Origin of the sequence: Streptomyces sp. SID13666 (assembly GCF_010548325.1) — a bacterium.
Classification (GTDB): Bacteria; Actinomycetota; Actinomycetes; order Streptomycetales; family Streptomycetaceae; genus Actinacidiphila; species Actinacidiphila fildesensis.
Genome location: NZ_JAAGLX010000004.1, coordinates 287283 through 344038 on the forward strand (window position 1 = coordinate 287283; position 56756 = coordinate 344038).

The 56756-nt window shown below is 71.2% G+C and carries 49 protein-coding genes (2 of these 49 cut by a window edge); 22 read left to right on the plus strand and 27 right to left on the minus strand.

Annotation, left to right across the window (positions count from 1 at the left end; genetic code table 11):
• Both G3I60_RS10275 and G3I60_RS10280 read left to right on the plus strand, forming a co-directional pair.
• Positions 1-1053: the 3' portion of a lipopolysaccharide biosynthesis protein gene (locus tag G3I60_RS10275; protein WP_164296001.1), read on the plus strand. 273 nt of this gene lie to the left of the window's left edge; only the last 1053 of its 1326 coding nucleotides appear in the window; its start codon lies beyond the left edge, outside the window; its stop codon occupies positions 1051-1053.
• Between the two features lie 155 nt (positions 1054-1208).
• Positions 1209-2792 (plus strand): N,N-dimethylformamidase beta subunit family domain-containing protein, encoded by a 1584-nt coding sequence (locus tag G3I60_RS10280; protein WP_164607024.1) that lies wholly within the window; start codon positions 1209-1211, stop codon positions 2790-2792.
• Between the two features lie 101 nt (positions 2793-2893).
• On the opposite strand, the gene rfbD is transcribed toward G3I60_RS10280, so the two are convergent.
• Positions 2894-3811 (minus strand): dTDP-4-dehydrorhamnose reductase, encoded by a 918-nt coding sequence (gene rfbD / locus G3I60_RS10285; protein ID WP_164607025.1) that lies wholly within the window; start codon positions 3809-3811, stop codon positions 2894-2896.
• Positions 3808-4794: a dTDP-glucose 4,6-dehydratase gene (gene rfbB / locus G3I60_RS10290; protein WP_164607027.1), complete on the minus strand. Its 987-nt coding sequence runs from the start codon at positions 4792-4794 to the stop codon at positions 3808-3810. Before rfbB ends, rfbD begins: the two co-directional genes overlap by 4 nt.
• Positions 4795-4933: 139 nt before the next feature.
• Between rfbB and rfbA the strand changes: the two genes are divergently transcribed.
• On the plus strand, positions 4934-5815 hold the full coding sequence (rfbA, locus tag G3I60_RS10295; protein WP_138353538.1) for a glucose-1-phosphate thymidylyltransferase RfbA: 882 nt from the start codon (positions 4934-4936) through the stop codon (positions 5813-5815).
• On the plus strand, positions 5812-6414 hold the full coding sequence (gene rfbC / locus G3I60_RS10300; protein WP_164295996.1) for a dTDP-4-dehydrorhamnose 3,5-epimerase: 603 nt from the start codon (positions 5812-5814) through the stop codon (positions 6412-6414). The genes rfbA and rfbC overlap by 4 nt, the downstream gene beginning before the upstream one ends.
• A gap of 30 nt (positions 6415-6444) precedes the next feature.
• On the opposite strand, the gene purU is transcribed toward rfbC, so the two are convergent.
• Both purU and G3I60_RS10310 read right to left on the minus strand, forming a co-directional pair.
• Positions 6445-7299: a formyltetrahydrofolate deformylase gene (gene purU / locus G3I60_RS10305; RefSeq protein WP_343241464.1), complete on the minus strand. Its 855-nt coding sequence runs from the start codon at positions 7297-7299 to the stop codon at positions 6445-6447.
• A gap of 46 nt (positions 7300-7345) precedes the next feature.
• On the minus strand, positions 7346-7792 hold the full coding sequence (locus G3I60_RS10310; protein ID WP_187145299.1) for a hypothetical protein: 447 nt from the start codon (positions 7790-7792) through the stop codon (positions 7346-7348).
• Positions 7793-7946: 154 nt separating this feature from the next.
• Between G3I60_RS10310 and G3I60_RS10315 the strand changes: the two genes are divergently transcribed.
• Positions 7947-9209, plus strand: a complete 1263-nt coding sequence (locus tag G3I60_RS10315) for an ABC transporter substrate-binding protein (RefSeq protein WP_164295993.1) — start codon at positions 7947-7949, stop codon at positions 9207-9209.
• 34 nt (positions 9210-9243) lie between these two features.
• On the opposite strand, the gene G3I60_RS10320 is transcribed toward G3I60_RS10315, so the two are convergent.
• Together G3I60_RS10320 and G3I60_RS10325 are read right to left on the minus strand one after the other, a co-directional pair.
• Positions 9244-10677: a hypothetical protein gene (locus tag G3I60_RS10320; RefSeq protein ID WP_164295991.1), complete on the minus strand. Its 1434-nt coding sequence runs from the start codon at positions 10675-10677 to the stop codon at positions 9244-9246.
• Between the two features lie 273 nt (positions 10678-10950).
• Positions 10951-12333, minus strand: a complete 1383-nt coding sequence (locus G3I60_RS10325) for a transcriptional regulator (RefSeq protein WP_164295990.1) — start codon at positions 12331-12333, stop codon at positions 10951-10953.
• A 282-nt stretch (positions 12334-12615) separates the two neighbouring features.
• On the opposite strand from G3I60_RS10325, the gene G3I60_RS10330 reads away from it, so the two are divergent.
• From G3I60_RS10330 to G3I60_RS10340, 3 genes are all read left to right on the plus strand, one after another.
• Positions 12616-13272 carry a bifunctional DNA primase/polymerase gene (locus G3I60_RS10330; protein WP_164607029.1) on the plus strand — a complete coding sequence of 219 codons (657 nt, stop codon included), beginning with the start codon at positions 12616-12618 and terminating at the stop codon, positions 13270-13272.
• A 344-nt stretch (positions 13273-13616) separates the two neighbouring features.
• Positions 13617-14354, plus strand: a complete 738-nt coding sequence (locus G3I60_RS10335) for an ABC transporter ATP-binding protein (protein ID WP_203672695.1) — start codon at positions 13617-13619, stop codon at positions 14352-14354.
• A complete protein-coding gene (locus tag G3I60_RS10340; RefSeq protein ID WP_164607031.1) occupies positions 14351-15952 on the plus strand; it encodes a transporter in 1602 nt (533 codons plus the stop codon). Before G3I60_RS10335 ends, G3I60_RS10340 begins: the two co-directional genes overlap by 4 nt.
• Before the next feature lie 72 nt (positions 15953-16024).
• Here the strand turns inward: G3I60_RS10340 and G3I60_RS10345 are convergent, their stop codons facing one another.
• The 10 genes from G3I60_RS10345 to G3I60_RS10390 all read right to left on the minus strand — a co-directional run bounded on the left by G3I60_RS10345 (position 16025) and on the right by G3I60_RS10390 (position 25406).
• A complete protein-coding gene (locus G3I60_RS10345; RefSeq protein ID WP_164607033.1) occupies positions 16025-19006 on the minus strand; it encodes a bacterial transcriptional activator domain-containing protein in 2982 nt (993 codons plus the stop codon).
• Between the two features lie 55 nt (positions 19007-19061).
• Positions 19062-19520 (minus strand): TadE/TadG family type IV pilus assembly protein, encoded by a 459-nt coding sequence (locus tag G3I60_RS10350; protein WP_244809219.1) that lies wholly within the window; start codon positions 19518-19520, stop codon positions 19062-19064.
• Positions 19517-19954: a TadE/TadG family type IV pilus assembly protein gene (locus tag G3I60_RS10355; RefSeq protein WP_138353527.1), complete on the minus strand. Its 438-nt coding sequence runs from the start codon at positions 19952-19954 to the stop codon at positions 19517-19519. The genes G3I60_RS10350 and G3I60_RS10355 overlap by 4 nt, the downstream gene beginning before the upstream one ends.
• Positions 19955-19962: 8 nt before the next feature.
• Positions 19963-20442: a TadE family protein gene (locus tag G3I60_RS10360; protein WP_138353526.1), complete on the minus strand. Its 480-nt coding sequence runs from the start codon at positions 20440-20442 to the stop codon at positions 19963-19965.
• Positions 20443-20450: 8 nt separating this feature from the next.
• Positions 20451-20699, minus strand: a complete 249-nt coding sequence (locus G3I60_RS10365) for a hypothetical protein (protein ID WP_138353525.1) — start codon at positions 20697-20699, stop codon at positions 20451-20453.
• 92 nt (positions 20700-20791) lie between these two features.
• Complete coding sequence (locus tag G3I60_RS10370; protein WP_164295982.1) at positions 20792-21697, minus strand: type II secretion system F family protein; 906 nt, start codon at positions 21695-21697, stop codon at positions 20792-20794.
• Positions 21694-22584 carry a type II secretion system F family protein gene (locus G3I60_RS10375; RefSeq protein WP_138353597.1) on the minus strand — a complete coding sequence of 297 codons (891 nt, stop codon included), beginning with the start codon at positions 22582-22584 and terminating at the stop codon, positions 21694-21696. Before G3I60_RS10375 ends, G3I60_RS10370 begins: the two co-directional genes overlap by 4 nt.
• On the minus strand, positions 22584-23891 hold the full coding sequence (locus G3I60_RS10380) for a CpaF family protein (RefSeq protein ID WP_138353524.1): 1308 nt from the start codon (positions 23889-23891) through the stop codon (positions 22584-22586). The genes G3I60_RS10375 and G3I60_RS10380 overlap by 1 nt, the downstream gene beginning before the upstream one ends.
• A 13-nt stretch (positions 23892-23904) precedes the next feature.
• Positions 23905-24705 carry a hypothetical protein gene (locus tag G3I60_RS10385; RefSeq protein WP_138353523.1) on the minus strand — a complete coding sequence of 267 codons (801 nt, stop codon included), beginning with the start codon at positions 24703-24705 and terminating at the stop codon, positions 23905-23907.
• An 8-nt stretch (positions 24706-24713) separates the two neighbouring features.
• Positions 24714-25406, minus strand: coding sequence for a hypothetical protein (locus G3I60_RS10390; protein WP_239069677.1), 693 nt, complete (start codon positions 25404-25406; stop codon positions 24714-24716).
• 398 nt (positions 25407-25804) lie between these two features.
• On the opposite strand from G3I60_RS10390, the gene G3I60_RS10395 reads away from it, so the two are divergent.
• From G3I60_RS10395 to G3I60_RS10405, 3 genes are all read left to right on the plus strand, one after another.
• Positions 25805-26464, plus strand: coding sequence for a hypothetical protein (locus G3I60_RS10395; RefSeq protein WP_164295980.1), 660 nt, complete (start codon positions 25805-25807; stop codon positions 26462-26464).
• Positions 26449-27474: a hypothetical protein gene (locus G3I60_RS10400; RefSeq protein ID WP_164295979.1), complete on the plus strand. Its 1026-nt coding sequence runs from the start codon at positions 26449-26451 to the stop codon at positions 27472-27474. The genes G3I60_RS10395 and G3I60_RS10400 overlap by 16 nt, the downstream gene beginning before the upstream one ends.
• 307 nt (positions 27475-27781) lie before the next feature.
• Positions 27782-28255, plus strand: a complete 474-nt coding sequence (locus G3I60_RS10405; protein ID WP_239069679.1) for a hypothetical protein — start codon at positions 27782-27784, stop codon at positions 28253-28255.
• 35 nt (positions 28256-28290) lie between these two features.
• Here G3I60_RS10405 and G3I60_RS10410 read toward each other — a convergent pair whose 3' ends face one another.
• Complete coding sequence (locus G3I60_RS10410) at positions 28291-29277, minus strand: hypothetical protein (RefSeq protein ID WP_164295977.1); 987 nt, start codon at positions 29275-29277, stop codon at positions 28291-28293.
• A 181-nt stretch (positions 29278-29458) separates the two neighbouring features.
• Here G3I60_RS10410 and G3I60_RS10415 point away from each other — a divergent pair, with 181 nt between their 5' ends.
• Positions 29459-34021, plus strand: a complete 4563-nt coding sequence (locus tag G3I60_RS10415; protein ID WP_164295975.1) for an FtsK/SpoIIIE domain-containing protein — start codon at positions 29459-29461, stop codon at positions 34019-34021.
• A gap of 80 nt (positions 34022-34101) precedes the next feature.
• On the opposite strand, the gene G3I60_RS10420 is transcribed toward G3I60_RS10415, so the two are convergent.
• Entirely contained in the window at positions 34102-36354 is a 2253-nt protein-coding gene (locus G3I60_RS10420; protein WP_164295973.1) for a serine/threonine-protein kinase, read from the minus strand.
• A gap of 373 nt (positions 36355-36727) precedes the next feature.
• Between G3I60_RS10420 and G3I60_RS10425 the strand changes: the two genes are divergently transcribed.
• The 4 genes from G3I60_RS10425 (at position 36728) to G3I60_RS10440 (ending at position 40056) form a co-directional block, all read left to right on the plus strand.
• On the plus strand, positions 36728-37027 hold the full coding sequence (locus tag G3I60_RS10425) for a hypothetical protein (RefSeq protein WP_187144916.1): 300 nt from the start codon (positions 36728-36730) through the stop codon (positions 37025-37027).
• Positions 37024-38367 carry a putative T7SS-secreted protein gene (locus G3I60_RS10430; RefSeq protein WP_164295971.1) on the plus strand — a complete coding sequence of 448 codons (1344 nt, stop codon included), beginning with the start codon at positions 37024-37026 and terminating at the stop codon, positions 38365-38367. Before G3I60_RS10425 ends, G3I60_RS10430 begins: the two co-directional genes overlap by 4 nt.
• Before the next feature lie 110 nt (positions 38368-38477).
• Positions 38478-39371 (plus strand): hypothetical protein, encoded by an 894-nt coding sequence (locus tag G3I60_RS10435; protein WP_164295970.1) that lies wholly within the window; start codon positions 38478-38480, stop codon positions 39369-39371.
• A gap of 13 nt (positions 39372-39384) precedes the next feature.
• Entirely contained in the window at positions 39385-40056 is a 672-nt protein-coding gene (locus G3I60_RS10440; RefSeq protein WP_164295969.1) for a hypothetical protein, read from the plus strand.
• 16 nt (positions 40057-40072) lie between these two features.
• Here G3I60_RS10440 and G3I60_RS10445 read toward each other — a convergent pair whose 3' ends face one another.
• Together G3I60_RS10445 and G3I60_RS10450 are read right to left on the minus strand one after the other, a co-directional pair.
• Complete coding sequence (locus G3I60_RS10445) at positions 40073-40951, minus strand: alpha/beta fold hydrolase (protein WP_138353513.1); 879 nt, start codon at positions 40949-40951, stop codon at positions 40073-40075.
• A 312-nt stretch (positions 40952-41263) separates the two neighbouring features.
• Positions 41264-41956 (minus strand): metal-dependent transcriptional regulator, encoded by a 693-nt coding sequence (locus G3I60_RS10450; protein ID WP_138353512.1) that lies wholly within the window; start codon positions 41954-41956, stop codon positions 41264-41266.
• 117 nt (positions 41957-42073) lie between these two features.
• Between G3I60_RS10450 and G3I60_RS10455 the strand changes: the two genes are divergently transcribed.
• Complete coding sequence (locus G3I60_RS10455) at positions 42074-42835, plus strand: SIS domain-containing protein (protein WP_138353511.1); 762 nt, start codon at positions 42074-42076, stop codon at positions 42833-42835.
• 116 nt (positions 42836-42951) lie between these two features.
• On the opposite strand, the gene G3I60_RS10460 is transcribed toward G3I60_RS10455, so the two are convergent.
• Positions 42952-44295, minus strand: a complete 1344-nt coding sequence (locus tag G3I60_RS10460; RefSeq protein ID WP_269288361.1) for a PAS domain-containing protein — start codon at positions 44293-44295, stop codon at positions 42952-42954.
• 355 nt (positions 44296-44650) lie between these two features.
• On the minus strand, positions 44651-45292 hold the full coding sequence (pdxH, locus tag G3I60_RS10465) for a pyridoxamine 5'-phosphate oxidase (protein ID WP_198357814.1): 642 nt from the start codon (positions 45290-45292) through the stop codon (positions 44651-44653).
• 393 nt (positions 45293-45685) lie between these two features.
• Here pdxH and G3I60_RS10470 point away from each other — a divergent pair, with 393 nt between their 5' ends.
• Positions 45686-46786 carry a citrate synthase 2 gene (locus G3I60_RS10470; RefSeq protein WP_164295966.1) on the plus strand — a complete coding sequence of 367 codons (1101 nt, stop codon included), beginning with the start codon at positions 45686-45688 and terminating at the stop codon, positions 46784-46786.
• A 139-nt stretch (positions 46787-46925) separates the two neighbouring features.
• On the opposite strand, the gene G3I60_RS10475 is transcribed toward G3I60_RS10470, so the two are convergent.
• Positions 46926-49853: an FAD-binding and (Fe-S)-binding domain-containing protein gene (locus tag G3I60_RS10475; protein WP_164607035.1), complete on the minus strand. Its 2928-nt coding sequence runs from the start codon at positions 49851-49853 to the stop codon at positions 46926-46928.
• A 67-nt stretch (positions 49854-49920) separates the two neighbouring features.
• Between G3I60_RS10475 and serC the strand changes: the two genes are divergently transcribed.
• Positions 49921-51039 (plus strand): phosphoserine transaminase, encoded by a 1119-nt coding sequence (gene serC / locus G3I60_RS10480; protein WP_138353507.1) that lies wholly within the window; start codon positions 49921-49923, stop codon positions 51037-51039.
• 57 nt (positions 51040-51096) lie between these two features.
• Here the strand turns inward: serC and G3I60_RS10485 are convergent, their stop codons facing one another.
• Positions 51097-52125, minus strand: a complete 1029-nt coding sequence (locus G3I60_RS10485) for a hypothetical protein (protein WP_164295961.1) — start codon at positions 52123-52125, stop codon at positions 51097-51099.
• A gap of 94 nt (positions 52126-52219) precedes the next feature.
• On the opposite strand from G3I60_RS10485, the gene G3I60_RS10490 reads away from it, so the two are divergent.
• Together G3I60_RS10490 and G3I60_RS10495 are read left to right on the plus strand one after the other, a co-directional pair.
• A complete protein-coding gene (locus G3I60_RS10490) occupies positions 52220-52891 on the plus strand; it encodes a GDSL-type esterase/lipase family protein (protein WP_232485338.1) in 672 nt (223 codons plus the stop codon).
• An 83-nt stretch (positions 52892-52974) separates the two neighbouring features.
• A complete protein-coding gene (locus tag G3I60_RS10495) occupies positions 52975-53970 on the plus strand; it encodes an aldo/keto reductase (RefSeq protein ID WP_164295959.1) in 996 nt (331 codons plus the stop codon).
• A 189-nt stretch (positions 53971-54159) separates the two neighbouring features.
• Here G3I60_RS10495 and thpR read toward each other — a convergent pair whose 3' ends face one another.
• From thpR to G3I60_RS10510, 3 genes are all read right to left on the minus strand, one after another.
• Positions 54160-54705, minus strand: a complete 546-nt coding sequence (thpR, locus tag G3I60_RS10500; RefSeq protein WP_164295957.1) for an RNA 2',3'-cyclic phosphodiesterase — start codon at positions 54703-54705, stop codon at positions 54160-54162.
• Positions 54706-54715: 10 nt separating this feature from the next.
• Positions 54716-56065, minus strand: coding sequence for an MFS transporter (locus tag G3I60_RS10505; protein ID WP_164295955.1), 1350 nt, complete (start codon positions 56063-56065; stop codon positions 54716-54718).
• A 132-nt stretch (positions 56066-56197) separates the two neighbouring features.
• Positions 56198-56638, minus strand: a complete 441-nt coding sequence (locus G3I60_RS10510) for a MarR family winged helix-turn-helix transcriptional regulator (protein ID WP_138353501.1) — start codon at positions 56636-56638, stop codon at positions 56198-56200.
• Positions 56639-56739: 101 nt separating this feature from the next.
• Here G3I60_RS10510 and G3I60_RS10515 point away from each other — a divergent pair, with 101 nt between their 5' ends.
• A protein-coding gene (locus G3I60_RS10515) for a ribbon-helix-helix protein, CopG family (protein WP_138353500.1) crosses the window boundary here: on the plus strand, positions 56740-56756 show its 5' end (the start). Its footprint extends 172 nt past the window's final position; 17 of the gene's 189 nt are visible here — the first part of the coding sequence; the start codon lies at positions 56740-56742; its stop codon lies off the right edge, out of view.

The following is a 56756-nucleotide window of genomic DNA, read 5'->3' on the forward strand; positions in this document are numbered from 1 at the left end:
ATACTCACCGCGACGGCGATGCTGGCCGTGGTCCTGGCGGCGCTCGCCGCGGCCTCCGGCCCGCTGGCGAACCTGCTCTTCAACGGCGACCGGGCGATGGTCGCTGTCCTGGGCGCGGCCTTCGTGGGCTGGGCCGCCCAGCACACCGCGCGCGGCATCCTCGCCGGGTACGGGAACTTCCGCTGGTACGCCGTCCAGCTCACCGCCGACGCGGTGCTGCGGGTGGGCGCCGCGATCACGCTGCTGGCCGTAAACGGCTCCTTCCTCGCGTTCGGCCTGGCGATGGCGCTGGCCCCGCTGCCCGCCGTGCTCCTGTGCCTGCCCGCGATGCGCCGGGCGTCCCGGCCGGGACCGGCCGCCGGCGTGGGCGAGATCCACAACGGCTTCGGCGTGCTGGTCGTCTCCACCACGCTGATGCAGGCCGTGGCCAATGCTCCGGTCGTCACCGCCAAGCTCCTCGACCCGGACAACACCCCACTGGTCACCGCCCTGGTCTCGGCGCTGATCCTGGTGCGCGTGCCGCAGTTCCTGGTCAGCTCCATGCAGGCGTCCCTGCTGGTGGAGCTCACCGGCCGGCACACCGCCGGCGACAAGGCCGGCTTCCTGCGCACGCTGCGCGGCAACCTGCTGATGGTGTCGGCGCTCGGCGCCGGCTGGGCGGTCGTCTGCGCGGTGATCGGCCCGGCCCTGAACGAGACGGCCTTCCACGCACCGCCGGCCCTCAGCTCCCTGGACTTCGGTCTGTTGGGTCTCGGCGCGGTCGCCCACCTCGCGGCGATCGTGCTCAGCAGCGGCACCCTGGCCACCGGCGGCCACCGCATACTGTGCGTCGCCTGGACGATCGGGGCCCTCGCCCTGGGGACCGCACCCCTGCTGCCCGGCGGCACGGCGCTGCAGGTCGAACTCTCCTACGCGATCGCCGCCGGCGCCGCCGCCGTCGCTCTGCTGTTCGGGCTGCGCTCCGGACTGCGCCATTTCGACCAGCCGTTCGACGCGAAGACCCGGGCACTGGTCGGGGACGCCGAGGCCCTCGGAACCGTCAAACCCGGGTGACACAGACCACATTCAGGTGGTGAACAGCCGGCAAAGGCCCGGCGAAGTTCACAGTCTTGTCACAGCAACCCGACGATCAGACAGCATCGACAAGGTCGGTTGCCGGACGCATGTACGGTCGCTGGACCATGAATGTGCGCCGTATCATCCTTCTTATGTGCGCCCTCGGCGCCCTCATCGCGATAGCCGTCCCGGCCGTTCCCTACGTCCTGGACCACACCCGCGATGCCGTCGCCGCGTCCGTGCCCGAGTCGGGTACCGGTACCGCCCCGCACAAGGTCGCCGAAGTCGCCCCGCCGCCACGGCAGTCGACCGGCGACTTCTCCGTGTCCAAGGAGAACGCCCTGCCCGGCACCCGTGCCTGGGAGGTGCGGAACCCCGGTCCGCAGAACGCGATCGAGGGATACACCAATCACGTCAGCGTGACGTCCGGTCAGCCGTTCGACCTGTATGTGTCGACCACGGCCAGCAGCTTCGAAGTCCAGGCCTTCCGGATGGGCTACTACGGCGGCAAGCAGGGCCGGCTGGTCTGGTCCTCGAAGTCGGTACGCGGTCAGATACAGCCGCCGGCCAAGGTCGTGCCGGGCATATTCATGGCGACCGCCCCGTGGAAGCCGTCCATGAGCATCGGCACCAAGGGCTGGCCCGAGGGCGACTACCTGCTGAAGCTCACGTCCAGGAAGGGCAACGAGCGGAACGTCCCGATCACCGTCCGCTCGACCTCCACCGCGGGCAAGACGGTGTTCGTCAACGCGACCGCCACCTGGCAGGCCTACAACTCGTGGGGCGGGCACAACATCTACGCGGGCCCTCCCGGCCCGCGTTCCTACGCGGAGCGCTCCCGCAAGGTGAGCTTCGACCGGCCCTACGACCGCGGTGGCAGCGGCCAGTTCCTGTGGCACGAGCTGCCCATGCTGGTCACCGCCGAGAAGCTGGGCCTGCGGATGGCCTACGTCACCTCGTCGGAGCTCGACAACATGCCCGAACTGTTCAAGGGCGCGCGCTCGCTGATATTCCCCAGCCATGACGAGTACTGGTCCTCGGGGATGCGGGACACCGCGACCAAGGCCCGCGACACCGGCATCAACATGGCCTTCTTCGGTGCCAACAACGTCTACCGCCATGTCCGCTTCGAGGCCTCGGCCCTCGGCGACCAGCGCGTCGTGACGTGCTACAAGGACCCGTCCGAGGACCCGATGGTGCTCACCGACCCGAACGAGGCGACGCAGCAGTGGCGGCTGCCGCCGAACCCGCGTCCCGAGAGTGAACTGCTCGGCGTCCAGTACGAATGGCTCGGCGTGACCGCGCCGTACGTCGTCACGGACGCGGACAGCTGGGTCTACGCCGGCACCGGCGCGAAGAACGGGTCGAAGTACCCCGGTCTGGTCGCCGTCGAGTACGACAAGCTGTTCACCGGGCCCGAGGTGCCGCGCCCGATACAGGCCCTCTCCGACTCACCCGTCACGCTGGGCAAGAAGCACAGCTTCTCCAACTCCACCTACTACACGACGCCTTCCGGGGCGGGCGTGTTCTCCAGCGGCACCCTCGGCTGGACCTGCACGGTCAACAACGACCGGTGCTCCTACCGTGTGCCGCAGAGCTCGGTGAAGTTCGCCCGCAAGGTCAGCGAGAACATCCTGACGGCGTTCCAGGCGGGCCCCGCCGGCGCGAAGCACCCGGCGGTCGACAACTACAACACGTACGCCAGGCCGCCCGCCGGCTTCTCCTACGCGCACTGACCCGCCGCGGGCCCTCCGAAGGGTCCGCGCGGGTGCACCGAACACGAAAAGCCCGACCGCAATGGCGGCCGGGCTTTCGTGCGTCGTGACCGGTGGTGCGGCTACGGCCGCGGTGCGAACGTTCCTGCCGCGACCGCCGCCTTGAGCTCGTCCCGCCAGTCGGCCATCGCCGGGAGCCCGGCGGCGGACCAGCGGTCGTGGCCCAGCACGCTGTAGGCCGGGCGCTTGGCCGGCCGGACGAACTTGTCGGCCGTGGTGGGGCGGATCCGGTCGGGGTCCAGTCCCGACAGCTCGAACGCGGCGCGGGCCAGCTCGTACCAGGTGGCCTGGCCGGCAGCCGTGCCGTGGTACGCGCCGGCCGGGGCGTCGCCCGCGAGCGCGGCGCGGCCCAGCTCGGTGAGCCGGACGGCCAGCGCGCGGGCCCAGGTGGGCTGGCCGAGCTGGTCGTCGACGACGTCGAGCGTCTCGTGGGTGGCCGCCAGCTTCAGCATGGTCGCGACGAAGTTGCGGCCGTGCGCGCCGTACAGCCAGGCGGTGCGGACGGTGTAGCCGCTGTCGGGCAGCAGCTCGGCGACCGCGAGCTCACCGGCGAGCTTGCCGCGGCCGTACGCGTTGACCGGCCCGGTCGGGTCGTCCTCGCGGTACGGCTCCTTGGCGTCGCCGGGGAAGACGTAGTCGGTGGAGACATGGATGAGCAGCGCGCCCGCGGCGGCGCAGGCCGCGGCCAGATGGCGCACCCCGTCGCCGTTGACGACGGTGGCGGCGGCCTCGTCGGCCTCCGCGCCGTCGACGTCCGTCCAGGCTGCCGCGTTGACCACGATCCGGTGACCGCGGACCGCCGCGAGCAGCGCCGCGGGGTCGGTCAGATCCAGGTCGGCCCGGGTGGCGGCGGTGACGGCGGCGGCCGCGGCGGCCGCAAGCGCCGCCACGACCTCCTGGCCGAGCATGCCGCCGGCGCCGGTCACCAGCCAGCGGGTGCTGCCGGCGGCCGGGTCCTCGTTCGTCACGGCATCGCTCATGAAAGCGCCGCCTTGGCCTTCAGCGGCTCCCACCAGGCCCGGTTGTCGCGGTACCAGGCGACGGTGTCGGCGAGGCCCTGGTCGAAGCCGATCTGCGGCTCGTAGCCCAGCTCGGCACGGGACTTGCTGATGTCCAGGGAGTAGCGCAGGTCGTGGCCCTTGCGGTCCTCGACGTACTCGACCATGTCCCAGCCGGCGCCGCAGGCTTCCAGCAGCTGGCCGGCGAGCTCCTTGTTCGTCAACTCGGTGCCGCCACCGATGTGATAGACCTCACCGGCCTTGCCGCCCTGCAGCGCGAGCGCGATGCCCCGGCAGTGGTCGGAGACATGCAGCCAGTCACGGATGTTGCCGCCGTCGCCGTAGAGCGGGACCTTCTTGCCGTCCAGCAGGTTCGTCACGAACAGCGGGATCATCTTCTCGGGGAAGTGATGGTGCCCGTAGTTGTTGGAGCAGCGGGTGACCACCACGTCCATCCCGTGCGTGCGGTGGTAGGCGAGCGCGATCAGGTCGGAGCCCGCCTTCGCCGCGGCGTACGGGGAGTTGGGCGCGAGCGGCCAGTCCTCGGTCCACGAACCTTCGCTGATCGAGCCGTACACCTCGTCCGTGGACACGTGCACGAAGCGGCCGATGCCCAGCTTGTGGGCGGCGTCCAGCAGGGTCTGGGTGCCGAGCACGTTCGTGGTGACGAACGCGGCCGCGCCGGTGATCGACCGGTCGACGTGCGACTCCGCGGCGAAGTGCACCACCGCGTCATGGCCGGGCAGGACGGAGGCGACGAAGTCCGCGTCGCAGATGTCGCCGTGCGCGAACCGGTAGCCGGGCAGGTGGGCGACCGGAGCGAGGTTCTCCGGGTTGCCGGCGTAGGTGAGTTTGTCCAGTACGGTGACGGAGGCGGTCTCGAGCCCCGGCATCTCCCCTGACAGGACTGCGCGGACGAACTGCGAGCCGATGAATCCGGCGCCACCGGTAACAAGAATGTTCATGAGTGCCAGAGTCCAGTCAGGCCCCTACTGGGGGGCGGCGTAAGATGGTTTGCTTCGCCGTAACTCTAGCCGTTCCCCGAGTGCAGGGGCGAAGCCGAGCAGTCTTCGGCCGCCTGCCGCCGGAGAAAGTAGAAACAACATGCGTGGTATCCTCCTCGCCGGCGGGACCGGGTCCCGGCTGTGGCCGATCACCAAAGCGGTCTCCAAACAGCTGATGCCGGTCTACGACAAGCCGATGGTCTATTACCCGCTGTCGACGCTCATGATGGCGGGAATTCGCGACATACTGCTCATCACCACCGAGCAGGACCAGGAGCAGTTCCGCCGGCTCCTCGGCGACGGCTCGCAATTCGGTATCAATATCGAATACCGCTCGCAGCCGAATCCCGGTGGAATCGCCCAGGCTTTCCAGATCGGTGCGGACTTCATCGGCGGTGAGCCGGTGGCGCTCATTCTCGGTGACAACATCTTCCACGGCGCGGGCCTCGGGCGGCAATTGCAGGACCACAGCTCCCCCGACGGCGGCGTGATCTTCGCCTACCAGGTGAAGGACCCCACCGCGTACGGCGTCGTCGAGTTCGACGAGCACGGCAACGCGCTGTCGATCGAGGAGAAGCCGGAGCGGCCGAAGTCGCGCTTCGCCGTCCCGGGCCTCTACTTCTACGACAGCCAGGTCGTGGACATCACCAACAGCCTGAAGCCCAGCGCGCGCGGCGAACTGGAGATCACCGAGGTCAACGCGACCTACCTGCAGCAGGGCAAGCTCCGGGTCTCCGTACTGGACCGCGGCACCGCCTGGCTGGACACCGGCACCTTCGACTCCCTCGTCCAGGCCTCGGAGTACGTCCGGGTCATCGAGGAGCGGCAGGGGCTGAAGCTCGGCTGCGTCGAGGAGACCGCCTGGCGGATGGGGTTCATCGACTCCGAGCAGCTGCGCAAACTGGCCGAACCGCTGCTGAAGAGCGGCTACGGCGAATACCTCGTCAACACGCTCGCCCTCGAAGAGGACCTCCCGCGATGAACATCCGACCGCTGTCCTTCCACGGCGCCTGGGAGATCACCCCCCAGCAGCACGGCGACCCGCGCGGCCTGTTCCTGGAGTGGTACCGCTTCGACCGGCTGGAGGCCGAGGTCGGGCATCCGATGCGGCTCGCGCAGGCCAACATGTCGGTGTCGTCGAAGGACGTCGTGCGCGGCATCCACTTCGCCGACGTCCCGATGGGCCAGTCCAAGTACGTGACGTGCGTACGCGGCGCGGTGCTCGACGTGGTGGTCGACCTGCGGGTCGGCTCGCCGACCTTCGGCCAGTGGGAGGGCGTCCGGCTGGACGACGTGGACCGCAAGGCCCTCTACATCGCGGAGGGCATGGGCCACGGCTTCTGCGCCCTCAGCGACGACGCCACGCTCTCGTACCTCGTCTCGGACGTCTTCCGTCCCGACAAGGAGCACGGTGTGCACCCGCTCGACCCCGAGCTCGGCATCGAGTGGCAGACCGGCGCGCCCCAGCTGTCCGCCCGGGACGCGGCCGCCCCCAGCTTCGCGGAGATGCGGGACGGCGGCCGGCTGCCGGACTTCGACGTCTGCCAGGCCCGCTACAAGGAGCTGGGCGCCGGCGCCTGACCGGACCGGTACGGCCCGCGGCACCGCACGTCAGGCGAAGACGACCGTGCGGTGCCCGTTGATCAGGACGCGGTGCTCGCTGTGCCACTTCACGGCGCGCGCCAGCGCCTGGCACTCGACGTCACGGCCGATCGCCACGAGCTGCTCGGGGGTGACCTCGTGCCCCACCCGCTCGACCTCCTGCTCGATGATCGGGCCCTCGTCGAGGGCCGCCGTCACGTAGTGCGCGGTCGCGCCGATCAGCTTCACCCCGCGCGCGTGCGCCTGGTGGTAGGGCTTGGCGCCCTTGAAGCTCGGCAGGAACGAGTGGTGGATGTTGATGATCCGGCCGGGCAGCCGCTTGCACAGGTCGTCGGAGATGACCTGCATGTAGCGGGCCAGCACCACCAGGTCCACGCGCTCCGCCTCGACCAGTTCCAGCAGCCGCGCCTCCGCCTGGTCCTTGGTGTCGGCGGTCACCGGGATGTGGTGGAACGGGATGCCGTAGGAGCCGGCGAGCTCCTCGAAGTCCGTGTGGTTGGAGACCACGGCCGCGATCTCGACGGGCAGCGCGCCGATCCGGGTGCGGAACAGCAGATCGTTCAGGCAGTGCCCGAACTTGCTGACCATGAGGACGACCCGCATCTTCTCGTCCGCCGCGTGCAGCTGCCAGTCCATCTGGAAGGCGCTGCCGATCGCCGCGAAGCTCGCGCGCAGTTTGTCCTGGTCCACCGGCGGCTCGGCCGTGAAGTGCACCCGCATGAAGAACAGCCCGGTGTCCTGGTCCCCGAACTGCTGGCTGTCCACGATGTTGCAGCCGGTCATGAAGAGGTAGCTCGACACGGCATGCACGATGCCCTGCTTGTCGGGACAGGACAGCGTCAGCACATATTGCGGTTCGTTCACCCCGTCAGCCTCGCACACGCGGCCGCTCGCACGGCGCCGCCGTCCGTCAGGCGGTACGCGTGTAGATCGCCAGGACGTCGAGCGAGCGCGGCGGCGCGTCCACGTCGTCCCCGTCGGCCGTCGCGAGCTTGACGTGCGCCTCGCGGGCGGCGCGGACCGCCTCCGGCCAGGCGTGGTGCTCCAGGTAGGTGCTGACCGGCGCGTCCGCGCCCACCTGGTGCAGGATCTTCAGCACCCGGAGCACCGCGACGTCGACGAGCGCGGCCTCCTGCGAGTCGCGGAAGATCGTCCCGACGTATTTCTCGGCGGACCAGTTGTCGAGCCAGGTGTCCTCGACGAGGCGGTAGACGGCGTCGGTGACGTCGCCGAAACCGGGCACCCCGGCGAGCCAGCACTCCTGCTGGAACACCGGGTCGCTGATCATGTGCAGCGCCGAGCGCACATTGCTGCGCCAGCGCCACCAAGGCATGTCATTGAGCGGCATGCCCCCCATCGTGGAGGAGCGGGTACCGCGGCGGGAAGTCTTCTCCGAAGTCTGCACGGTGACCGATCGTACGTTCCCTCGAATCCACACCTGCAATTCACCTGAACGTGACGCTGCGTTCGCCCAGGGTCACCCGCACGTTGAGGGCGGGACGGAAGCGTCCATGTTCATGACTGAGCGGCGTTCGCGCAAGGCTGTCCTGTTGGCTGTATCGACGACCTGCGCGGCGCTGATCAGCGGCTGCGGTGCGATCCCGGGGAGCGCGGGGGGCTCCCCGGGACCCGTGGTCGTCATGACCTGGGCGCCGGACGGTACGAAATCGACCAACATGCCAGGAATGCCCGCCATGGCGCAGGCGTTCGCGGCGCACGTCAACGCCTCGGGCGGGCTGAACGGCCGCGACCTCAAGGTCCTCACCTGCAACGACCACAACGACACGGTCGAGGCCGCGAAGTGCGCGCAGCGGGCCCAGGAAGAGGGCGCGGTCGCCGTCATCGGCTCGTACAGCGAGCACGCCAACAGCTTCACCTCCATCCTGGAGTCGGCCGGGATCCCGTACATCGGGGGCTACGGGATAACCCAGGAGGAGTTCCAGAGCCCCATGTCCTATCCCGTCAACGGCGGCCTGCCGGCCCTGCTGACGGGCAGCGGGAAGCAACTGGCGGCCTCCTGCTCCAAGGTCAGCCTGGTGCGGCCGGACACCATCGTCGGCGACCAGTTCCCGCTGTTCCTCGACGCCGGTCTCAAGGCCGGCGGCCGGCCCGCCGCCAACGACCTGCCGACGGCCGACGACTCCACCGAGTACACCGGCGTCGCCCAGCGGGCGGTCGGCAGCGCCCACTCCGGCACGTGTGTCTCGGCCGTGCTCGGCGACCGCACGGACACCTTCATCGACTCGCTCCGGCGGCTCGGCAACGAGCTGCCCGACGTGCGGCTCTCCTCGGTGATCGGCAGCATCCAGCAGTCGCTGATCGACAGCACCGGCGGGAGGAACAGCCCGCTGGAGAACGCGTTCGCCACCGGCTGGTACCCGCCGACCTCGGATCCCAAGTGGGACGCGATGAAGGAGGTCGTGAAGAAGTACGCCTTCGGTGACAACCGGATCGACGTCGCCGACCCCGGCGTCCAGACCACCTGGATCGCGTACTCGGTCTTCACCGAGGTCGTCCGGGCGATGGGCGAGGAGGAGGTCAACCCCATGACCCTCAAGCGCGCGCTGGACAAGGCGAACGCCATCTCGACCGGCGGCCTCACCCCGGACCTCGGCTGGCGCAACGAGAACATGCTCCCGGTGCCGGGCCACCCGCGGATGGTGAACGCGAAGGTCGTCTACCAGGTCGTCAAGGACGGCCGGCTGGTCGCCGCCCGCACCGGATTCGTCGACATGGCGGCGACGCTCGGCCGCCAGGTGAGCCAGAACGACTAGCAGCGGGCGCCCGGACCCCGGGCGCCCGCTCGGCTCAGAGCTGGGAGTACTCCCGCTCGGTCAGGTTGTGCTGCTTCGCGATCGCGTTCCAGAGCCGGACGGCCCGCTTCTTCTGCGCCGTAGCGCTGCCGCTCTCGCGGTCGCCCACCGACTTGACGGGGGTGCCCTTCGCGTGGCCGCCCTTGCAGGTCTTGCCGTCGCTGGCCGCCTGGTCCGCCCAGGACGCGTACGCGTTGTCGGCCGCGGCCGACGCCGCCCACGCCTTGTTCAGCGCCTCGGTCAGCTCCGCGTGCTGCGGCAGCTGGTCCACCTGCAGGGCCGCGAGGCGGGTGACGAGCGTGCCGCGCTGGCCGGCCGCCGCGCGCAGGTCGGTCGCCGCCTGGGGCAGGTTCTTGCAGGACTTGATCGACTCCACCGCGCTGACCACGGAGGACCGGCTGCTGCCGCTGTCCTTGAGGAGTGTGTCCAGGGACTTCGCCTGCTTCGTGACGGCGTCGTCGGCGGCTCCGCCCGGCTGCGCGGACGCTCCGGTCGACGAGGATGGTGGCTTGCTCGCCTTGGCCGCGTCCTTGCTGTCGTCGTCGCCGCCCGCGCTGAGCGCGGCGCCCGCGGCCAGCCCGGCCAGGGCGCAGCCGACGACCACGATGCCGATCACCGCGGCCGGGGAGAGCCGGCGGCGCGATCCGCCACCGCCGCCACCGTTCGCACCATTTGCGTGGTTCGTACCGTTCGCTCCGTCGTACGGATCCGCATAGGCCTGAGCGGGCGCCGGAGCCGGCGGCGCTGCCTGGACCCGGTAGGGCTGCTGACGGGCCGGCTCCGGCCTCGGCTGCTGCCGGGGGCCGTCCTGCCGGTACAGGTGGTCGTAGTCGCCCGAGGGGGCGGACTGCGGCTCGTCGTACGACTGGTCGTACGAGGGCCCCTGCGGCTGGTCGTACGACGGCTCGTCGAAGATCGAGAGCGACAGGTGCCGGGTGGCCTCCGCCTCGCTCTCGGCGGGGTACCCGGCGGGACCGGTCCCCGCCCCGAAGTGCTCGGGCGTGAACGGCTCGGGAGCGAACGGCTCGGCCTTGAACGGGTCCGGGGTGAACGGCTCCGGGGGCGGCGACGAACGCGGATACGGGGGCAGGAACTGGGTGGCGTCCGCCTCCGGCACCGGTGCGGCGGCCGTCTGCGGCGCCGGGGGCATCGCGGGCGGCATCGGCGGCATCGCGGGAGCAGGCGGGGTGGCCTGCGGATACGGCGGGAACATCATCGTCGCGTCCGCCCCCGCGCCGGCCTCGGGCGGCAGCGGCTGCGCGGCGCCCGGCGCCTGGTCCCACGGCTGCCCGCCGGCGGGCCGCACATGGTCGTCGTAATGCTGCGGCGGCTGCTCCGGTGGCAGCACCACACCCCTTCGGGGCTCGGGCGTTCCCGGGTTCTGCCGGTACTGATCGTCCGGCGTCTCGTCGCCGTGTCCGCTGTGCATCGCCGGAACTCCCGCCTTTACCCGTCGTCGGACCCGTCATCGGACTCGACGGCTCACGCTACCGGGTCAGCCTGAGAACCCACCACGCACCCGATCGGGCGAGGGCCGGACAGGGCCGCGTTGACGACGGGGAAGGACCGAATGGCGAGGTATCGGCCGTCTCTTGGGCGGTCGTGCACGGCGATGTCGTTCCGGTAACGATTCCGGCGGGTGGCGATTCCGCCGGTACCGCGTGCGCCGGGGCGGCGCGCACCCCGGGAGGACCGCCGGGCGCTACGCGGCGGCCTCCTGCTCCTGCAGATGGGCGCCGAACTCCCGTACCGCGGGCTCCGCTCCGTACGGTTCCAGGCGGCGGCGGAAGTCGTCCAGATATTCGGCACCGCGATGGGAGCGCAGCCCGGTCAGCAGGGCGACCGCCTCGGTGCCCGTGTGGCAGGCCTGCTCGATCTCGCGCTGCTGCACCTGGGCGTCGGCGAGGAGCAGCAGCCCGATCGCGCGGCGGCGCACCCGCGTCGGGGGGTGGCCCGCGAGGGACTCCTCGGCGCGCCGGGCGGCCGGGGCCGCCTGGCCGAGGTCGCGGTGGCCGTGCGCCAACTCATCGGCCAGATAGGCCTGGTCGAAGTGGGAGATCCAGTCGGGGTCGTCGTCCGGGTTGGAATGTTCCAGCGCGTCGACGGCCTGTCCGGCGACCGACGCGAACGTCCGGGCGTCGCCGAGCAGCGCGTGCCCGCGGGCCTCCGCCGCGTAGAACATCGCCTGCGCGGTGGGGGTGACCTGCCCGCGCGCGCCCTCCTGCGCAGCCCGCGCGAGCTGCGCGATCTCGCGCGGATTGCCGAGCGTCTCGGCGAGGTGGCTCATCCCGGCGGCCAGCACGTAGCCGCCGTAGCCGCGGTCGCCCGCCGCCTGCGCGAGCCGCAGCGCCTGGATGTAGTAGCGCTGCGCGAGCCCCGGCTGCCCGGTGTCGACGGCCATGTAGCCGGCGAGTTCGGTCAACCGCGCCGCCGCGCCGAAGAGCTGACGGCCGGTCGCCTCGCGGTAGGAGCCCGCCAGCAGCCCCGACACGACGCTGTTGAGGTAGTGCACGACGACCGGCCGCACATGGCCGCTGCCGAAGCGGTGGTCCAGGTCGACGAGCGCCTTCGTCGTGGCCCGCACCGCCTCCACGTCCGCCTTGCCGACCCGCGACCCGCCGGCCCGGGCGACGGCGCCGTCGGTACGGGTGATCAGCCAGTCACGGCTGGGCTCGACGAGGGCCGAGGCGGCCACCGTCGACCCGGTGAGGAAGTCCCGGCGCCCGACGTCGCTGCGCCACAGCTCGCAGACCTGCTCGATCGCACCGAGGACGGTGGGCGCGAAGTGCAGCCCGATGCCGGTGGCGAGGTTCTTGCCGTTGGCCATGCCGATCTCGTCGATGGAGACGGCACGGCCCAGCTTGCGGCCCAGCGCCTCGGAGATGATGGCCGGCGCCCGGCCGCGCGGCTGCTGGCCTCTCAGCCAGCGGGCGACGGACGTCTTGTCGTACCGCAGGTCGAGGCCGTGCTCGGCCCCGCACATGTTGACCCGGCGGGCCAGGCCGGCGTTGGAGCAGCCGGCTTCCTGGATGAGCGCCTGCAGCCGTTCGTTCGGCTGCCGCGCCACCAGTGGTCGTGCGGCCATGTCGTGCCCCTCCTTCATCGCGGGATCACGGGCCTGTGCCCGTCGTCCCGCTCCCCCTGGTGACCCTGGCGATCTTCGATAAGAGATCAATGCCCAGCACACATGACGTGAATTCACCGTTTTCACGGCATTTCTTCCAGGGCGTACGTCACCGCACCCACCAGGGACTACCCGCATCCTGGGCCGCGTTCCCGCACGCGCCCCCGGCCGTGCACCCGTGCGCCCGCGATGAGCCGCGGCTCCACCCCGTAACCCTTGGTGACCGAGGTAGTTGTGCAGCGCGTGGAAGACACCATCGGAGCCCCCCCGCAGCAGCTCACCGACCAACTGCTCGACACAGCGGTCCGATACGCGGAGGAGCGGCACTGGGACGTGCTGCCCGGCTCCTGGCTGGAGGACGACGGCGCCGGGTCGCGCTGCTCGTGCGACTCCCCCGCCTGCCCGGCGCCGGGCGCGCACCCGACCCGCCCCGACTGGGCGACCCAGGCCAGCGGCAGCGCCGTCGCGGTGCGCCGGATGTGGTCCAAGCAGCCGCGGGCGTCGATCCTGCTGCCGACCGGACGCACCTTCGACGCGATCGACGTCCCCGAGGTGGCCGGCTGCCTCGCCCTCGCCCGCATGGAACGGATGGACCTGCCGCTGGGCCCGGTGCTCTGCACCCCCAACCGGCGGCTGATCTTCCTGGTGCTGCCCGGCGCGTCGGTCAAGGTCCCCGACCTGCTGCGCAAGCTGGGCTGGCCGCCCGCCTCCCTGGACCTCCTGGTCCGCGGCGAGGGCGACTTCATCGCGTCGCCGCCCACCCGCACCGGCACCGGCGGCTCCGTGCAGTGGGCGCGCCAGCCCACCGCCCTCAACCGCTGGCTCCCCGACGTCGAGGAACTGCTGAGCCCGCTGGCGTACGCGTGCGGCCGCGAGGCGGCGGCGAGCCGGGCCCGCTAGGCCGTGTCTGACAAATCCCGCCTGGTCCGGGACGCCTGGCACGCACGCTCGCTGCGTTGTCGGGCTCATCCACGTACCCCGGTACGAGGACGACCCTCCGCCTTGCGATCGCACGCACCAGACGCCCCGGACGCCGCCCTCCGGGCGGACGCCGCCATTTGTCAGGCCCCGACCTGGCACCCGCCGGGGCCTGACAGGGCCTGCTCTAGGCTTCCCCGTGGATCAGCGGTCTCCACGGGGAAGGACGGCGCAACGTGCCGAAGACATTCGAGGCGGGTGCACCCGACGAGGGCGCACCGGATCAAGGCGCGGCGGACCAGGGCTACGCGGTCAGCGTCCACAACCTGTGGAAGTCCTTCGGCGAGCAGGTGGCCGTGGCCGGGATCGACCTCGAACTCCCGGCCGGACGGTTCATCGGCCTGGTCGGCCCGAACGGCGCCGGCAAGACCACCACGCTCTCCATGGTCACCGGCCTGCTCCGCCCCGACGACGGCACCGTCCTGATCAACGGCCACGACGTCTGGACCGACCCCGTCGCCGTGAAGTCCCGGATCGGCGTGCTCCCCGAGGGGCTGCGGCTCTTCGAACGTCTGTCGGGCCGCGAACTGCTTGCCTACACCGGCCGGTTGCGCGGTCTGCCCGGCGCCGAGGTCGACAAGCGCGCCGCGCAGCTGCTCGACGTCCTCGACCTCTCCGCCGCGCAGAACAAGCTGGTCGTCGACTACTCGACCGGTATGCGGAAGAAGATCGGACTGGCCGCGGCGCTGCTCCACAACCCCGAAGTGCTCTTCCTGGACGAGCCCTTCGAGGGCGTCGACCCGGTGTCCGCGCAGGTCATCCGCGGTGTCCTGGAGCGCTACACCCGCTCGGGCGCCACCGTCGTGTTCTCCTCGCACGTCATGGAGCTCGTGGAGAGCCTCTGCGACTGGGTCGCGGTGATGGCCGCCGGCCGGATCGTCGCCCAGGGCCCGCTCGCCGACGTACGGGGGGAGGCGTCCTCCCTCCAGGACGCGTTCCTGTCGCTCGTCGGCGCCACCGAACGCGGCGGCCAGGACCTCGACTGGCTGGGCGGCGCACGATGAGCACCCCGGCCACGCACCCGTCGGTGACGCCGGTCTTCATCCGTCTCAAACTCGCCATCATCCGCAACGGACTGCGGCAGTCCACCGGCCGCACCATCGGCTGGATCGTCGGCGTCGTCTTCGCGATGCTGTACGGGCTCGCCATGGGCGTCGGGATGATCGCGCTGCGCCACAGTGAATACGGGTCGGCGGCCGCCGTCGGGCTGGCCGTCGTCCTCATCATCGGCTGGGCCGTCATGCCGCTGTTCCTCTTCGGCGGCGACGACACCCTCGACCCCACCCGCCTCGCCATGCTGCCGCTGCGCCCGCGGCCGCTGATCTCCGCCCTGCTGATCTCGTCGCTGCTGGGCGTGGGACCGGTCTTCACGGTCATCGTGACGGCGGGCGCGGTGTCCGCGCTGGCGGGCAACGCGGTCTCCATCGTCGTCGCGATCGTCGCCGTCGCGCTGGTACTGCTGCTGTGCGTGGCGCTGTCGCGCGCCGTCGCCGCCGCCAACACCCGTCTGCTCACCAGCCGCAAGGGGCGCGACCTCGCGCTGCTCAGCGGCCTGTTCGTGGCGGTCGGCGCGCAGCTCGTCAACCTCGGCGCCAGCTCGCTCGCCTCGTCCGACGGCCTGGACCGCGTCAAGTCCCTCGCCTCCGTGCTCCGCTGGCTGCCACCCGCCCCCGCGATCGACGCGGTCCGCGCGGCGGCCGGGGGCTCCTACGGTCTCGCCGTCCTCGAACTCCTCTACGTCGCGGCCGTCCTGGCCCTGGTGATCCGCTGGTGGCACCACAGCCTGTACCGGCTGATGGTCACCCCGGACGCCTCCACCCTCCAGGCCGCGGAGAAGGAGGCGGGCGCCGGCGGCGGCCGGCTCGCCGCGCTGCTGCCCGGCGGCCGCACCGGCACCGTGATGGAACGCCAGTTCCGCTACGCCTGGCGCGATCCGCGCTCCAAGGCGGCCTGGGCGACGGCGCTGGCCGTCGGACTGCTGCTGCCGATCGTGGCCGCCGTCCAGCACGGCAGCGTCTACTCGGCGTGCTGGGCCGCCGGGCTCCTCGGCATGCAGATGTACAACCAGTTCGGTGTCGACGGCTCCGCCTTCTGGACGGTCGCCTCCACCATCTCCACCCGCGCCGACGCCCACGCGGAACTGCGCGCCCGCGCACTGGCCCTGTCGACCGTCGCCGTCCCGTACGTCACGATCGTCACCATCGGAGCGGCCCTGCTCCTCGGCCGGCCGGACGCCGTCCCGGAGACCCTGGGGCTGTCCTTCGCCCTCCTGGGCGCCCTCATCGCCGCCGGCGCCTTCGCCAGCGTCCGCTTCCCGTACGCCCTCCCCCAGGACAACCCGTTCGGCAGCTCGGCCCCCGGCCAGGGCGGCCTCGCCGCGATCAGCCTCTTCGGCGGCGGTCTCACCGGCGCGGCCTGCTGTCTCCCGCTCGTCGGCCTGGCGATCTACCTCCACGTCGCCGACCACCACGCCTACCTCTGGATCCTGCTGCCGATCGGCGCCCTCTACGCCGTGACCCTGGCCGCGGCATCCCTCCGCTTCACGGCCCCCCGCCTCCTCAACCGCCTCCCGGAGATTTTGACGGCGGTGGCGAAGGGCTGAGCACAGCGAACGCCCGGGCGCGAACGCCCGGGCGCCGGTTGGCCGATCCGCGATTGCTCAGTTGGCGATCGTTCAGTTGGCGATACTGCCGATGCTGCCGCGCCAGGACGGAAGGAGTTCGTCCAGCAGGGCTTCGACGCGGGGCGGCAGGCCGCGGGCCGCGCCGTTGAGGGTGTGGTTGCGGGCCAGGAGGGATTCGGCGGCTGCTTCGAGGCGGGCCGGGTCGCCGGTGGCGTGGGTCGCGTGCAGGAGGGCGAGCCAGAGGCGCTCGTCGGAGCCGGTGACCGCCAGGGCGGTCTGTACGGCGGCCACGGCGGCCTTCGGCTTGCCCGCGTCGAGGTGCAGTCCCGCCAGGGCGAGGGCGACCTCCGCGACGAGCACCGGGTGCTGGGCGTCGACGATCTCGTGGGCGAGCCAGCCGTAGCGGCCCGGGGCGCGGTCCTCCAGGAGGGAGCCGCGGGCCAGCGCGAGGGCGTCGGCCAGCAGCCGGCGGCGGGTCTGCGGATCGTCGGCGCCCGGGCCCTCGGAGGCCGCGTGGTGCAGGGTCTGCAGGACGTCCCAGTCGGAGACGACCGTGCTGGACAGCACGAGGCGGCCGGTGGCGTCGTACGACATCCGCGACGAGCCGTCGGCGTCGGTGCCGAGCCAGTCGCGCAGCCGGTCGATGAGCGCGTCGCGCACGTCGTCGGTGACGCCGCGCGGCCAGAGCGCGGAGGCCAGCACCCGGGGGTGGACGCCCTCACGGTGCAGCAGGAGCAGCGCCAGCGCCTCGTGGAGGAGCAGGCTGCGCCCGGCCTCCGGGGTTTCGAGGCCGATGAGTTCGAACGGGCCGAGAAGGCGGGCGTACACCCCGGGCCGGCCCTGGTCGGTGAGGTCGACCATGAACGGCGGCACGGAGGCGGACGGTTCGCGGTCCGGGTCGGCCGCCGCGAACAGCCCGAGGATCGCCTCGTACTGGGCGGCCGGGAGCAGCTGTGCCTCCAGGTCCAGACCGAGGAGCGGGGCGAGCAGCCGGCCCGCCGAGGTGACCTCGAGCGCCCAGGCGGCGCCCGGCAGGTCGTCCCGGGCCGACGCGACGAGGTAGCCGATGCCCAGCCGGCCGGAGTCGGCGGCGAGTTCGGCGAGCCGGTCGGCCTCCTCCTCGGTGGGCTCGGTGGCGATCAGGACGAGGTGCGGGGAGCGCTGGGTGTGCTGGGCGCTGCCGGTCCGGCCGGTCAGTACGTTGTCCTGTCCTGCGGTCCGCAGCGCGGCGGAGCGCTGCGCGGTCTCGGCGGCCATCGTCTCGATGACCTCGGGGACGTCCGCGAGGTGCCGGATCCTGGCCGGCGCGAGGGCCGTGAGGTCCTCGGCGAAGCCCACGAGCGTCACCGTCATCCGGTCCGACCAGCCGTTGGTGGCGAGTTCGGCGGCGACGGAGGCGAGGACCGCCTCACGGTCGGCGCGGGCTCCGGTCAGCGACACGATGCCGGGCACCGCTTCGAGGTTGAGCATCAGCCGGGCGCCGTCGAGGGTGCCGAGGGCGGCCAGGCCCGGGTACGGGGCGCTGGCGGAGACGTCCGCGTCGGCGGGCAGGTCCGCCCGGTCCAGCCGCCAGAACGTCTGGTCCTGGCCGAGCTGCCACGGCGCGGGCGGCTGGCCCTCGGGCCAGGCCAGCTGGAGGTGCAGCGCCTCGTCGGTGAGCCATGCCGCGTAGACCGTGGGCAGCTTGCCACCGTCTGAGGCGAGCCGTGCCGACAGGGCGCGCAGCGCGCGGTCGAGGAACGCGACGGTGTCGGCGTCCGCGCCGATCCGCAGCGCGTCGGCGGCGTCGGCCTCGGGCCCGTTGGGGGTGCGGGGCGTGTGGACCGCGCCGGCGGTGACGGACTGCCACAGCGCGGTACGGCGGCGCCGCCCCAGCGCGGCGAGCAGCCCGGCCGCCAGCAGCGGGGCGCCGATGAGCGCCTCGGGCAGCCCGAATCCGTGCCCGGAGCCCTGGGATACGGACGGTGCGGCGACGGCCGGCCCGACCGGGGCCTCTTCGGCGTGGGCGGGCTGCTGGGCGGGCTTCTGCGTGGGCGTCTGGGCCGGGGTCTGAACCGGCGTTTGGGCGGGTGTCCGGACAGGTGCGGCGTGCGCCGCGTGAGCCCCTTCGGCCGCCGTGTCCTTGACCCCGCCGCGCTCCGCGTAGTGCTGCACGTCGGGAGCGGGCTTCGGCGCCGCGACGGGCATCTCCACGAGGTCGCCGCCGCGCGCGTCGGCCGGCATCTCCATGATCCAGCCGGGCCGGATCAGGCTCGCCTTGGACAGCTTCGAACCGTCGGGCTGCGCCCGGTCCTTGTTGAGCTGGTAGATCTCGTTGTAGCGGCGGCCGTCGCCGAGGTGGCGTTCGGCTATCTCCCACAGCGAATCGTGGTGCCGGCCCTCGGGCGGCTGGATCCGGTAGAACTTCGTCGCTTCCTTGGCGGCCTCCGCGGCGGCGGCCGCACCCGGCGTCACCGTCGTGGAGGCGGGCCCGCCGCCCTGCTGCTGCGTACCACCGGCCGCGTGCTGCTGGTGCTGCTGCACCTGCCCCGGCGTCTGCTGGGCGGTCACGGCCGGGCCGCCGCGGTGCGGCTGGTCGTGCAGGTTGCCGAGCTGCGCGAGCCCCGGCGTGAGGCTGGCGGCGCTCGCGCCGATCAGCAGCAGCGCCGCGATCAACTGGCGCGCCAGCAACTGGCTCGGCCCCGACGCGGGCACCCGCGACGGCATCCCGATCCCGGAGATCGCGGCCTTCGTCTCCACGATCACGCACGCCGCGAACTGCGCCCACGCCAGCCAGACCACGACGGCCAGCACGTTGATGAACGTCTCCGTCGTGATCGGCTCCCGCAGCACCTCCATCGAGTAGGAGTGCGGCAGCGGCGAGCCGACGATCTTCAGCAGCGCGACCGGCACGCCCACCACCAGGACGGCGAGCGCGAGAAACGCCAGGAGCGCCCGGACGACGTCACCGAACGTACGGCGGCGGCGTGGCGGCTGCGGCCGGCCCGGTTGCGCGGGTTGGGCCGGTCGCCGACTGGCGGTCGTGCGTGCCATGGGCTCGTTCCTCTGCCTTCTGCCTTCGGTGGTGCGGTGGATGGACGGCGACGAATCAGCCGGTGGCGATCTCGGCCGCCGCCGTCCCGTGGACCGTGAAGTCCTTGCTGTAGAAGAAACCCGTCAGAGTGGGACTGTAGGTGAGCTGAATCCTCACCTCTACATGCTGGTCGGTGGTCCTGGCCAGGTCGCAGCCGGAGGCGGCGGCGTCCTCGATGCTGAGCCCCGACCGTGCGGCGAAGTCCTTGACCCGGGCGTCGCAGTTCGCGGTGTTGATCCGCGGCGGAGTGCCCGCGGGCGCGTTCCGCAGCGCCTCCACGTCGATGTCCTGGGCCGCGTAACGGGCCGCCTGCTCGGCGATGTCCGCGGCCCGCTCGCGTTTGTGGATGGACAGTCCGCCGTCGACGACGAAGGCGGCGAGCGTCATGAACACCAGGGCGAACATGAGCACCGCCGCGGTGCCGGAGCCGCGATCGTCGCGGGCCGCGGGCCGTCGCGCCGTCAGCCACGTCACGGTGCTGCCCTCCGGTACGGGTCGAGCGGCGAGGCGCTCGTGGCGGTGATGGTGTTCTTGATGTTGAGTCCCAGAACCCCGAAGCCGCGCACGGTGCACGTCACATCGACGGAGAAGAGCCCGCCGGCCTCGAAGCCCTTACTGGTCTTCGTCACGGTGGGGTGGTCGAGGCAGGTGTCCGCCAGATCCGCCTCGGCCGCCGCCTGGGCCTGGCTCATCGCCGTCGTGCCGTCGCGCTGCAGCGAGCCGGCGCGGGCGGCGTCGCGCGCGGCGCTGTCCACCGCGCCCCGGCCGTCGACCAGCTGTCCGAAGGCGACCAGGACGAGAATGAACAGGATCATGACCGGCGCGAGGATCACCACCTCGATGGTGGAGATCCCCTGATCGCCGGAGCGGCCGGCCCGACGGGCCCTGTTCCGCAGCCAACTGCGCATGACCGGCCTCAGCCCCCGATGTCCGGTACGAAGCGCTCGATCGGCCCCTGCGACTGCTCGTTCACCGTGAACGTCATCCCCGGGAAGACCGTCGGCACGGTGGCCGTCACCCGGATCCCCACGGTGTTGTTGGCGGGTCCGGAGGACGTCACCGTCGGGCCTTCCAGCAGATTCGGTCCGAGCTGCGCGATATAGCTCAACGCCGTCGATCTGGCCTTCGCCTCCCAGCCGCCGGGGTTCCCGTCCGCCTCGGCCCGCGCCTTGCGGGCGCCCGCCTGGGCGGCGGCCTGCGCGACATGGTCGGCGAAGTAGAAGAGCCCGAACTGCACGGTCGCGAAGATCATGAAGAAGAGCACCGGGGTCAGGAAGACGAACTCGATCGCGGTCATGCCGCGGTCGCCACCGGAGCCGGTGCGACTGCCCACACCGCTGTCGCCGCGGGCGGCATCGAGCCTGCGGCGTACGAAAGACCCTGATCGGCTGCTCATCACTCCGCTTACTTGCAGGTACCCGTGTCGGTGGTGCCCGAGATGCAGTTGCCGACGTCGGTGGCCTTGCCCTTGAGCGCGTTGTTGATCAGTGCGGCGACCACACCGACGATGGTCACGACCACGGCCGAGATGATGACCCACTCGACGGCGGACGCGCCGCGTGAGGTCTCCTCCGAGCGGGCGTGACGCACCCGCCCCTGAATGAACGTGACGAGGAAATCGATCGCGGGGTGACTGATGGGCAAACGGTTCATGGTTCAAGTCCTCTCGACTCGGTGACTACGTGGATCAGACTCTTCGACATCAGACGATTCACAGGGTCCGGATGGTTCGACGATGCGGCGATTCACACCTTGAAGACCCGCATCGCCGCCGGAAAGATCAGAAAGACCAGGAAGCCCGCACAGAGCAACAGCTGGGCCACGAGCATGGACTGCGACTTCTCGCCTGCCCCGCCCTCGATCTCGGAAAGCTCCCGGTGCCGCATCGTCTCCGCCCGCGAGGCGAGCGACTCGCGCACCTTCGCACCGTCGTCGGCGACCAGCCCCAGCGTCACCGACAGGTCCTTCAGCTCCTCGACCCCCAGCTCGTCGCCGAGCCGCCCCAGGGCGACCCACTGGCTCGTACCGGTGATCCGCGCGTCCGCGAGGGCGTTGCGGATCCGCAGCAGCGCCCAGCCGTCGCCGATCTCGGCGGCGGCCATGAGCGCCTCGGGCAGACCGCGGCCCCCCGCGAGGTTCATGGAGACCAGATCGAGGTACGCACCGATGACGCGCCGCAGGTCGCGGCGCTTGTCGACGGCGTCGCGCCGTACTTCCACGTCCGGCAGGAAGAAGAAGAGCCCGCCGAACAGCAGCGCCATCCAGAGCGGGATGACGGGGTTGCTGCCGACGCCGAGCTGCCAGGCGATCGCGAACAGGAACGGGCCGAAGAACACGCCGACCGCGGACAGCATCACCTTCGTGGCGAGGAAGCTGTCCCAGCTGCGGTCGAGCACGGCGAGGTCCGCCCGCAGCGAGCGCTGTTCCCAGCCCTGCTGCAGGTAGAAGGCCGAAACCCGCTGGCCGAGCCGCCCCTTGAGGTCGGTGGCGCGCGGTGCGGGACCGCTCGACGGCCCCGCCGCGCGCAGCGCGTCGATCTGCGCGACGGTCGCGACCGCACCACGGCGGTTCGGCATCAGCGCCCGGACGAGGGCGAAGATGCCGAGCCCTGCGATGGCGCCGACGGTCACGGTGAGGAAGATGCTGTTCATCGGGCGCCCATCTCCTGTCGCTCGGGTGCGTGCGTCAGGAACCGCTCCGGCGTCTCGATCTTCGACAGATTGCGCAGCCACCAGAACCCGGCGGCGAACAACGCGCACACGACGCCCAGCACCAGCTGGCCGACGGCCGTCCCGTACGGCTCGACGAAGCTCCGGTTGAAGATCGCCAGCCCGAGGACGAAGGTCACCGACACCACGATGACGATCTGCACACTGCGCCGGGTGCTCGCGCGCTGCGCCATGACGCGCTGCCGCATGTCGACCTCCTCGCGGGCCGACTTGGCGAGAGCGCCGAGGACCTCGCGCAGACCGGGGCCGCGGAGCCGGGAGTTGAGGATGAGCGCCGCGATGATGATGTCGGCGGAGGCGTCGTTGATCTCGTCGGCGAGGTGCTGCAGCGCGTCCGGGAGCGGCGTACGCGACCGCAGCCGGTCGACGAGCGCCTCCAGGTGGGTGCGCAGCGCCGGGGCGGCGGCCCGCGCCGAGGCGGGGATGGCCTGCTCCAGGCCGACGGCGCCGGCGATGGTGTCACGCAGCGACTCGGTCCAGGCGGCGAGCGCCTCGACGCGCTTCATCGCGGCGCGCTCCTCGGCGGCGCCGCCGAAGAGGCGGTCCCAGGTGAAGACGAGGATGCCGGTGGCGGCACCCATCACCATCCACCGGGTCAGCGCCAGGACGACGAGTCCGCCGCCGATCGCCAGCGAGCCGCGGGTGGACAGGAAGCGGACGAGTTCGGCGGCACGCTTGCCGTTGTCGTTGGCGGCGCCCGGCTTGGGCGCCCAGCCGCGCAGCGCGACGACGAACAGCGCGATACCGCCGCCGACGGCCGTGCCGGCCAGCAGTCCGTACAGCACGGGCAGGGAGAACACACCGGTCATCATCGCCACACCCCCGAGGGCTGGTAGCCGTTGGCGAGGAGTTCGTCCAGGCAGGACAAGGGTGCGTGCGGGTAGGCCCGCCCGTCCTGGCCCTCCGCGAAGACCTCGCTGGACAGGACGCGGCCGTCGATGCCGTTGACCTCCCGGATGGATGTGACGACACGGCGCAGGGTGCCGCCGCGTTCGAAGTCGTTGCGCCGCTGCACGAAGACGACGAAGTCGATGGCGCCCGCGACGAGCATCTGGGACGCCTCGACGGGCAGCCGCTCCTTCGCCTGGAGGGCGTACGTCGAGATGCGGTTGAAGACCTCGGCGGAGCTGTTGGCGTGGATCGTGGAGAGCGAGCCGTCGTTGCCCTGCGACATCGCGTTGAGCATGGTGACGATCTCGTCGCCGAGGACCTCACCGACGATGACGCGCGAGGGGTTCATACGCAGCGACCGCCGCACCAGCTCGGCCATAGAGATCATGCCCTGGCCCTCGGAGTTGGGCAGCCGCTCCTCGAACGCCACGACGTTCGGGTGCAGTTCCGGGAACTGGTCGAGCCCGAGCTCCAGCGCCCGCTCGACGGTGATCAGACGCTCGGTCGGGCCGATGACGTTGGCGAGCGCGCGCAGCAGCGTCGTCTTCCCGGCGTTGGTGGCGCCCGCGATCATGATGTTCTTGCGGGCGAGCACGGCGGCGCTGAGGAACGAGTGCAGTTCCGGGGTGAGCGTGTTGTTGCCGACCAGGTCGGAGAGGAACACCTTGCCGAGCCGCGCCCGGCGGATGGAGAGCGCGGGGCGGCGCGTGACGTCCATGACCGCGGACAGACGTGAGCCGTCCGGGAGCCGCAGGTCGAGCTGCGGGTTCGCCGAGTCGAAGGGGCGCGACGACAGCCCCGAGTACGCGCCGAGCACCTGGATGAGCTCGATGAGCTCCTCGTCGGACTCGGCGACGGGGTCGGCGCGCAGTTCCCGGCCGTCGGAGTACCCGACGAACACCTGGTCGCAGCCGTTGATGTCGATGTTCTCGACCTCGGGGTCGTCGAGCAGCGGCTGCAGCCGTCCGACGCCGAACAGCGCGGCGTGCACGGCCGCCGCGTACGCCTCCTCGGCCTCCGCGTTGGGCGGTGTGCGGCCGAGGTTGATCTCGGCGCGCGCGTAGTCCTCCAGGATCTGCGCGATGACGGCGCGGGCGAACTGCCGCTCGTCCTCGGGGGACATCGCGGGCACGCCCGACACCTGGTCGAGGCGGCGCTGCTCGGATATGCGGTCGCCCGCGTCCTGCCGGAACCGCTTGACGAGCTGGTGGTCCATGGCGCTCATCGAAGAACCCCGCTCATCGGAGAACCCCGTACCGGTGCGGCACATCGGCGGTGATCTGCCGGGCCGAACGGATCAGCAGCGACTTGTCGAGCCGGCCACGGCGGCGGCCCGCCAGCTGCTCGGCGCCCGCCGGGTCGTGCGCGAGGGTGCCGACGACGCGGGCGGCGATCTGCGAGGCGACGAGCATGTCGTTGACCTGGCTGACGATACGGGCGCTCTGTCCCGGTTCGGCGACCAGCAGCACGCCGATCGGCGGGAACCCGAGCGCGGCCGCGCCACGCTGCGAACCGTGCAGTTTGGCGGAGAGCGCCGCGGCGCGGTCCCGCACCCTGGCGAGCTGCTCGGGCTCGGTCCGGGACACCAGCAGGACGAGCGCGGCATGCGAGAACAGTTCCAGCGAGGGCGAATCGGCGCCGATCCGGCCGCAGTCGGCGAGCACGTCGGCCGCGCCGTTCGGCGACTCGGCGAGCGTCGCGAACGCCCGGCCCAGCGTCGGCCACAGCCCGACCAGCCCGGCCGCCTGCTCGGAACCGCCGAGCCCGACGACCACGTCGAGGCCCCCGGCCAGCGGCTGCGCGTGGTCCCACAGCTGTTCGGCGGCCAGCCCGCGGCGGGCCGTCGCGGCCAGCGACAGCATGCCGGTGTTCGGGTCGAGCACACCGCCGTGCGCGGCCTGGCTGCGGTAGACGAGGTCACCGCCGGACGGGTCCGCCTCGACGAGCAGCGCGCGGCGCGGCCAGACGGCGGCGAGGGCGACAGCCGTCGTCGTCACACCGGGCGACCCCTTGTCCGCCGCGATCGCGATAAGTGCCATGGCGGGCCTCAGCCCTTGCTGGCGGGAACGAGCACCAGCGAGACCTCACCGGCGGACGCGGCCAGCGTCAGCGGGCCGGCGTCGCTCTGGTCGACGACGATCGAGTACGCGGTGCCGCTACTGCCGAGCGCGTCGCCTCCGCTCTTCGGTGCGGACTTGACCTTGGCGTTGTTGCTGAGCAGCGTGTTCCCGCCGCCGGAATTGCCTGAGTTGCCGGAGTTACCGGAGTTACCGGCAGTGGACTTCGCCGCGTCGTTGCCCACGCGGTAGACGGCGACCGTGTCGCCGACCTTCAGTCCCTCGGGGAACTGCCCTCCCTTGAGGGAGAGTCCGATGATCGCTTTGCCCGCCTTGAGCTGATTGTCCTCACCGCTGAGCATCGGCCCGACGAGAACGGAACCCTTGACGAGGTCGGTAGCGGCCCGGTACTTGGCCAGCAAGCCCTTATCGCTCCACGGTACGTACTTAATATCCGAACCATCGGCGACCATTACTTCGCGGATCGCCGAAGCCGGAATGACCTCTCCCGCCGGCACGGCTTCCGTGATCTCGATCGCCGAAATCCGGTCCCCGGCACGCATGACCAGCACCGTCGCACCCAGCGCCCCAACGAGGATGAGCAGCACGGCCAGCGCGGCCAGCGCGGGCTTCCGCTCCCGCGGCGCGACCGGCAGCCGCTCACCCGTCGGCCCACCCATCATCGGCCCGGGCACAGACGGCCTACCACCACTGCCACCTGCAGCGGAACGTTCCCTGATCTTCACGTCAATGCCCCCGTCGAGCTGGCGTGCTTGGACTCCTGGCTGCGTGGGGAGAGGTCGTCGCGCTCCGGATGGCGACAGCCCGCAGGCCGGTGTCAAGTCACCGCACGCTATCAGCGCCGCATAAACACCCTCAAGGCGCATCGTGTGACAGGAGACTCACGGAAGCGCAACAGAACTGTCCGTGATCATTCAATGATGGACGACTTCCGCCCAGGAATGTGACCCCGCCGTGCGGACCCGGTCACAGAACGGGCAGGGTCCCTATAACCGCTCGGACATCACCGGTAGCGTCGAGCCTCAACGCTCTGTCCGCGCATCACACGGGGGACCCCATCGTGACCCGCAGCACGCCGCCCATCGCCGCCGCTCTCGCCACGGCCACGGCCCTGGCCCTGGCCCTGACCGCCTGCGGCAGCGACGCCAAACCCTCCGACAAAATCTCCGGCGTCCCGACCACCGCCCCAACAACGGCCCCAACCACCCCGAGCGCCTCCGCGCCGGAGCCGGGCGCACCGACCTTCAAGCTGCCGGCCGACGTCAAGGTCAAGATCGACGGCTTCGAGAGCACGGACGCCACGAAGAAGGCGGTGCTGCGGGACACCTCGTACGCGATCACCGCGATCCTTGAGGCGGAGGCGATGGCCAGCGACAAGGAGACCCCGAACTTCAAGCGGTACTTCACGGGGCTCCATGGCGCGGAGTTCGCCGACACGATCATCAAGTACGGCAAGGACGGAAACGTCATCACCGGCTCGTACCGCTACTACAAGCCGACGGCGAACGTCACCAACGCCAGCTCCGCCACGGCCACTTACTGCGAGGACCAGCGCAACGGGTACGACAAGGACCGGAAGACGGGCAAGGTCAAGAAGAACGCGCCGTCCCCGCAGGACTACTCCCTCTGGTCGTTGGTCCTCGCCAAGGGCACCACGGGCGACTGGCAGGTGTTCAGCTACGACGTGAAGGAAGGCGCGAAGGAATGCCAAAGCTCTTGATCCGTCGCCTCGGTCGGGGTGCGCTGGCGTCAGCGGTCGCAGTCGCCGCCCTGAGCGCCGCCACGGGTCCGGCCTACGCCGGGCGCACGATTCATCCGAAGCCTCCGCAGAGCTCGACCACTGTGCTGAACAAGGACGGTGAAATCGCGTCCCGGGTCGAGACCACCACCAGCCCGGAGGAACCCGGCTCCAAGCCGATCACTTCCTCGGACACCACCTGGACGCCTCCCCCTTGCTGGTACGAGCCGTTCACGCCCGAGGAATTCGATGCGCTGCTGTTGGCCAAGTACTACAAGGCCGGAGCCGACCATTCGGGAACAGTCTATGACTACTACTACCAAATACGGTCGAAAATGGAGGCCATCCACTACCACAAGGGCGACAAGGGTTCGTGGTTGGTCCTCGTGCGGAACGAGAACCTCCCGCCCGGTTCGGCAGCTCCGTGCAGTTCGACGACTTCCTGGCAGTGGACGGGCCCCGGCACGCCTCCCCCGCCCGGACCTGTCATCACCGCCAAGATGCTCTCCGACGTCGCCTACGGCGCGACCAAACTGCCCTCCCGCCAGGTGACGCTGAGTCCGGCCGCAGGGAATCAGAAGGTCAACCTCGCCACGTACGTGAAGTTCGACCACCCTATTAATCCCGTATGGGCCACCGCCCAGTTGAAGGCGCTGAACCTCGCCGCCACCGTGGTCGCCGTCCCCTCCTCGCTGCACATCGACGCGGGTACGTCCTATGCCGACCCGCAGTCGTGCGACTACACCTTCACCAAGTCCGGTGCCGCGTACCAGGTCGACAGCTCGAGCGCCGCCTGCAACATCACGTACCGCAAGGCGACCACCGGCTCCGGCCCGTACACCTTCAAGGCTCAGATCACCTGGGCCGTCAGCTGGACCCCGACCGCCACTCCTCAGCCCGGCGCCGGCGTGCGCATGAACGACGGCTATTCGACGTCGGAACAGCCCGTCACCGTCCAGGAGATCCAGGCCGTCGGCAAGCCGACTTCGTAGTCCAGACCGGTTCATGGCCGACGCCTCTCGCCGTCGGCCATGACCGCGAAGGACGGCCACCGCCGAACTGCCGAGCACCAACAACAGCCGCCTGTCCACGCGTCGTTCGGGGGATCCGATCATTACCCGCACCACACTGCCCGTCACCACCGCCCTCACCCTGGCCACGGCTCTGGTTCTGACTCTGACTGCCTGCGGCGGAACCGACACCAAGACCTCCGACAAGGCCACGGCCGCCCCCAGTACCGCCGCCCAGACCACGGCGTCGGCGAGCGTCTCGCCGACCCCCTCCGCAGTCCAACGCCCCGTGATCACGCTTCCGGGCGACGTCAAGGACGTCTTCGAAGGTGCCCGGACCGGCGATCCCAAAAAGGACGCGGTCCTGGCCGACAACGCGGAGGCGATCAGGGGGGTGGACGCGGCGATCGTGGCCGGCAAGCCCAGTGCTCCGGCTGTCGGTTTCTACTACGAGGGCGAAGCCGCCGCCGCCGAGAGTGAGTGGATCAAGCGTTTCGCGGACCACGGGCTCAGCATCACGGGGACCGTCCGGTACTACGACCGCAAGGTCACCTTCCGGTCGGACGGCAATGCGTCGCTGGTGTATTGCGGCGACGAGAGCAAGGGCTTCAACAAGGACCGGGCGACCGGAAAGGCCGACGTGACACCGGTCACGAAGAACTCGTACGTCGTCTACAACACCCTGCTCAAGAAGAACAAGCAGGGCATCTGGCAAACCATCAAGGTCCTGTCCCAGAGAGGGGCGGCCCAGTGCCAGCCGTAGGCAGGCCGCGCGCCCGGCACACATGACGCCCGCGCCTACCCGATCGGCACCGCCCGGATATGCGTCGGCGCACAGCCCGCGTACGTGGTCAGTGCCTGGGCGACGTGGCGGATCACGTCGGTCGGGGTGTGGCGGAGTTGGGCCGGGGTGAAGGCAAGGGGGTGGAGGCCGTGGGATGCCAGGTGGTTGCGGCGGTTCATGGTGCGGTGCCAGTCCGCCGGGCTGAGGTGGTACTCGCGGGAGTCGATCTCCAGGACCACGCCGGTGTCCGGCCAGTAGCCGTCGGGGGTGGCGAGGAACGTGCCGTCGGCGAGGAGCAGGGTGGCGTTCCAGAGTGGTTCCGGCAGGCCGCCGGTGCGCAGCACTTCGCGGGCCTGGGCCTCGGAGACGGAGCGGACTCCGGCGAGCAGCTCCTGTATGACGGCGCGGATCGGGGCGATGCCGCGGGCCGAGGTGCCGAGGATCTCCTCGGTGAGCGCTTCGACGGAGCAGCGGCCGCGCTGGACGGCCTCGGCGCAGGCCGCCCGGACCTGCTGGAGGTCGGCTCCGAGCCGGGTGGTGTCCACCAGCGCCCGCGGCAGCGGCGCGGTGGGGAAGCCGGCGACGTTGCGGGGTCTCGGTACGTGGCGGGAGCGCAGGACGGTGACGAAGTCCCGGCTACCGGTGTACCGGTTGTAGGGGACGAGGACATGCGTTCCCGGCAGGGGCGGGACGTAGCGCAGGCCGAAGAGCTGTAACGCCTCGGGCCCGGTGAGCATCGCGCCCTCGCCCGCGTACAGGAGCGCCGCTCTGGTCCGTTGTCGTGCGGTCGGAGGGCCGTTGTGGAAGAGATAGGTGCGCGGAAGCAGCCGCTGCCACGGGCCGCCCGGGCGGCAGCGGTGGGCGAGGACCCCGCTTCCCACACCGAGGGCCCGCAGTTGGCGGACGGTCGCGACGCCGTCCTGGCGAAGGTGCGCGAGGGCGTGGCCATCGCGGGGAAAGGTAGAGGGACGGGATCGCCGTGAGACTCGGTTCGTGGTCATGTCCTGATGATGACTCGTCCCTTTCCTCCCCCGATTCTGCCTGTGGATAACTTTCTGCGAACCGGCCGTCCGACCTCCGTACCAGCGGCGCAGCGCCCTCGTATCCCCGGCGCGGCTGTTCCTGGGACTCGTGGGGCGGATATCGTCCGTATGACCTAGTCGGACCCCCCGGAGGACGATCGTGCGACTGACACTGACCGTGGTGGATCCGCTCGGCGGCAACCGGGCGGATGTCGTGCTGGACGCCGACGCGGCGTCGACCGTGGCCGACATCGCGCGGGAGCTGGACCGACAGGTCGGCGGGGACGGCGCGGCGATCATCTCGATCAGCGGCGGAACGGCCCGGCAGCCGGGATCGCCCGCGTTGTACATCGACGGGTACGCCGTGGATCCGGCGCGGACCGTGGCGGAGTCCCCGCTGCGCGAGGGCGCGGTCGTGAGCCTCTACGACCCGGCGGGCTGTCTGCCGGGCGAGCCGGCCGGCGTGGTCGAACTGCGGGTGGCGGGCGGGCCGGACGCGGGGGCGGTGCACCGGCTGGGCATCGGCCGGGTGGAGATCGGGCGCGGCACATCGGTCCGGATCCGGATCGAGGACTCGGAACTGGCGGAGCGCGCGGCCGTGCTCTCCGTCGGGATGGGCGGCACGTGCCAGGTCACGATCGACGGCGCCACCCGCGACTGGCCGCTCGGCGAGCAGATCGCGCTCGGCAACTCGCTGCTGGAACTGGGCCCCTACATCCCGCCGAACGCCGCCCTGCACCCGGGCGACGACGGCAGCACCCTCGACTACAACCGGCCGCCGCGCATGCTGCCGCCCGAGCGCACCACGCTCTTCCGGCTGCCGTCGCCCCCCGGGGACATCAACGCCCGGCCGCTGCCGTGGCTGATGGCGCTGATGCCGCTGGTCATGTCCGTGACGATGGCGTTCATGATGCACCGGATGATGTACCTGCTCATGGCGGTCGTCAGTCCGATGGTGATGATCGGCAACTACTTCATGGACAAGAAAAACGGCCGCAAGTCCCACACGAAGACCGTCACGGAGTACCGCGCCCACAAGGAGCGCATCGAGACGGACGCGCAGGAAGCCCTGCAGGCCGAGCGGCAGGACCGGGCCGCCGCGTCCCCCGACCCGGCGACGGTGCTCAACACCGCGACCGGGCCGCGCACCCGACTCTGGGAACGCCGCCGCAGCGACACCGACCACCTGTTGCTGCGCGTCGGCACCGCGAAGCTCCCGTCGGAGGTCGTGCTGGACGACCCCGAACAGGACGAACACCGCAGGCAGGTCGCCTGGGAGATCGATGACGCACCGGTCGCGGTGGAGCTGCGCCGGCTCGGCGTGGTCGGTTTCGCCGCGCCCGGCGACAGCGTGCGGGCGATGGGCCGGTGGGCGGTGGCACAGGCCGCGGCCCTGCACAGCCCGATGGACGTGCAGTTCTATGTACTGACCGACGCGTCGGGACAGGAGAGCTGGGACTGGGTGCGCTGGCTGCCGCATTCGCGGCCGACCGACGGGCAGGACGCGAGCGCGCTGCTCGGCACGGACGCCGAAACGGTGGCGGCCCGGATCGCCGAGCTGACGTCGATACTCGACGGCCGCCAGAAGGCCAAGCAGAAGGCGGGCAGCGCCTCCAACCATGCCGCGTTCTTCAAGGACCCGGACATCGTGGTGGTCTTCGACGGCTCGCGGCGCCTGCGGTCGCTGCCGGGCGTCGTGGCGCTGCTGCGGGAGGGTCCGGCAGTCGGCATGTACGCGCTGTGCCTGGACTCGGAGGAGCGCTTCCTGCCGGGCGAATGCCAGGCGGTGGTGATCGCGGAGTTCGAGACGCCCGCCCAGAACCCGTCCCCCAACCAGGCCCCGAACCAGAACCGGATCCCGGCCCAGGGCCAGGCGCCCGTCGGGCAACCGACGGCCCAGCAGGGCGGCTTCCCGTCGCTCAACGCCTGGTACGAAGGCAGCCAGGCGTCCACGGCCACCGCCGTGGAGCCGGCCGCCGGCTCGTTCCGGCTGCGCGTGGACCAGAGCGGAGCCGCCCGGCTCCGCAAGGTCCGCCCCGACCTGGTGTCGCCCGCCTGGTGCGCGCGGCTCGCCCGCTGCCTCTCCCCCATCCGCGACATCAGCGGTGACGCGGAGGACTCGGCGATCCCCGGCTCCAGCCGCCTGCTGGACGTACTGGAGCTGGAGCCGCCGACCGGTGACGCGATCGCCGCGCGCTGGCGGCTCAGCCCCATCTCGACCCAGGCGGTGGTCGGGGAGTCCTACGACGGGCCGTTCGCGATCGACATCCGCAAGGACGGGCCGCACGGACTCATCGCCGGCACCACCGGTTCCGGCAAGTCGGAGCTGCTGCAGACCATCGTCGCGTCGCTCGCCGTCGCGAACACCCCGGAAGCGATGACGTTCGTCCTCATCGACTACAAGGGCGGCTCGGCGTTCAAGGACTGTGTGCAACTCCCGCACACCGTCGGCATGGTGACCGACCTCGACGCGCACCTCGTGGAGCGCGCCCTGGAGTCGCTCGGCGCCGAACTCAAGCGCCGCGAGCACATCCTGGCCGAGGCCGGGGCCAAGGACATCGAGGACTACACGGACCTGATGAAACGGCAGCCCGGCCTCAAGCCGATGCCGCGGCTCCTCATCGTCATCGACGAGTTCGCCTCGATGGTCCGTGAGCTGCCCGACTTCGTCACCGGTCTGGTCAACATCGCCCAGCGAGGCCGTTCGCTCGGCATTCACCTCATCCTCGCCACCCAGCGACCCTCCGGCGTCGTCTCCCCCGAGATCCGCGCCAACACCAACCTCCGCATCGCGCTGCGCGTCACCGACGCCAGCGAATCGTCCGACGTCATCGACGCCCCCGACGCCGGCACCATCTCCAAGTCCACACCTGGCCGGGCCTACGTCCGGCTCGGCGCGACCTCGCTCGTGCCGTTCCAGTCCGGACGCGTCGGCGGCCGGCGCCCCGGCGCCGTGGATCCGACGGTCGCGTCCCCCTGGGTGGGCCTGATCGAGTGGTCGCAGCTCGGCCGACCTGTACCGCGGCGCCCCGCCGGCGCCAAGGGCGAGGAGGACGAGATCACCGACCTGAAGGTGCTGGTCGAGGCAGTCTGCGAAGCCAACGAACGGCTCGGCATCCCGCCCCAGCACAGCCCGTGGCTGCCCGCGCTCCCCGACACCCTCCTCCTCGACGACCTGCCGGTACCCGTCACGACGGGCGCGCTTCCGCCCGCGCCGTACGGCATCGAGGACCTCCCGGCGCTGCAGGCCAGGCGCCCGGTCGCCGTGGACTTCAGCACGTTCGGCCATCTGCTGGTCGCCGGTGCCCCGCGCTCCGGACGCTCCCAGCTGCTGCGCACCATCGCCGGCTCGCTGGCCCGTACGCACAGCGTCCGGGACGTGCACATCTACGGCATCGACTGCGGGAACGGCGCGCTCAACGCGCTGTCCCGGCTGCCGCACTGCGGCGCGGTCGTCGGCCGTGCGCAGACCGAGCGCGCGATCCGGCTGATCGGCCGCCTCAAGGCCGAGATGACCCGCCGCCAGGAGGTGCTGGCCGCCGACGGCTACGCGGACATCGGCGAGCAGCGCGGCGGCGTCCCCGAGGAGGACCAGCTCGCGCACATCGTCGTCCTGCTCGACCGCTGGGAGGGCTGGCTGCCCTCGCTCGGTGAACTCGACCACGGGGCGCTGACCGACGACCTGTTCACGATGCTCCGCGAGGGCGCGAGCGTCGGCATCCACGTGATCATCACCGGCGACCGGACGCTGATGGCGGGCCGGATCGCCACCCTCACCGAGGACAAGATGGCGTTCCGGCTCTCGGACCGCTCCGACTTCTCCCTCATCAGCGTCAACCCCCGCAAGGTCCCGGACGAGATAGCCCCCGGCCGCGCCTACCGCGCCGAGTCCGGCATCGAGACGCAGGTCGCGCTGCTCGACCCGGACGCGTCGGGGCAGGGCCAGGCCGCCGCGATCACCGCCATCGGGGCGGCTGTCCTGGAGCGGGACGCCGATGTGCCGCGCTCGCGCCGGCCGTTCAAGGTCGACGTGCTGCCGTCGCGGCTGTCGTTCGCCGACGCGTGGGAGATGCGCGACACCGATGCCGCCCGCTCCCCTCTGTGGGGACTGGTCGGCGTCGGCGGCGACGAGATCATGGGCTACGGCCCCGACCTGTCCGACGGCCTGCCGGCGTTCGTCATCGGCGGCCCCGGCAAGTCCGGCCGCAGCACCGTCCTGTTGTCGCTCGCCCGCAGCTACCTCAAGCAGGGCGCCCGCATCATCGTCGTCGCACCGCGGCCGTCGCCGTTGCGCGACCTCGCGGGCACCGAAGGGGTGCTGGGCGTCTTCACCGAGAGCGATCTGTCCGCCGAGGATCTGACCAAGGCGCTGGAAGCGGCGGGCGAGAGCCCGGCAGTCGTCCTCCTCGACGATGCCGAGCTGCTGCGCGACATCGACGCCAAGGACGTCCTGCGCGACATCATCGCGCGCGGCACGGACCTGCGCCGGGCGCTCGTGCTGGCCGGCAGCGAGGAGGACATCTGCTCCGGCTTCTCCGGTTGGCAGGTCGACGCGAAGAAGGCCCGCCGCGGCGCGCTGCTGTCACCGCAGCAGACGATGAGCGGCGAGCTGATCGGCGTCCGCCTCGCCCGCAGCAGCGCCGGCGGCCAGGTCACCCCCGGCCGCGCCCTCCTGCACCTGGGCGACGGCGAACCGCGCACGGTGACGGTGCCGCTGGCCTGACGGCCTCGAGGCCAGGCCGTCCCACCACAGGCGAATCACGCCTGTGGTGGGACGAGCCCATGCGCCCAGGGACAAGCCCGTCAGACGGCGGGAAGCGCGTAGAGCAGGTCCCCGTGGACCACCAGCAGGCGCTTGCCCGCGGCGGTGAGGGTCCAGACGCCGGCGCCACCCTTGTCCTCGGAGAGGCCGTCGTTGGCGCTGTTCCGGTAGATCCAGCGCGGGGCACCGCTCTTGGCGTCGAAGGCGAAGATTCCTCCCTCCTGAAAGTACGACACCCCGTAGACGGAGTCCCCGGCCCGTACGAACTGCAACGGCCCGGTCCCGTCGGTGAGTTCGCGCTTCCAAAGCACGTTCCCGCTCTTCGCGTCGACCGCCCAGACGCCCTTGAGCACCACGGCGCCATACACCACACCGTCGGCGGAGGAGAGCGGGGAGCTGAAGCCGTTCTTGTGCTGTGCGGGTACCGACCAGCGCTCGGCGCCGCTCTTCAGGTCGTAGCCGCGCATGGACTTGCCGCCGATGACGACCTTGTCACCGTGCAGGACCGGCCGATAGGCGGCGTCCTCGCCCACCTTCTTCGTCCACACCTGTTTGCCGTGCGCCACCTCGCGCACTGTCACGTTGTAGTTGTTGTCGGCGTACACGAGATAGCTGCCGTCGGTCGTCGCCGACACGTCCCAGTCACCGGCGCCCGGGTCACGTTCCTGCTGCCACAGCATCTTGCGGGTGCCGATGTCGACGGCGGCCACCACTGTCCGGGTCTTGCTGGTCTCGGTGGCGTTGGGATCCTGGATCGTGGCGATGAGATACACGTGCTTGTCGTCGGCGGCGATCGGCTTCGGGTCGGTGAGCCGTCCGCCCAGGTTGCTGCGCCAGACCTCCTTGCCGGTCACCGGGCTGATGCCGACGAAGTCACCGTTTGCCTCAGGGCTTCTGAAGAACAGCAGATCGTGGCCGATCACCAGTTCACGCGAAAGGTCCGCGACCTCCGGGGTGGACCACTTCAGTTCACCAGTGCTGATGTCGTGCGCGATCAGCGGGTTGCCACAGATGATCATCAGATTGCCGTACGCCAGGGCCGGAACGCCGTATTGCAGGCTCAGCGATAGGGCCTGCTTGCGCCACAGCGGCTTCGGGCTCATGCCGTTCGCCGGGGTGGTGAACACCGGATCCGGCGTGGGCCCCTTGCTGTTCGTCACCAGGCCGGTCGGATCGACCACCGGGTCCTTACCGCCCTTCCCGCTGTACGCCCACACGGCCCCGCCGCCCGCGGCCGCGACCGCGATGCCCGCGCCGAGCGCGAGGAACCCACGCCGGGAGCGCGCGCCGGAAGCGGCGGCGGGTTCCAGCGCTGTCCGGTCGAGGGTGGTCGGAGTCCGGGGCGTGGGCGCCTCGCCGGGCATCGGGGGCTGCGGCACGGTGGCCGCGCCCGTCCCGTGGGCGGGGGTGTCCAGGTCGAGGATCCGCGAGGCGTGCTGGGCGATGGTCGAGGAGACCGGGCCCGGCAGCCAGTTGTGCAGTACGGAGGCGGCTCCTTCCGGAGCCAGCGCCTCGCTGATCTGCTGCGGTGTCGGCCGCTGCGCCGGGTCCTTCTGCAGACAGGCCAGCACCAACGGCCGTAGCGAAGCGGGCACTTCGGTCAGATTGGGGGTGCCGTGCACCACCTGGTAGAGCAGCGACGCCGCCGTCCCGATCCCGAACGGCTGCTGGCCGGTGGCCGCGTACGCCAGCACCACGCCCAGCGAGAAGACATCGCCCGCCGGCCCGGCCACCTCACCGACCGCCTGCTCGGGCGGTATGAACCCGGGCGAGCCGACGACCACGCCCGTGCTGGTCATCCGGTCGCCGTCGACGGCCCGCGCGATACCGAAGTCGATCACCCGTGGCCCGTCCGCGGCCAGCAGCACGTTGGACGGCTTCAGATCCCGGTGCACGAGTCCCGCGCCGTGGATCACCACGAGCGCCTCGGCCAGCCCGGCACCCAGCGCGCGCACGGACGCCTCGGGCAGCGGGCCGTGCTGCTCGATCACCTCGTCGAGCGGCGGGCCGAGTACGTACGCGGTCGCCAGCCACGGCAGCCGGCCCTCGGTGTCGGCGTCGACGACAGGCGCCGTATAGGCCCCGGAGACCGCCCGCGCGATCTCGACCTCGTGCCGGAACCGCGCCCGGAACTGCGCGTCCTCGGCCAGTTCGGGACGGACCACCTTCACGGCGACGGTCCGGCCGCCCGGCGACCGGGCGAGATAGACCCGCCCCATGCCACCAGCGCCGAGCCGTCCCAACAGGCGGTAGGCCCCTAGGCTCTGCGGGTCTTCCGGCTCCAATGGCTGCATCAACAGCCACCCCCGTCTCCTGTGTGCGCATACGTATGGTCGGGTCGCCCCGACGGGGCAGCCTATTGCGCCGGGTTTCGCACCCCGGATGCGGTCCCTTCACCTGTAGGCCCGTCACCTTTGGGCCCGTGCGTAGGGTGGGGAACCATCAGCCGCACCAGTGACGTCCCAGCCGTGTGACGTCGCCCAACGGCGCATGACGAACGGGACACCGTATCCACGCAAGATCTCCATCATTTGGAAGATCAGCCGGAGCGGCCCGGACGGAACAATCGATGAGGACCTCCCGTCCGGCACGTTCTTCAGGACCACGGATGTGACCGTCCGAGAGGTCCGGACCGACCAAGGCTCAACGAATGCAACGGGATGAACCATGGGTGATCTGCAGATCAACGGAACCGTGATGGGGGACCTGCGCAGAACGTTCTCCACCATCGCGCAGCGCATGGAGAACGTCAGCCGGACCATGGGCAACGCCAACGGTGAGGGTGTCGGGGCGCCCAAGCTCATCGACGACGTGCACGACTTCGCGGACGAGTGGAAGTACGGCGTCAAGCAGATCGGCGAGCACGCCGACACCGCGGTCCAGATGATCGACCAGATCGGCAAGACCTTCGACGACGCCGATCTCCAGCTCGCCAACTCCCTCAAGCCGGAAGGCACGTGCTCGTGACCCGCAGTTTCCCCCACCTCGGGTTCGATCCGACGCCCGGCGACGTCGAGCAGACCCGGGCGCTGTCCCGGCAACTGGGCGATCTGACGACCGAGTTGACGACGACCGTCAGCGAGTTGCAGCAGATCGAGTGCGGTTACTGGAAGGGCGAGGCGGCCAAGGCCTTCAGCCAGCACATATCCCATGACGTCACCCCGTTGATCAAGAAGGCGCACGACTCCTTCGGCCGCGCCGCCACCGCGATCGGCGGCTGGGCCGAGCAACTGCACGGCTTCCAGGACGAGGCCGCCGCGCTGGAGCGCGAGGCCGCGACAAAGCAGGACACCCTCGACGACGCCAAGCGGGCGCTGGGCTCCAACCCCACCGGGCTCCCGAGCGGCACCGAGACCCCGCACCCCCAGCCCGGCGCCTCCCCCAGCCCCACGGCCGCCGACGAGAACAAGAAGAAGCACAAGGACGTCACCGACGCCGACACCGCCCTGCAGGGCGTCCGGCACCGGGCCGAGGAGCTTCACAACCGCTTCACCCGGGCCGCGCAGTCCGTCAGTCACGACCTCGACAAGGCCGGCGACATGGCGCCCGACAAGCCGGGCCTCTTCCACCGCATGGTCAGCGGCGTCGAGGGCGCCTGGAACGACACGGTCAAGTGGGTCCAGGACCACGCCGACATGATCAAGCTGATCGGTGACCTGCTCGGCGACCTCAGCGGCATCCTCGGCATGCTCGCCATCATCACGGCCCCGTTCGAGCCGCTCGGCGCGATCTTCGCGGGCGCGGCGGTGGCCACCAGCGCCCTCGCCCTGGTGGCGCACCTCGTCGCCAAGGCGGCCGGCGCGGACGTCAGCTGGATGTCCATCGGGCTGGACGCGCTCGGTGCGGTCCCCGGCCTCGGGGCGTTCTCCAAGGGCGTCAAGGTCGCCGACGGCGCCGTGGCGGCCGGCCGCGCGGCCGAACTCGGCGAAGGCTTCCGCGGGGTGACGACCATCGGCCGCAACATCGTCGGTGTCGGCGACCGGGTGGCCGGCGCCGTCAGCTTCACCGTCAAGGGCAAGACGATCGGCCTGTGGGGCCTCAAGAGCGGCGGACTGATCAAGGCCGAGGGCACGATGGGCCGGCTCGGCCTGGTCGCCGAGCAGAACTACGCCAAGGGCCAGTGGCTCGGCACCCGCGGCCTGGATCTCATCAGCAAGGGCAAGTGGGCGATCAACCCGATGTCCGGCCTCGGCCGCGGTATCGACGCCGGGATCAAGATCGCACCGAAGCTATGGTCGGTCCCGCAGCACATCGGTGAGGCGCTGCACCCGGGCGACCGGTTCAACCAGGCGGCCACCGCCCACTGAGGCACCGCCCACCGGGCCGGCGCCCACGGAACCACCGCACCCTGATCCACCGCTCGCCGATCCACCCCACCCTGGTCGGCGGGCACCCGAGCACTGAGGACGGCGAGACGATGGACTGGTATCCGGACGCGGGAGAGGCTTCGCTGTTCCGCACCACACTGCGCTTCGCGACCGGGATGGCCCCGCCCGTCTCCGGCTCGCGGTGGTACCGGGACACCGGCCGCCACGACATCCAGCCGGACCTGGTGGCCGCCGGCTGGCCGCCGGGACCGGAGTTCACCGCACGGACGAAGAGCGAGCAGACGACGCGGCGCGCCGGCCGCGCCGCCTGGCTGGGCATCCCGCTGCTGCTCAACCTCATCTCCAACGCGGGCGGCGCGCCGGGCTCGCCCTTCGGCGACGTCGCCCTGCGCGGCGACCCGCAGGACCCCGAGAACGAGGTCGAGGACTTCCCCGTCATGTGGGCGGCGCCCGGCACCGTGGCCCGTACGCTGCCGTGGCAGCTCGACCCGTCCCGGCGGGCCAAGGGCTACCGCACCGACGCGGTGGTGACCGACCGCCGGCTGGTCGTCCTCGGCATCACGTCCGTCACGGCTCCGGCGGACGTGCTCTGGGAGGCGCCGCGCGAAAGCATCGCGCGGGCGGAACGCCGGGAGTACGCCGAGACCAAGGCCGACCTGCTGATCACCTTCGCGGACGGATCCTGGGTCCGGATGTCCGCCGGCTCGGCCGACAACGCCGCCAAGGTCGTCCAGCACCTGAACGGCACGGTCCGCACCCTGACCGACGACCAGCTGACCGGCGGCCAGCGCGAGCGCGTCGCCCGTTTCGTGGCCGAACTCCCGCCGAACGCCGAGGCCCCGGCCTTCACCGTGCTCCCGAGCGGCATCGTCCGGGTCGAGGCACGCGTCCCGGCGAAGCTCGGCAAGGGCCTGTTCGAAACCCACACGATCCTGATGGACGACGCGGGCGCACCCGCGGCACCCCGACCCGGCGACCTGTGAGCGACACGACTCCATGACCATTTCCGATCTCACCCCCTCCGTCCCGGCCGCCCTCGGCGGACCGGACATACCTCCCATGTGGTTCGTCGTCCCCGACGGCTTCCACCCCCTCCCGATCGCCGCCACCCCGGAGGAACGCGCCGCGGGCGCGGCCGACTTCGTACGGGAGCTGTTCCCCAACGGCGACGACGACCTGTGGACGCCGGCGGCGCTCTTCTACGCGGGACTCGCCGAGCTGATGACCGAAGGCGGCCTGGCCTTCTCGGCGATGGGCCTGTTCGGCATCGACGACGGCGGCATCGCGCACTGCTCGTTCACCGTCTCCGCCGTCGAGTCCGACCATCCGTCGGTCGAGGTCGCCGCGCTGGGACTGCGCGAGATCATGACCCGCGACCCGCTCAACGACGCGCGCTGGCTGGACCTGCCGTGCGGTCCCGCCGTCTCCGCCGTCTCCATGCGGGAGATCACCATCGGCGGCGAGATGACCGCGACCGGCGAGGACGCCTCGCTGCTCACCGGCCAGATCCAGGTCTATGTGCCGTTCCCCACCGGTCCGTTCACCGCCGTCTTCACGCTCGACACGGCAGCTGTGGACTACTGGGGCGAGATCAGCGACATGACGGTCGCGATCCTGCGCACCGTGAGCTTCACACCGCCGGAGGAGCAGGCAGCCGAGGGCGCATAACGCCCACCACCTGCTGTCAGCTCGTTTCGGTGCGCTGTCGCGGTATCGCGGACTCCTCGAGGAAGCGCTCCACCGTCTCGTACCAGGCGGTGGGCTGTTCCCAGTGGACGAGGTGGCCGGCGTCCGGGATCTCGGCGTAGCTGCCGCGGGGCAGGACGCGGACCATCTCCTGGGCCTCGGCACGCCCCAGTTCGCCCTCCAGACCGCGGACGACGAGGGCGGGGCAGCGGACCTGGGTGAGCTCCTCCCAGTGGGCGTCCAGGATCCAGGGGGCCCGGGAGCGGAGCATGTGGCGGCGGGCGAAGACGGGCCGCCAGCCGTCACCACGCTCCTCCATGATCTCGGTGTAGAAATCGCCCCTGGTGGGGCGCGGAGGATCGGCCCAGGGGTCGTCCTCACCGAACCACCTGCGGACGTCGGCGAGGCTGGCGAAGGGCAGTGGCCAGGAGGCGAACCAGGACTCCCACTCGCGCTGGCTGGCCTCCCCGAGGGCGGTGGCGCGCATGTCGCAGACGACGACGGCCCGCACCAGGTCCGGGCGGCGGGCGGCGAGCTGCCAGGCGGTGAGACCGCCCATGGAGTGCCCGACGAGGGTGACGGGAGCGAGGCCGAGCTGCTCCACGGCCGCCTCGGCGTCGGCGAGGTACGCCTCGCGGCTGTACGGGCCCTCGGGCTTGTCGCTGCGCCCGTGGCCGCGCTGGTCCAGGGCGATGGCGCGGTAGCGGGGGGCGAGCCGGCGGGCGGTGCCGGCCCAGTGCGAGGCCCGGCCCATGAGTCCGTGCAGCAGCAGGACCCCGGGTCGGTCGTCGGAGCCGTCCTCCTTGGACTCGGCGGCATAATCCCAGGCGGCGAGCCGGACAGAGCCCGCTCCGGTCACCTCGATACGTCGGATCATGTGCCGCACCCCCTGACGAACTGGTCGGGTCTTCCGGCGCCTACGTTATCGAACTTCTATTCGATAAGACGGGCCACGCGCACAACATCGCTCTTTCGAGTGACATCACTCAAGGATTGACCGCCGCAGCCGAGGGGAGATCTCCTGCGGGGCGCGACACGAAGGGGAAGCGGTCGCGCGGAGTACTCGGGAAGCTCGGGGTTCCGGGTCCTCCGAGGGGAGCACCACCAGGGGAGGGACAAGGGGAGGAGGGCCCCGGCGCCATCAGGCGCCGGGGCCCCCGCCCCCTCCCACCAGGACAAACCGCGGGTCCTACCGCTTGGCCACGAAGACGTGCGACGCGACCTCGGCACCCAGCTCGGCGGCCTCACCGCCACTGCCCACGAGCACCCCGCCCGCGGAGGTCGTCACACTCACCACCGCGCCCGGCTGCACACCGGCCCGCCGCAGCGTGTACATCAGCTGGGCATCGGTCTGGATCGGCTCGCCGATCCGCTTCACCACGACGCTGGCGCCGGCCGGGCCCGGCGACAGTTCCGCCAGGCTGACCATGCCCTCCTCCAGGAAGGGATCCGCCTCGGCCTTCTCGCCCAGCTCCTCGAGACCCGGGATCGGGTTCCCGTACGGCGACTCGGTCGGGTGCCGCAACAGCTCCAGCACCTTGCGCTCCACCGCCTCGCTCATGACGTGCTCCCAGCGGCAGGCCTCGGCGTGCACCTGCTCCCACTCCAGGCCGATCACGTCGACGAGCAGGCATTCGGCGATCCGGTGCTTGCGCATCACGCGCGTCGCCGTCCGCCGGCCTTCGTCGGTCAGTTCCAGGTGACGGTCACCGGCGACATGCACCAGGCCGTCACGTTCCATGCGCGCCACCGTTTGGCTGACCGTCGGGCCGCTCTGATCGAGCCGCTCGGCGATTCGGGCGCGCATGGGGACCACACCCTCCTCTTCCAGCTCCAGGATGGTGCGGAGATACATCTCCGTCGTGTCGATGAGTCCGGACATGCGCGCCCCTCAATAGCTAGTGCGTGGCCCTGCACCAATTCTGACGCATCCCACCGACAACCGGCCCCGGCGCGGGATTCTTGACAGCGACGGCAGCGTGGCCGCACGGTGATCCGCATGAGTGAGCCCCGCGACGATCTGGCCGGCGAATACTTCGATGCGGCCATCGCCCTTCTCCGGAGGGTACGGGACGAGGAGTCCGCAGGTATCACAGCGGCGGGCAAGGCCATCGCCGACGCCATCGCCAACGGCAACCGGATCTTCGCCTTCGGCGCCGGGCACTCCTCGCTCGCCGCCCAGGACGTCGTCTACCGCGCGGGCGGCCTCGCCCTGGTCAACCTGCTCGCGGTGCCCGGCGTCGTCGGTATCGACGTCATGCCCGCGACCCTGGGCAGCGCCCTGGAACGGGTCGACGGCCTCGCGGGCGCCGTGCTCGACACCAGTCCGGCCAAGCCCGGCGACGTCCTCGTCGTCATCTCGCTGTCCGGACGCAACGCCCTGCCGGTCGAAATGGCGCAGAACGCCCGCGCCCTCGGCCTGACGGTCATCGGCGTCACCTCCGTGGCCTACGCCAAGGAGACCAAGCCCCGGCACGCGTCCGGCACGTTCCTCAAGGACCACTGCGACATCGTGCTCGACTCGAAGATCGCCGTCGGCGACGCGGAGATCGTCCGCGACGACGTCCCGGCCCCCTTCGCCCCCGCCTCGACCGTGGTGACCAGCGCCCTCATGCAGGCCGTCGTCGCCACCGCGGTCGCGGAGCTCGCTGCCCGCGGCATCACGCCGCCACTGCTGCGCTCGGGGAACGTGGACGGCGGCCATGACTGGAACGGGCGCATCTTCGAGGAGTACGGCTCACGGATCTTCTTCCGCCACTGAGGGCGGATCTTCTTCCGCCACTGATCCGCCGCTGAGGCGGCAGGCCGCCGGGCCGTTCGGCGTGCCGGGGCGGCGCCGCCCCGGCACAGCTCTCGGCCCAGCTCTCGGCCCGGCCCTCAGCCCAGTTGCTGCGCCAGGTCCAGCGCCGCGGCCACCCGCACCGCCACGTCCTCCGCGTACGCCGCGTCGGAACGGTCGAAGAGACGGCGCCCCGCGCCCCGCAGGAACGTGACGGCGCCCAGAGTGCGTCCGCGGCTCCGCAGGACCGTGGAGAGGCCGTGGACCGTCCCCTCGGGCCAACGGCGGGCCGCCGCCCACTCGTCGATCCTGGCCCGCGAGGCGGGCTCGGCCGCGGCGAGGGCGCCGAAGCTGGCGCGTACGGTGCCGATCCGCTCCACGGCCTGCAGCACGGGGTGCGCCGCCCCGTACGCCACCGGGATCGTGCCGACCGGAACGGGCAGACACGGCCCCGAGGACCCCTCCGGGGTAGAGGCGGCGCGCACCAGCCGGCCGTCGTCCCCGGCGAGGTCGACCAACGCGTGGTCGGCGAACCCGGCCAGCGCGAAGTCCAGATAGGTGGTCGCGGCCTCCACCGGGTCCTCGCACTCGGACGCCGTACGCCCCGCCCGGTGCAGCTGGTTGTGCCGGAAGCGCAGCAACGATCCTTCTTGCTCCGCGAGTTTGGCCTCCGTCACGTCCAGGAACAGCCACCCGACGCCCAGCGGCACCGGTTCCTCGCCGAGCGGAGACCCGAGGCGGACGAACCCGCTGCGCCAGCAGTGCCGTTTGGCGCTCTCGTCGCCGCGCAGGCTCAGCCACAGCTCGGACGGGACCGGCGGGCTGCCCTCCGCGAGCACGTGCTGCAGCGCCGTCTCCAGCTCCTCCAGGCCCTGCTCCAGCAGATCGCCGAGCGGCCGGCCGAGCAGGGTGTCCCGGCCGGTGCGCAGCAGGCGGGCGGCGTGCGCGTTCACGACGGCGGGCCGCAGGTCCGCGTCGATCAGGACGACACCCCACGAGGCGTCGTCGAAGAGCGCCTCGCTGAGCGCGATGGAGCGTTCCAGGTCGATCTGGGCGTGCACCTCGGAGAAGGCGCAGTAGACCCCGGCGGGGCGGCCGTCCTGACCCTGCACGGCCGCGGACTGGGTGCGGACGAGCACCCGGTGGCCGTCCTTGGTCAGCAGCGCGAACTCGTGCACCTGGCGGCCGGGCGCGTCCATGGCGCCGAGCAGCCTCGTCTGCACGTCGTGCGCGTCGGCGCTACGGGCGGCCCAGCCCGAGAAGCCGCGGCGGCCGACGGCATCGTCCGCCGACCAGCCGAGGATCCGTACGGCTTCGGAATTCCAGTGGGTGATGACACCGTCGCGGTCAAAGGCGCACAGGCCCGCCTCCATACCGTCGAGCAGAGCGGCGAGTAGCTGCTCGTCGCCATCACTGAGCGGCTTCGCATCGAATGGCTGCACGTCGAATCATTCAACCCCGGTGTGACTCAGCCCACACGGCATTTCGATAAATCGGTTGTGCGTCCCGGGGCCGGTTCCTAATGTTGCGGTCACACATGAAGGGAGGTGGTTCGCAGCATGATGTGCAGTCGGACACGTGAGGTGACTGCGGGCTAGTCCCGCGCACCAAGCTCGTCGCGCAGACTCCGTGCACGGGGTCGAGGGGCGGGCCAATCCCACGCAGTCACCCGACCCGCGGGCTCGTCGGACTTGTCCGGCCGGTGCCTGGAGGAAACTCCAGGGAGCAGCCCGCGGGTCGTTTGCGTTGTCGAAAGACCGCGTGTGCGTTGTCGAAAGGCCGCGTGGCCGCCGGGTTCTACGGCGCCAGCCGTACGACGTTCCAGGAGCCCGTTTCGCTGTTCTCCCCGTCGGCGCGCTCGTAGCGCAGTCGGTCGTGCAGCCGGTTTTCGCGCCCCTGCCAGAATTCCACGCTCCGGGCGCGCACCCGGATGCCTCCCCAGTACGTCGGCACCGGGACGTCGCTGCCCTCCGGGTAGCGCGCCTCCAGCTCCGCGTAGCGGCGTTCCAGCTCCTCCCGGGACTCCACGACCGAGGACTGCGCACTGGCCCACGCGCCCAGCCGCGAACCGTGCGGGCGGCTGCGGAAGTACCGGGCGGTCTCGTCCGTCGAGACGCGTTCGACCGTGCCGGAGACGATGACCTGGCGGGCGATCGGATGCCAGGGGAAGAGCAGCGAGATCTGCGGATTCTCCACCAGATCGCGGCCCTTGCGGGAGCCGTAGTTCGTGTAGAAGACGAAGCCGCGCGGGTCGAAGCCCTTGAGGAGCACGGTCCGTGAGCTGGGGCGGCCCTCGGCGTCGGCGGTCGAGACGATCATCGCGTTCGGCTCGGTGAGGCCGGCGGTCACGGTGTCCGCGAACCAGCGGGTGAACTGCGAGTACGGGTCCGCGGCCAGCTCGGCCTCGGTGAGACCCTGGGCGCGGTACTGCTCGCGCATGACGGCGGGATCGACATGATGCTGCACCCGGACATCTTGCATCCCCTGGGACCCGTACGTCCCGGCGGTGCGCCACGCGGGCCGTCCTGCCGGGGATCCCGTGGGGTCGGCGCGGTGGCCGGTAGGGGGTATCCGGGCCGGAAAAGGGCCGGAAACCGGCCGGCCGGGCCGAAGAGTGTGCCGCACCTCACGCTTCCCGTCATGTGCCAGAACCGACAGAATTGCGGGTCGGGCAGCTGTGGCCTCTTGACATCAAGAGATACCGTTTCTGACTCCGGCCTCGGGTCTCCGATGGAGCAGGGTGACCATCACCTGAGCGGGGCATTACCGGAACGGCCGTCCAAGCAGTCGGCCGGCCAAGCACCTGTCGACCACATCACGAGGAGCCGCCTGATGTCCGACTTCGTACCCGGACTCGAAGGAGTAGTCGCGTTCGAGACGGAGATCGCCGAACCTGACAAGGAAGGCGGCTCTCTCCGTTACCGAGGCGTCGACATCGAAGATCTCGTCAGCCATGTCTCATTCGGAAACGTGTGGGGCCTGCTGGTCGACGGCAAGTTCAATCCGGGCCTGCCGCCTGCCGAGCCGTTCCCGATCCCGGTGCACTCCGGCGACATCCGTGTCGACGTCCAGTCGGCGCTCGCCATGCTCGCCCCCGTGTGGGGTCTGAAACCGCTGCTGGACATCGACGTCGACGAGGCCCGTGACGACCTCGCGCGCGCCGCCGTCATGGCGCTCTCCTACGTCGCCCAGTCGGCGCGCGGCCAGGGCCTCGCCATGGTGCCGCAGAAGGAGATCGACAAGGCGCAGACGATCGTCGAGCGCTTCATGATCCGCTGGCGCGGTGAGCCCGACCCGAAGCACGTGGCCGCCGTCGACGCGTACTGGACGTCCGCCGCGGAGCACGGCATGAACGCCTCCACGTTCACCGCCCGCGTCATCGCCTCCACGGGTGCCGACGTGGCCGCGGCCCTGTCGGGCGCCGTCGGCGCCATGTCGGGCCCGCTGCACGGCGGCGCCCCCTCCCGCGTCCTCGGCATGATCGAGGAGATCGAGCGGACCGGCGACGCGAGCGCCTACGTCAAGCGCGCCCTGGACAAGGGCGAGCGCCTGATGGGCTTCGGCCACCGCGTGTACCGCGCCGAGGACCCGCGTGCGCGCGTGCTGCGGCGTACGGCGAAGGAACTGGGCGCCCCCCGCTTCGAGGTCGCCGAGGCGCTGGAGAAGGCGGCGCTCGCGGAGCTGCACGCGCGGCGCCCCGACCGGGTGCTCGCCACCAACGTGGAGTTCTGGGCGGCGATCGTCCTGGACTTCGCCGAGGTTCCGGCGCACATGTTCACGTCGATGTTCACCTGTGCCCGGACGGCGGGCTGGTCGGCCCACATCCTGGAGCAGAAGCGCACCGGCCGGCTCGTCCGCCCCTCCGCCCGCTACATGGGCCCCGGCCCGCGCGACCCGCGCGACGTCGACGGCTTCGCGGGCATCGGGCACTGAGTCCACGTCAGGTGCTGCTGAATCGTTGATGCTGTGGCCTGCTCCCACCCTCGTACGGGGTGGGAGCAGGCCACAGTCGTTGGCGGGCCCTGCCGTCCTGACGCCCTGGATTCAGGCGTCCGGCCCCCCTGCCCTTGGTTCAGGCGTCCGGCAGCGCCTCCGCCAGGAGTTCGACCAGGTGCCGGCCCGGGGTGTCGGCCAGCTCCGCGAGCTGCGTGCGGCAGGAGAACCCGTCCGCCAGAACGGCGGCCCCCGCGGGTGCCTCCCGGACCGCCGGGAGCAGTTGCTCCTCGGCGCAGGCCACCGACACGTCGTAGTGGCCCTGCTCGAAGCCGAAGTTGCCGGCCAGACCGCAGCAGCCGCCGGTGAGCGTGCCGGTGAGGCCGGCGCGCTCGCGCAGCCGCCGTTCTGCGGCGTCGCCGAGCACGGCGTGCTGGTGGCAGTGCGTCTGTCCGACGACCGCACGGTCGAGGCGGGGCGGCACCCAGTCGGGGGCCAGCTCCTCCAGCACCTGCGCGAAGGTCCGGACGGAGGCGGCCAGCCGGGCCGCGCGGGGATCGCCGGAGCCGAGCAGTTCCGGCAGGTCGGCGCGGAGCGCCGCCCCGCAGCTGGGTTCGAGGACGACGATCGGCAGCCCGGCGTCCAGCGCGGGTGCGAGGGCGTCGACCGTGCGGCGCATGACCGTACGGGCCCGGTCCAGCTGCCCGGTGGACACCCACGTCAGACCGCAGCAGACGGCCTTCGGCGGCAGGACGACCCGCAGGCCGGCTGCCTCCAGCACCTTCACCGCGGCCTGTCCGACCTGCGGCGACAGATAGTTCGTGAAGGTGTCGGGCCACAGCACGACGGTCGTGCCGGGCGCGGTCGTGCCTGCCTTCGTCGTGCCGGGCGCGGTCGTGCCTGCCTTCGTCGTGCCGGGCGCGGTCGTGCCAGCGATGTCCGTCGCGGTCTTGCCCACCCCGGCCGGGCGGCCGGCCTGCCGGCGGAGGGCGCGGTGGTTCCACCAAGTGCGGAAGGGCTCGTGGGCCAGCGCGGGGATGTGGCGTTGCGGCGCGATGCCGCCGGCGCGCTTGGCCACCCCCGCCAGCGGCCCCCGGGCCAGGGCGTTCAGGACGCGCGCATACGGTGCGGCGGCTCGCAGCCAGACCGGGAGCCATCCCATCGAGTAGTGCGAGCGGGGGCGCAGCCGTCCTGCGTAGTGGTGGTGCAGGAACTCGGCCTTGTACGTCGCCATGTCCACCTCGACCGGGCAGTCGCTGCGGCAGCCCTTGCAGGAAAGGCACAGGTCGAGCGCGTCGCGGACCTCCTCCGACCGCCAGCCGTCCTCGATGATCTCGCCGGCGAGCATCTCGTGCAGCAGCCGGGCGCGGCCGCGCGTGGAGTGCCGCTCCTCCCCCGTCACCCGGTACGACGGGCACATCACGCTGTCCCCGCCGGACGAGGTGGTCGCGGACGTACGGCATTTGCCGACGCCGACGCAGCGCCGGACGGCCGCTGTGAAATCGCCGCCGTCACCCGGATAGGTGAACTCGACATCGACGGGATGCGACGCACGGGACGGCAGCACGCCGAAGCGGAGGTTGCTATCCATAGGAGCGGGGCGGACGAGCATCCCGGGATTCATTCCGCCCGCCGGGTCCCAGAGATCCTTGAAAACTCCAAAGAGAGCCACGAGTTCGGGGCCGTACATCTTCGGCAGGAGTTCCGCCCGCGCCTGGCCGTCGCCATGCTCGCCCGACAGCGAGCCACCGTGGGCGACGACCAGGTCGGCGGTCGCCTCGGAGAAGCGCCGGAAGCGGGCGATGCCCGCCGGCGTCAGCAGGTCGAAGTCGATACGGACATGCACGCAGCCGTCGCCGAAGTGTCCGTACGGGGAGCCGCGCAAGCCGTGCTCGCCCAACAGCGCCCTGAACTCCCGCAGATACGCGCCCAGCCGGTCCGGCGGCACCGCGCAGTCCTCCCAGCCAGGCCATGCCTCGGTGCCGTCGGGCATCCGGGTCGCGGTCCCCGAGGCGTCCTCGCGGATCCGCCACAGGGCGCGCTGGTCGGCCGGCTCCGAGACGACGGTGTGGTCCCTGGCGCCGTCGGCGGCGGCGTGGCGGCACAGCTCCGAGGCGCGGGCCCGCGCCTCGGCCGCGGTGCCGCCGCCCATCTCCACGAACAGCCAGGCGGCGCCGCGCGGCAGCGACTCCCGGGCGGTGGCGCCCACCAGGTCGGCCGCCATGCCCTCGACGGTCAGCGGGTGGTGGGGCAGCAGCAGGTGCGCGGCTTCGGCGGCGGCGCTCTCGTCCTCGTACCCGAGCACGGCCAGCGCGCGGGCGGCCGGCGGCTCCACCAGCCGTACGGTGGCGCGGGTCAGCACGCCCAGGGTGCCCTCGCTGCCGGTGAAGGCACGCGCCAGATCCCGGCCGTGCTCGGGGAGCAGCCGGTCCAGGGCGTAGCCGGAGATCCGGCGCGGCAGGTCGGGGAAGCCGGTGCGGAGCACGGACAGCCGCGCGTCGGCGAAGGCGGCGGTCCGGTCGTGCAGCGGCCCCGGCAGGCCGCGGCCGAGCGTGGCCCGCTCCCCGCCGTAGGTCAGCACCTCCAGCTCGTGCACGTTGTCTGCGGTCGTCCCCCAGGCGACCGAATGCGAGCCGCACGCGTTGTTGCCGATCATGCCGCCGAGGGTGCAGCGGCTGTGGGTGGACGGATCCGGGCCGAAGGTCAGCCCGTGGCCGGCGGCCGCCGCCCGCAGATCGTCGAGGACCACACCCGGCTGCACGACCGCGGTGCGCGCCTCGGGGTCGATGTGCTCGATCGCCCGCATGTGGCGGGTGAAGTCCAGCACCACTCCGACCCCCGTCGCCTGCCCGGCGATCGAGGTGCCCCCGCCGCGCGGCACCACCGGCACGCCGTACTCGCGGCACACCGCCAGCGCCGCCACCACGTCGTCCACGTCGCGGGGCGCCACCACGCCCAGCGGGACCCTCCGGTAGTTCGACGCGTCCATCGTCACCAGTGCCCGCGCCCCCGCGTCGAACGCGACCGTGCCGCGTACCGCCGCCCGCATCGCCTGCTCAAGATCCATACGCCAACCTTGTCTCACCGGGTGGACCAGTAGCGGGACCGGGTTCAGGACGGATTACGCTTCGCCCGTGGCTGATATCCAGATTCCCGCTGACATCAAGCCCGCCGACGGCCGTTTCGGCGCGGGCCCCTCCAAGGTACGGACGGAGGCGGTCGAAGCGCTGGCCGCGACCGGCACGTCCCTGCTCGGCACCTCTCACCGGCAGGCTCCGGTGAAGAACCTGGTGGGCCAGGTCCGTGAAGGTGTCCGGCAGCTGTTCTCCCTGCCCGAGGGCTATGAGGTAGTGCTCGGCAACGGCGGGTCCACCGCGTTCTGGGACATCGCCACCCATGGTCTGATCCGGCAGAAGTCCCAGCACCTGTCGTTCGGCGAGTTCTCCTCCAAGTTCGCGACCGCGGCCAAGCTCGCGCCGTGGCTGGACGACCCGTCGGTCGTCAAGTCCGACCCGGGTACCCACCCGGTGCCGGTCGCCGAGGCCGGTGTGGACGTGTACGCGTTCACGCACAACGAGACCTCGACGGGTGTCGCCGCACCCATCAAGCGCGTACAGGGCGCCGACGCCGGTTCACTCGTCCTGGTGGACGCCACCTCCGGTGCGGGCGGCCTGCCGGTCGACATCACCGAGACCGACGTCTACTACTTCGCCCCGCAGAAGTCCTTCGCGGCGGACGGCGGCCTGTGGCTGGCCGCGTTCTCCCCGGCCGCGCTGGAACGCGCCGCCGAGATCGCCGCGTCCGGCCGGCACATCCCCGCGTTCTTCGACCTGCCGACCGCGATCGACAACTCGACGAAGAACCAGACGTACAACACCCCGGCGCTGTCCACGCTCTTCCTGCTCGCCAACCAGCTCGACTGGATCAACGGCCAGGGCGGCCTGGACTGGGCGGTCGCCCGCACCGCGGACTCCTCGTCGCGGCTGTACGGCTGGGCCGAGAAGTCGTCGTACGCGACGCCGTTCGTGGCCGACCCGGAGCAGCGCTCGCAGGTCATCGGCACCATCGACTTCGACGACGCGATCGACGCCACCCAGATCTCGAAGGCGCTGCGCGCCAACGGCATCGTGGACACCGAGCCGTACCGCAAGCTGGGCCGCAACCAGCTGCGGGTCGCGATGTTCCCGGCGGTCGACCCGGCCGACGTCGAGGCGCTGACGGTCTGCATCGACTACGTCATCGACAAGCTGTAACCGCACCCGCGACGCACGACTGACGAGGGGTCCGGCCGGTGACGGCCGGGCCCCTCGTCAGTCGGGACGGCGGCGAAGGATCCGGCGCAGGCCGGTGGCCGCGACGAAGATCGCGGCGAGCACCGCGAAACCGACGACGGTCACACCGTGGCCGGACGAGCCGTCCTTGGCGGCGTCCGCGGCCGGTCCCTTGCCGCCCGGCCGGCCCGTGCCGGCGGATCCGGTGGCGTCCGGGGCCACGGAGTCCGGCAGGTCCTCGCCGTTGAGCGGCGCCCGCCAGACCTCGCTGTTCTTCCCCTCGCTGCCGTACATCAGCGCTCGGCCGTCCGGGGTGAAGGCCACCGACTCGCCCTGCCGCTGCATCGGCACATCGAGGCTGCCGATCTTCGTCGGGGCGTCGCCGGACCACCGCCAGGCGGTCGCCCAGAAGTAGCCGCGCAGCACCAGCCGGGTGCCGTCGGGCGAGAACGAACCGTCGGTCACCCAGGGCACCTCGGCGATCTTCCGGAAGACGTTCACCCCCTTCGGGCTGAGCTTCTTCGGGCCCGCGTACAGGGCGCCGCCGTCCTCGTTCTTGCTGGCGATGTAGACCCGGCCGGTCTTGGGGTGCACCATCAGCGCCTCCGCGTTCCGCGGGCCGCCCTCGTACTGGACCGTGTAGCGGATGACGTCCACCGTCGTGTTCCCCAGCTGCTTGGGCTCGGCGAACCGGTAGATCCACACATGCGGCCAGGTCCCGCCGAGGTTGTCGCCGATGTCGCCGACGTAGATGTCGCCGTCCGGGCCGATGGAGATCGCCTCCACGTCACGGGGGTCGATGCCGCGCATCGTGACCCTGGCGACGGTCCTGCCGGTCGCGGAGTCCACCGCGTAGACGTACGGGCCGTCGTCACTGTCGTTGTGGGTCCAGTACACGCCCTTGTGGAGGTGGCTGGCGGCCAGTCCGCTGGACTCGGTGATCCGGGGGTCGCTGATGGTGAACGCGACGGCGGGCCCGCCGTCGGCGACGGCCCCCGGCACCGGTCCGAGAACGGCGAACGCCGCGGCGGCGACTGAGGCGGCGAGGGCGATGCGGGAGCGCGGCATGCCCCCAGCCTGCCATCCCGTCATGTGTCGGGCTTCACGCCGCCGGGCATCGCGGCCGGGGCCGGGTATCCGCGATGATCTCAGCGTGCGTTATATGTTCGTCGGCGATTCCATGACCATCGGCAGCGCGGGCGACTTCACCTGGCGTTACCGCATGTGGCAGCACCTGTGCTCGCTCGGCGAGCCGTTCACGGTGGTCGGCCCGCGCACCGCGCTGCACGACAAGGAGCGCGGCGAGCCCGTCTCGCACGCGTACGCCGACCCGGCCTTCCCGGCGGACGCCCGGCGGCATCTGGCCGGCTGGGGCGAGGGCTGGCTGCACATGGCGCCGCTGATCGGGGACGCGGTGCGCGCGCACCGTCCCGATCTCCTGCTGATCTCGCTCGGTCTGATCGATCTCGGCTTCTACACGACCGCCGAGCAGACCGCGGAGAACCTGCGGAGCTTCGTCGGCGAGGCACGGTCCGCCAATCCGCGGATCCGCATGGTGCTGCTGCCGGTGATACCCAACATCCGGGCCGACCACGATCTCCCCTTCGCCGAGCAGTGCCGGGACCTCAACGTCCGGATGGCCAAGGCCGTCGCCGATCTGGACACCGGCGCCTCTCCCCTGCTGCTCGCGTCCCGGCCGGACGGCTACGAGCTGTTCACCGACACCTACGACGGCACACACCCCGGTCCCTCTGGCGAACACCGCCTCGCGGCCGCGTTCGCCGACGCGATGCACCAGGCCTGGGGGGTCGGCGGACCGTATGCGGGCCGGTAGGCGCGGCGCCCCCTGACACGCCCGTCCCAGCGGGCGGCCACCCCCTTGCTTCGAGCGCACTCGAAGAGCTTGGCTTAGGGGTCATGGAGTACACGCAGCTCGGACGCACGGGTCTCAAAGTCAGCCGCCTGGTGCTCGGCACCATGAACTTCGGTCCCCAGACCGATGAGAACGACAGTCACGCGATCATGGACTCCGCGCTCGGCGCGGGCGTCAACTTCTTCGACACCGCCAATGTGTACGGGTGGGGCGAGAACAAGGGCCGCACCGAGGGGATCGTCGGGTCCTGGTTCGCCAAGGGAGGCGGGCGCCGCGAGAAGACCGTTCTCGCGACGAAGGTCTACGGCAACATGGCCGCCGAGGGTGACGCCTGGCCGAACGCCGACCGGCTCTCCGCCCTCAACATCCGCCGTGCCGCCGACGCGAGCCTGAAGCGGCTCGGTACGGACTACATCGACCTCTACCAGTTCCACCACATCGACCGGAACACGCCCTGGGACGAGATCTGGCAGGCCGTCGACGTCCTCGTGCAGCAGGGCAAGATCCTTTACGCCGGTTCGTCGAACTTCGCCGGCTGGAACATCGCGCAGGCCAACGAGGCGGCCGCCCGTCGCGGTTCGCTGGGCCTGACCAGCGAGCAGTGCCTGTACAACCTGGCCGAGCGGCGTGCCGAGATGGAGGTCATCCCGGCGGCGCAGGCGTACGGCCTCGGGGTCATCCCGTGGTCGCCGCTGCACGGCGGGCTGCTCGGCGGGGCGCTCCGCAAGGAGCGCGAGGGCGGCGGCGCGCGCTCGACGTCCGGCCGCAGCGCGGACGCGCTCAAGAGCGCGGCGCAGCGCGACCAGATCCAGGCGTACGAGGACCTGTGCGACAAGCACGACCTGGCGCCCGGTGATGTCGGTCTGGCGTGGCTGCTGACCCGGCCCGGGGTGACCGGGCCGATCGTCGGCCCGCGGACGCAGGCGCAGCTGGACTCGGCGCTCAACGCGGTCGAGCTGAAGCTGTCGGAGGAGTTCCTGTCCGCACTGGACGAGGTCTTCCCCGGCCCGGGGCCGTCCCCGGAAGCCTTCGCCTGGTAGGACCCGGCCAGGCCGGGTCCCGGTGAGAACCGGGGCCCGGCGGGCGGGGCCGGTGGCCGTGGGCGGGCGCGACGGCCTCTCAGCGCAGCAGTGCGCCCGCGACCACCACGACGAGCATCAGGACGAGGGCGGCGGTCACTACACGGGTTCGGGTCTTGGGGTCCACGTGTCGAGGTTAACCGGCCGGGGTCACCGGCCCAGCGGCCAGGTCGCCACCGTCTCGTAGTGGGCGTCCGGCGCCGGGTGGCTGCGCACCAGCGCGAGGGTGTCCGCGGACCACGGCGTACCCAGGAAACCGTCGAGCGCGGCGGCGTACGGGCCGAGGGCCACGCCGCCGCGACTGCGGGCCAGCGTGAGGTGCGGGGTGTACGCGTGCTCCTGCGCCGGATCGACGCCGGCCTGCCGGGCGGCGCCCTGGACGGAGTCCGCCAGTTCCGCGAGCCGGCCGGTGTCGCCCGCGGCGCCCGCCCACAGCGCCCGCTCGCCGAACCGGCCGCCGCCGGACAGCTGCAGTTCGCAGGGCGCGTACCGCCGCGCGACGGCGGCGAGGCCGTCCCGCAGCGCGGGGAGCGTCCCGTCGGCGACCTCGCCGAGGAAGGCGAGCGTGAAGTGCCATCCGGCGCGTTCGGTCCAGCGCAGCCGGCCGGCTCCGGGGAGCCGGTGGAGCGGGGAGACGGCCAGATCGAGTTCGTCCGCCACCCCGGAGGGCGGCAGGACCGCGGCGAACAGTCTCATGCCGACGGCCTCACGCGGCCGTCACCAGTGGGGCGGCCGCGCCCTCACGGGGCACGAACTCGATCAGCCGGTGGTCTTTTCCCCGGTGCAGGTCCACCTTGAGCCGCAGCCCGCCGACCCGGGCCAGCACCAGGCCGACACCGACCGCCGCGAGCGCCGCGACGAGGCCGCCGGACAGGAACCCGACGCGGGCCCCGTAGGTGTCCGTCACCCAGCCGACGACCGGGCCGCCTATGGGGGTGCCACCGACGAAGACCATCATGTACAGGCTCATGACGCGGCCCCGCATGGCGGGGTCGGAGGCGAGCTGCACCGAGGCGTTGGCCGAGGTGTTGAACGTCATCCCGAAGACGCCGATCGGCAGCAGCAGAAGCGCGAACATCCAGAAGGACGGCGCCACCGCGGCCACCACCTCCAGCGCCCCGAAGGCGAACGCGGCGGCCACCAGCAGCCGCAGCCGGGTCCGTCCGCGGCGGGCCGCGAGCAGCGCGCCGCCGAGCGAGCCCAGCGCGATGATGGTGTTCAGCAGCCCGTAGGTGCTCGCACCGGAGTGGTAGACGTGGTTGACGAAGCCGGTGAGGATGATCGGGAAGTTGAAGCCGAAGGTCCCGATGAACCCGACCAGCACGATCGGCCAGATCAGCTCCGGGCGCCCGGCGACGTAGTGCAGGCCCTCCCGCAGCTGGCCCTTGCCGCGCGGCACCCGCTCGACCTTGTGCAGCTCGGCGGTGCGCATCATCAGCAGGCCGGCGAGCGGGGCGAGGAACGACAGCCCGTTGAGCAGGAATGCCCAGCCGCTGCCGACCGCGGTGATCAGGACACCGGCGACGGCGGGGCCGATCAGCCGGGCGGCCTGGAAGTTCGCGGAGTTCAGCGAGACCGCGTTGCGGATCTCGCCGGGGCCGACCATCTCGACCACGAAGGTCTGCCGGGCCGGGTTGTCGACGACGGTCACCATGCCGAGGGCGAAGGCGATGACGTACACGTGCCAGACCTGGACGTGCCCGCTGAGCGTCAGTGCGGCGAGCAGCAGCCCGAGCCCGCCGAGCGCGGCCTGGGTGCACAGCAGGATCTGCCGCTTGGGGTAACGGTCGGCGATGACACCGCCGAACAGGCCGAAGAGCAGCATCGGCAGGAACTGCAGCGCGGTGGTGATACCCACCGCGAAAGAAGAACCGGTGATGCTGAGCACCAGCCAGTCCTGGGCGATCCGCGACATCCAGGTGCCGGTGTTGGACACCACGGCGCCGGTCGCGAAGAGCCGGTAGTTACGAACCTTGAGCGAGCTGAACATGCCGCGCTTCGTGGTCGTATCGGGTTCTTGTCCGGGTGCGGTGTCTGAGCCGGCTGCCGAACTCAATCTAGGTTCGCCTCCCCTGTGTGGCGTTGCGCTTCACTTCTGGTTGTTCCACGTTCTTCTGCACCCGCCGTCCGCCGGTCGGGTATCACTACATCTCGGGTGTCACTGCTTCTCGGAACGTCTCGGGTGTCACTACAGCTGTGCGAGCTTCTCCAGGACCGGCGCCGCGGCGCGCAGCACGGCGCGCTCGTCGTCGCTCAGCCCCTCCGTGAGCTGCGCCAGCCACACGTTGCGCTTGCGGCGGCTCTCCTCGAGCATCGCCTCGGCCTGCTCCGTCTGGCTGACGACCACCTGGCGGCGGTCGTCGGGGTGCGGGTCCCGGCGGACGAGGTCCTTGGCCTCCAGCATCGCGACGATGCGCGTCATGGAGGGCGGCTGGACGTGCTCCTTGCGGGCCAGCTCCCCGGGTGTGGCGGAGCCGCAGCGGGCGAGGGTACCCAGCACGGACATCTCGGTCGGGCTGAGCGACTCGTCCACCCGCTGGTGGCGCAGTCGCCGCGACAGTCGCATCACTGCGGAGCGCAGAGAGTTCACTGCGGCGCGGTCGTCCTCGGACAGTTCGGTCACATTCATTAGCGTAGCTCATTACCTAGGCTAAGTAAACCTCACCCATATGAGTGAGTTAGCGCCCGAAAACGACACCTGGAACCACCCCCGGCGGGGACCTTTGGCATATGGCATCGAGAGTGCT

What these genes read in the sequence shown, in the direction of transcription:
- G3I60_RS10440 (WP_164295969.1), top strand. Translation starts at nt 39,385, where the DNA reads ATGACCATTTCCGATCTCACCCCCTCCGTCCCGGCCGCCCTCGGCGGA.
- G3I60_RS10355 (WP_138353527.1), bottom strand. Translation starts at nt 19,954, where the DNA reads ATGCGCAGTTGGCTGCGGAACAGGGCCCGTCGGGCCGGCCGCTCCGGC.
- G3I60_RS10365 (WP_138353525.1), bottom strand. Translation starts at nt 20,699, where the DNA reads ATGAACCGTTTGCCCATCAGTCACCCCGCGATCGATTTCCTCGTCACG.
- G3I60_RS10495 (WP_164295959.1), top strand. Translation starts at nt 52,975, where the DNA reads ATGGAGTACACGCAGCTCGGACGCACGGGTCTCAAAGTCAGCCGCCTG.
- G3I60_RS10510 (WP_138353501.1), bottom strand. Translation starts at nt 56,638, where the DNA reads ATGAATGTGACCGAACTGTCCGAGGACGACCGCGCCGCAGTGAACTCT.
- G3I60_RS10380 (WP_138353524.1), bottom strand. Translation starts at nt 23,891, where the DNA reads ATGAGCGCCATGGACCACCAGCTCGTCAAGCGGTTCCGGCAGGACGCG.
- G3I60_RS10475 (WP_164607035.1), bottom strand. Translation starts at nt 49,853, where the DNA reads ATGGATCTTGAGCAGGCGATGCGGGCGGCGGTACGCGGCACGGTCGCG.
- thpR (WP_164295957.1), bottom strand. Translation starts at nt 54,705, where the DNA reads ATGAGACTGTTCGCCGCGGTCCTGCCGCCCTCCGGGGTGGCGGACGAA.
- G3I60_RS10345 (WP_164607033.1), bottom strand. Translation starts at nt 19,006, where the DNA reads ATGGCACGCACGACCGCCAGTCGGCGACCGGCCCAACCCGCGCAACCG.
- G3I60_RS10420 (WP_164295973.1), bottom strand. Translation starts at nt 36,354, where the DNA reads ATGCAGCCATTGGAGCCGGAAGACCCGCAGAGCCTAGGGGCCTACCGC.
- G3I60_RS10445 (WP_138353513.1), bottom strand. Translation starts at nt 40,951, where the DNA reads ATGATCCGACGTATCGAGGTGACCGGAGCGGGCTCTGTCCGGCTCGCC.
- G3I60_RS10370 (WP_164295982.1), bottom strand. Translation starts at nt 21,697, where the DNA reads ATGAACAGCATCTTCCTCACCGTGACCGTCGGCGCCATCGCAGGGCTC.
- G3I60_RS10340 (WP_164607031.1), top strand. Translation starts at nt 14,351, where the DNA reads ATGAGCACCCCGGCCACGCACCCGTCGGTGACGCCGGTCTTCATCCGT.
- G3I60_RS10390 (WP_239069677.1), bottom strand. Translation starts at nt 25,406, where the DNA reads ATGATGGGTGGGCCGACGGGTGAGCGGCTGCCGGTCGCGCCGCGGGAG.
- G3I60_RS10410 (WP_164295977.1), bottom strand. Translation starts at nt 29,277, where the DNA reads ATGACCACGAACCGAGTCTCACGGCGATCCCGTCCCTCTACCTTTCCC.
- G3I60_RS10325 (WP_164295990.1), bottom strand. Translation starts at nt 12,333, where the DNA reads ATGGCCGCACGACCACTGGTGGCGCGGCAGCCGAACGAACGGCTGCAG.
- rfbD (WP_164607025.1), bottom strand. Translation starts at nt 3,811, where the DNA reads ATGAGCGATGCCGTGACGAACGAGGACCCGGCCGCCGGCAGCACCCGC.
- G3I60_RS10280 (WP_164607024.1), top strand. Translation starts at nt 1,209, where the DNA reads ATGTGCGCCCTCGGCGCCCTCATCGCGATAGCCGTCCCGGCCGTTCCC.
- G3I60_RS10450 (WP_138353512.1), bottom strand. Translation starts at nt 41,956, where the DNA reads ATGTCCGGACTCATCGACACGACGGAGATGTATCTCCGCACCATCCTG.
- rfbC (WP_164295996.1), top strand. Translation starts at nt 5,812, where the DNA reads ATGAACATCCGACCGCTGTCCTTCCACGGCGCCTGGGAGATCACCCCC.
- rfbB (WP_164607027.1), bottom strand. Translation starts at nt 4,794, where the DNA reads ATGAACATTCTTGTTACCGGTGGCGCCGGATTCATCGGCTCGCAGTTC.
- G3I60_RS10490 (WP_232485338.1), top strand. Translation starts at nt 52,220, where the DNA reads ATGTTCGTCGGCGATTCCATGACCATCGGCAGCGCGGGCGACTTCACC.
- G3I60_RS10385 (WP_138353523.1), bottom strand. Translation starts at nt 24,705, where the DNA reads ATGGCACTTATCGCGATCGCGGCGGACAAGGGGTCGCCCGGTGTGACG.
- G3I60_RS10425 (WP_187144916.1), top strand. Translation starts at nt 36,728, where the DNA reads ATGGGTGATCTGCAGATCAACGGAACCGTGATGGGGGACCTGCGCAGA.
- G3I60_RS10320 (WP_164295991.1), bottom strand. Translation starts at nt 10,677, where the DNA reads ATGCACAGCGGACACGGCGACGAGACGCCGGACGATCAGTACCGGCAG.
- G3I60_RS10360 (WP_138353526.1), bottom strand. Translation starts at nt 20,442, where the DNA reads ATGAGCAGCCGATCAGGGTCTTTCGTACGCCGCAGGCTCGATGCCGCC.
- G3I60_RS10435 (WP_164295970.1), top strand. Translation starts at nt 38,478, where the DNA reads ATGGACTGGTATCCGGACGCGGGAGAGGCTTCGCTGTTCCGCACCACA.
- G3I60_RS10455 (WP_138353511.1), top strand. Translation starts at nt 42,074, where the DNA reads ATGAGTGAGCCCCGCGACGATCTGGCCGGCGAATACTTCGATGCGGCC.
- G3I60_RS10400 (WP_164295979.1), top strand. Translation starts at nt 26,449, where the DNA reads ATGCCAAAGCTCTTGATCCGTCGCCTCGGTCGGGGTGCGCTGGCGTCA.
- G3I60_RS10375 (WP_138353597.1), bottom strand. Translation starts at nt 22,584, where the DNA reads ATGACCGGTGTGTTCTCCCTGCCCGTGCTGTACGGACTGCTGGCCGGC.
- pdxH (WP_198357814.1), bottom strand. Translation starts at nt 45,292, where the DNA reads ATGCGCGAGCAGTACCGCGCCCAGGGTCTCACCGAGGCCGAGCTGGCC.
- G3I60_RS10310 (WP_187145299.1), bottom strand. Translation starts at nt 7,792, where the DNA reads ATGGGGGGCATGCCGCTCAATGACATGCCTTGGTGGCGCTGGCGCAGC.
- G3I60_RS10470 (WP_164295966.1), top strand. Translation starts at nt 45,686, where the DNA reads ATGTCCGACTTCGTACCCGGACTCGAAGGAGTAGTCGCGTTCGAGACG.
- rfbA (WP_138353538.1), top strand. Translation starts at nt 4,934, where the DNA reads ATGCGTGGTATCCTCCTCGCCGGCGGGACCGGGTCCCGGCTGTGGCCG.
- G3I60_RS10485 (WP_164295961.1), bottom strand. Translation starts at nt 52,125, where the DNA reads ATGCCGCGCTCCCGCATCGCCCTCGCCGCCTCAGTCGCCGCCGCGGCG.
- G3I60_RS10315 (WP_164295993.1), top strand. Translation starts at nt 7,947, where the DNA reads ATGTTCATGACTGAGCGGCGTTCGCGCAAGGCTGTCCTGTTGGCTGTA.